The organism is Paraburkholderia sp. BR10937, from assembly GCF_040965695.1.
Classification (GTDB): domain Bacteria; phylum Pseudomonadota; class Gammaproteobacteria; order Burkholderiales; family Burkholderiaceae; genus Paraburkholderia.
Genome location: NZ_JBFRCL010000058.1, coordinates 1 through 56,442, shown reverse-complemented (window position 1 = coordinate 56,442; position 56,442 = coordinate 1). Strand labels below are relative to the sequence as shown.

At 66.4% G+C, this 56,442-nt stretch carries 49 protein-coding genes and 1 pseudogene; 18 read left to right on the top strand and 32 right to left on the bottom strand.

The window, feature by feature from the left end:
• Nucleotides 1-73: 73 nt before the first annotated feature.
• Nucleotides 74-1,087 (bottom strand): LysR family transcriptional regulator, encoded by a 1,014-nt coding sequence (locus AB4Y44_RS33965; RefSeq protein ID WP_342922472.1) that lies wholly within the window; start codon nt 1,085-1,087, stop codon nt 74-76.
• Between the two features lie 167 nt (nt 1,088-1,254).
• Here AB4Y44_RS33965 and AB4Y44_RS33960 point away from each other — a divergent pair, with 167 nt between their 5' ends.
• The 3 genes from AB4Y44_RS33960 to AB4Y44_RS33950 all read left to right on the top strand — a co-directional run bounded on the left by AB4Y44_RS33960 (nt 1,255) and on the right by AB4Y44_RS33950 (nt 5,548).
• Entirely contained in the window at nt 1,255-3,474 is a 2,220-nt protein-coding gene (locus AB4Y44_RS33960) for an FUSC family protein (RefSeq protein WP_342922473.1), read from the top strand.
• A gap of 129 nt (nt 3,475-3,603) precedes the next feature.
• Complete coding sequence (locus AB4Y44_RS33955) at nt 3,604-3,825, top strand: hypothetical protein (protein ID WP_254319584.1); 222 nt, start codon at nt 3,604-3,606, stop codon at nt 3,823-3,825.
• Between the two features lie 196 nt (nt 3,826-4,021).
• The gene (locus AB4Y44_RS33950) at nt 4,022-5,548 is read left to right on the top strand and encodes an acetyl-CoA hydrolase/transferase family protein (RefSeq protein ID WP_368701961.1); all 1,527 of its coding nucleotides are present in this window, start codon (nt 4,022-4,024) and stop codon (nt 5,546-5,548) included.
• A gap of 90 nt (nt 5,549-5,638) precedes the next feature.
• Here AB4Y44_RS33950 and AB4Y44_RS33945 read toward each other — a convergent pair whose 3' ends face one another.
• Together AB4Y44_RS33945 and AB4Y44_RS33940 are read right to left on the bottom strand one after the other, a co-directional pair.
• Entirely contained in the window at nt 5,639-5,890 is a 252-nt protein-coding gene (locus tag AB4Y44_RS33945) for a GlsB/YeaQ/YmgE family stress response membrane protein (protein ID WP_042265070.1), read from the bottom strand.
• 186 nt (nt 5,891-6,076) lie between these two features.
• Entirely contained in the window at nt 6,077-6,784 is a 708-nt protein-coding gene (locus AB4Y44_RS33940; protein WP_342922475.1) for an MgtC/SapB family protein, read from the bottom strand.
• Nucleotides 6,785-7,010: 226 nt separating this feature from the next.
• Here AB4Y44_RS33940 and AB4Y44_RS33935 point away from each other — a divergent pair, with 226 nt between their 5' ends.
• From AB4Y44_RS33935 to AB4Y44_RS33910, 6 genes are all read left to right on the top strand, one after another.
• The gene (locus AB4Y44_RS33935; RefSeq protein WP_342922476.1) at nt 7,011-8,054 is read left to right on the top strand and encodes a LysR family transcriptional regulator; all 1,044 of its coding nucleotides are present in this window, start codon (nt 7,011-7,013) and stop codon (nt 8,052-8,054) included.
• Nucleotides 8,055-8,307: 253 nt separating this feature from the next.
• Nucleotides 8,308-11,517 carry an efflux RND transporter permease subunit gene (locus AB4Y44_RS33930; RefSeq protein ID WP_368701960.1) on the top strand — a complete coding sequence of 1,070 codons (3,210 nt, stop codon included), beginning with the start codon at nt 8,308-8,310 and terminating at the stop codon, nt 11,515-11,517.
• Between the two features lie 18 nt (nt 11,518-11,535).
• On the top strand, nt 11,536-12,783 hold the full coding sequence (locus AB4Y44_RS33925) for an efflux RND transporter periplasmic adaptor subunit (RefSeq protein WP_342922478.1): 1,248 nt from the start codon (nt 11,536-11,538) through the stop codon (nt 12,781-12,783).
• Between the two features lie 2 nt (nt 12,784-12,785).
• The gene (locus tag AB4Y44_RS33920) at nt 12,786-14,291 is read left to right on the top strand and encodes an efflux transporter outer membrane subunit (protein ID WP_368701965.1); all 1,506 of its coding nucleotides are present in this window, start codon (nt 12,786-12,788) and stop codon (nt 14,289-14,291) included.
• A 147-nt stretch (nt 14,292-14,438) separates the two neighbouring features.
• Nucleotides 14,439-15,128: a heavy metal response regulator transcription factor gene (locus tag AB4Y44_RS33915; protein WP_042265081.1), complete on the top strand. Its 690-nt coding sequence runs from the start codon at nt 14,439-14,441 to the stop codon at nt 15,126-15,128.
• Nucleotides 15,125-16,564, top strand: coding sequence for a heavy metal sensor histidine kinase (locus AB4Y44_RS33910; protein WP_051481647.1), 1,440 nt, complete (start codon nt 15,125-15,127; stop codon nt 16,562-16,564). The genes AB4Y44_RS33915 and AB4Y44_RS33910 overlap by 4 nt, the downstream gene beginning before the upstream one ends.
• Before the next feature lie 30 nt (nt 16,565-16,594).
• Here AB4Y44_RS33910 and AB4Y44_RS33905 read toward each other — a convergent pair whose 3' ends face one another.
• Nucleotides 16,595-17,686, bottom strand: coding sequence for an AI-2E family transporter (locus tag AB4Y44_RS33905; RefSeq protein ID WP_342922479.1), 1,092 nt, complete (start codon nt 17,684-17,686; stop codon nt 16,595-16,597).
• Nucleotides 17,687-17,784: 98 nt separating this feature from the next.
• Complete coding sequence (locus tag AB4Y44_RS33900; RefSeq protein ID WP_342922480.1) at nt 17,785-18,942, bottom strand: metallophosphoesterase; 1,158 nt, start codon at nt 18,940-18,942, stop codon at nt 17,785-17,787.
• A gap of 446 nt (nt 18,943-19,388) precedes the next feature.
• Here AB4Y44_RS33900 and AB4Y44_RS33895 point away from each other — a divergent pair, with 446 nt between their 5' ends.
• Nucleotides 19,389-19,724 (top strand): hypothetical protein, encoded by a 336-nt coding sequence (locus tag AB4Y44_RS33895; protein WP_342922481.1) that lies wholly within the window; start codon nt 19,389-19,391, stop codon nt 19,722-19,724.
• Nucleotides 19,725-19,839: 115 nt separating this feature from the next.
• Nucleotides 19,840-20,436, top strand: a complete 597-nt coding sequence (locus AB4Y44_RS33890) for an alpha-ketoglutarate-dependent dioxygenase AlkB (RefSeq protein WP_368701959.1) — start codon at nt 19,840-19,842, stop codon at nt 20,434-20,436.
• Nucleotides 20,437-20,570: 134 nt separating this feature from the next.
• Here the strand turns inward: AB4Y44_RS33890 and mdcH are convergent, their stop codons facing one another.
• The 8 genes from mdcH to AB4Y44_RS33850 are packed head-to-tail and all read right to left on the bottom strand — an operon-like array spanning nt 20,571 to nt 27,585.
• Nucleotides 20,571-21,509 carry a malonate decarboxylase subunit epsilon gene (mdcH, locus tag AB4Y44_RS33885; RefSeq protein WP_368701958.1) on the bottom strand — a complete coding sequence of 313 codons (939 nt, stop codon included), beginning with the start codon at nt 21,507-21,509 and terminating at the stop codon, nt 20,571-20,573.
• Nucleotides 21,506-22,183: a malonate decarboxylase holo-ACP synthase gene (locus tag AB4Y44_RS33880; protein ID WP_368701964.1), complete on the bottom strand. Its 678-nt coding sequence runs from the start codon at nt 22,181-22,183 to the stop codon at nt 21,506-21,508. The genes mdcH and AB4Y44_RS33880 overlap by 4 nt, the downstream gene beginning before the upstream one ends.
• Nucleotides 22,183-22,998, bottom strand: coding sequence for a biotin-independent malonate decarboxylase subunit gamma (mdcE, locus tag AB4Y44_RS33875; protein ID WP_368701957.1), 816 nt, complete (start codon nt 22,996-22,998; stop codon nt 22,183-22,185). Before mdcE ends, AB4Y44_RS33880 begins: the two co-directional genes overlap by 1 nt.
• Nucleotides 22,995-23,876 carry a biotin-independent malonate decarboxylase subunit beta gene (locus AB4Y44_RS33870; RefSeq protein ID WP_342922486.1) on the bottom strand — a complete coding sequence of 294 codons (882 nt, stop codon included), beginning with the start codon at nt 23,874-23,876 and terminating at the stop codon, nt 22,995-22,997. Before AB4Y44_RS33870 ends, mdcE begins: the two co-directional genes overlap by 4 nt.
• The gene (locus AB4Y44_RS33865) at nt 23,873-24,175 is read right to left on the bottom strand and encodes a malonate decarboxylase subunit delta (protein ID WP_368701956.1); all 303 of its coding nucleotides are present in this window, start codon (nt 24,173-24,175) and stop codon (nt 23,873-23,875) included. The genes AB4Y44_RS33870 and AB4Y44_RS33865 overlap by 4 nt, the downstream gene beginning before the upstream one ends.
• Nucleotides 24,163-25,119 carry a triphosphoribosyl-dephospho-CoA synthase gene (locus AB4Y44_RS33860; protein WP_342922487.1) on the bottom strand — a complete coding sequence of 319 codons (957 nt, stop codon included), beginning with the start codon at nt 25,117-25,119 and terminating at the stop codon, nt 24,163-24,165. Before AB4Y44_RS33860 ends, AB4Y44_RS33865 begins: the two co-directional genes overlap by 13 nt.
• A gap of 5 nt (nt 25,120-25,124) precedes the next feature.
• A complete protein-coding gene (gene mdcA / locus AB4Y44_RS33855) occupies nt 25,125-26,798 on the bottom strand; it encodes a malonate decarboxylase subunit alpha (protein ID WP_342922488.1) in 1,674 nt (557 codons plus the stop codon).
• Nucleotides 26,782-27,585 (bottom strand): GntR family transcriptional regulator, encoded by an 804-nt coding sequence (locus AB4Y44_RS33850; RefSeq protein ID WP_342922489.1) that lies wholly within the window; start codon nt 27,583-27,585, stop codon nt 26,782-26,784. The genes mdcA and AB4Y44_RS33850 overlap by 17 nt, the downstream gene beginning before the upstream one ends.
• Nucleotides 27,586-27,802: 217 nt before the next feature.
• Between AB4Y44_RS33850 and AB4Y44_RS33845 the strand changes: the two genes are divergently transcribed.
• Entirely contained in the window at nt 27,803-29,104 is a 1,302-nt protein-coding gene (locus AB4Y44_RS33845; protein WP_342922490.1) for an MFS transporter, read from the top strand.
• A 20-nt stretch (nt 29,105-29,124) separates the two neighbouring features.
• Here the strand turns inward: AB4Y44_RS33845 and AB4Y44_RS33840 are convergent, their stop codons facing one another.
• Nucleotides 29,125-30,051, bottom strand: coding sequence for a DMT family transporter (locus tag AB4Y44_RS33840; protein ID WP_368701955.1), 927 nt, complete (start codon nt 30,049-30,051; stop codon nt 29,125-29,127).
• Nucleotides 30,052-30,188: 137 nt separating this feature from the next.
• On the opposite strand from AB4Y44_RS33840, the gene AB4Y44_RS33835 reads away from it, so the two are divergent.
• Entirely contained in the window at nt 30,189-31,058 is an 870-nt protein-coding gene (locus tag AB4Y44_RS33835; protein WP_342922492.1) for a LysR family transcriptional regulator, read from the top strand.
• Here AB4Y44_RS33835 and AB4Y44_RS33830 read toward each other — a convergent pair.
• From AB4Y44_RS33830 to AB4Y44_RS33805, 6 genes are all read right to left on the bottom strand, one after another.
• Nucleotides 31,046-32,095, bottom strand: coding sequence for an ABC transporter ATP-binding protein (locus AB4Y44_RS33830; protein WP_368701954.1), 1,050 nt, complete (start codon nt 32,093-32,095; stop codon nt 31,046-31,048). The two genes, AB4Y44_RS33835 and AB4Y44_RS33830, sit on opposite strands and share 13 nt — an antisense overlap.
• A 26-nt stretch (nt 32,096-32,121) precedes the next feature.
• Nucleotides 32,122-33,747, bottom strand: coding sequence for an ABC transporter permease (locus AB4Y44_RS33825; RefSeq protein ID WP_368701963.1), 1,626 nt, complete (start codon nt 33,745-33,747; stop codon nt 32,122-32,124).
• A 73-nt stretch (nt 33,748-33,820) separates the two neighbouring features.
• Nucleotides 33,821-34,840, bottom strand: coding sequence for an iron ABC transporter substrate-binding protein (locus tag AB4Y44_RS33820; RefSeq protein WP_368701953.1), 1,020 nt, complete (start codon nt 34,838-34,840; stop codon nt 33,821-33,823).
• Between the two features lie 32 nt (nt 34,841-34,872).
• Complete coding sequence (efeB, locus tag AB4Y44_RS33815; RefSeq protein ID WP_342922495.1) at nt 34,873-36,180, bottom strand: iron uptake transporter deferrochelatase/peroxidase subunit; 1,308 nt, start codon at nt 36,178-36,180, stop codon at nt 34,873-34,875.
• Nucleotides 36,181-36,182: 2 nt separating this feature from the next.
• Nucleotides 36,183-37,343, bottom strand: coding sequence for a hypothetical protein (locus AB4Y44_RS33810; RefSeq protein WP_368701952.1), 1,161 nt, complete (start codon nt 37,341-37,343; stop codon nt 36,183-36,185).
• Nucleotides 37,344-37,437: 94 nt separating this feature from the next.
• The gene (locus AB4Y44_RS33805) at nt 37,438-38,952 is read right to left on the bottom strand and encodes a carbohydrate porin (RefSeq protein WP_368701951.1); all 1,515 of its coding nucleotides are present in this window, start codon (nt 38,950-38,952) and stop codon (nt 37,438-37,440) included.
• A gap of 319 nt (nt 38,953-39,271) precedes the next feature.
• On the opposite strand from AB4Y44_RS33805, the gene AB4Y44_RS33800 reads away from it, so the two are divergent.
• Nucleotides 39,272-40,138, top strand: coding sequence for an arylamine N-acetyltransferase (locus tag AB4Y44_RS33800; RefSeq protein ID WP_342922498.1), 867 nt, complete (start codon nt 39,272-39,274; stop codon nt 40,136-40,138).
• A gap of 78 nt (nt 40,139-40,216) precedes the next feature.
• The gene (locus AB4Y44_RS33795; RefSeq protein ID WP_368701962.1) at nt 40,217-40,894 is read left to right on the top strand and encodes an isoprenylcysteine carboxylmethyltransferase family protein; all 678 of its coding nucleotides are present in this window, start codon (nt 40,217-40,219) and stop codon (nt 40,892-40,894) included.
• A 7-nt stretch (nt 40,895-40,901) separates the two neighbouring features.
• Here the strand turns inward: AB4Y44_RS33795 and AB4Y44_RS33790 are convergent, their stop codons facing one another.
• The 6 genes from AB4Y44_RS33790 to AB4Y44_RS33765 form a co-directional block, all read right to left on the bottom strand.
• A complete protein-coding gene (locus tag AB4Y44_RS33790; RefSeq protein WP_342922499.1) occupies nt 40,902-41,681 on the bottom strand; it encodes a hypothetical protein in 780 nt (259 codons plus the stop codon).
• A 217-nt stretch (nt 41,682-41,898) separates the two neighbouring features.
• Complete coding sequence (gene cydB / locus AB4Y44_RS33785; RefSeq protein WP_368701950.1) at nt 41,899-42,903, bottom strand: cytochrome d ubiquinol oxidase subunit II; 1,005 nt, start codon at nt 42,901-42,903, stop codon at nt 41,899-41,901.
• A gap of 37 nt (nt 42,904-42,940) precedes the next feature.
• Complete coding sequence (locus AB4Y44_RS33780) at nt 42,941-44,380, bottom strand: cytochrome ubiquinol oxidase subunit I (protein WP_342922502.1); 1,440 nt, start codon at nt 44,378-44,380, stop codon at nt 42,941-42,943.
• Nucleotides 44,381-44,789: 409 nt separating this feature from the next.
• Complete coding sequence (locus AB4Y44_RS33775; protein WP_342922503.1) at nt 44,790-45,077, bottom strand: 4-oxalocrotonate tautomerase; 288 nt, start codon at nt 45,075-45,077, stop codon at nt 44,790-44,792.
• Nucleotides 45,023-45,799, bottom strand: a complete 777-nt coding sequence (locus AB4Y44_RS33770) for a class II aldolase/adducin family protein (RefSeq protein ID WP_342922504.1) — start codon at nt 45,797-45,799, stop codon at nt 45,023-45,025. The genes AB4Y44_RS33775 and AB4Y44_RS33770 overlap by 55 nt, the downstream gene beginning before the upstream one ends.
• 10 nt (nt 45,800-45,809) lie before the next feature.
• Complete coding sequence (locus AB4Y44_RS33765; RefSeq protein WP_342922505.1) at nt 45,810-46,829, bottom strand: urea transporter; 1,020 nt, start codon at nt 46,827-46,829, stop codon at nt 45,810-45,812.
• A gap of 171 nt (nt 46,830-47,000) precedes the next feature.
• Here AB4Y44_RS33765 and AB4Y44_RS33760 point away from each other — a divergent pair, with 171 nt between their 5' ends.
• Nucleotides 47,001-47,579: a putative glycolipid-binding domain-containing protein gene (locus AB4Y44_RS33760; RefSeq protein ID WP_342922506.1), complete on the top strand. Its 579-nt coding sequence runs from the start codon at nt 47,001-47,003 to the stop codon at nt 47,577-47,579.
• A gap of 21 nt (nt 47,580-47,600) precedes the next feature.
• Here AB4Y44_RS33760 and kch read toward each other — a convergent pair whose 3' ends face one another.
• From kch to AB4Y44_RS33740, 4 genes are all read right to left on the bottom strand, one after another.
• Nucleotides 47,601-48,782, bottom strand: a complete 1,182-nt coding sequence (gene kch, locus AB4Y44_RS33755; protein WP_342922507.1) for a voltage-gated potassium channel protein — start codon at nt 48,780-48,782, stop codon at nt 47,601-47,603.
• On the bottom strand, nt 48,779-49,663 hold the full coding sequence (locus AB4Y44_RS33750) for a mechanosensitive ion channel family protein (RefSeq protein ID WP_342922508.1): 885 nt from the start codon (nt 49,661-49,663) through the stop codon (nt 48,779-48,781). Before AB4Y44_RS33750 ends, kch begins: the two co-directional genes overlap by 4 nt.
• A 123-nt stretch (nt 49,664-49,786) precedes the next feature.
• The gene (locus tag AB4Y44_RS33745) at nt 49,787-50,323 is read right to left on the bottom strand and encodes an N-acetyltransferase family protein (RefSeq protein WP_368701949.1); all 537 of its coding nucleotides are present in this window, start codon (nt 50,321-50,323) and stop codon (nt 49,787-49,789) included.
• 97 nt (nt 50,324-50,420) lie between these two features.
• Complete coding sequence (locus AB4Y44_RS33740) at nt 50,421-51,344, bottom strand: DMT family transporter (RefSeq protein WP_368701948.1); 924 nt, start codon at nt 51,342-51,344, stop codon at nt 50,421-50,423.
• A 120-nt stretch (nt 51,345-51,464) separates the two neighbouring features.
• On the opposite strand from AB4Y44_RS33740, the gene AB4Y44_RS33735 reads away from it, so the two are divergent.
• A complete protein-coding gene (locus AB4Y44_RS33735) occupies nt 51,465-52,883 on the top strand; it encodes a PLP-dependent aminotransferase family protein (protein WP_342922511.1) in 1,419 nt (472 codons plus the stop codon).
• A gap of 18 nt (nt 52,884-52,901) precedes the next feature.
• Here the strand turns inward: AB4Y44_RS33735 and AB4Y44_RS33730 are convergent, their stop codons facing one another.
• Together AB4Y44_RS33730 and AB4Y44_RS33725 are read right to left on the bottom strand one after the other, a co-directional pair.
• Nucleotides 52,902-54,206, bottom strand: a complete 1,305-nt coding sequence (locus AB4Y44_RS33730; RefSeq protein ID WP_368701947.1) for an MFS family transporter — start codon at nt 54,204-54,206, stop codon at nt 52,902-52,904.
• A gap of 249 nt (nt 54,207-54,455) precedes the next feature.
• Nucleotides 54,456-56,024 carry an MDR family MFS transporter gene (locus tag AB4Y44_RS33725; protein WP_368701946.1) on the bottom strand — a complete coding sequence of 523 codons (1,569 nt, stop codon included), beginning with the start codon at nt 56,022-56,024 and terminating at the stop codon, nt 54,456-54,458.
• Nucleotides 56,025-56,175: 151 nt separating this feature from the next.
• Between AB4Y44_RS33725 and AB4Y44_RS33720 the strand changes: the two are divergent.
• Nucleotides 56,176-56,316 (top strand): annotated as a pseudogene (locus AB4Y44_RS33720) (TetR family transcriptional regulator); the annotation flags it as partial.
• Nucleotides 56,317-56,442 lie beyond the last annotated feature (126 nt).

Sequence of the window (56,442 nt, the reverse complement as noted above, 5' to 3'; positions counted from 1 at the left end):
GATGCAGGAAACAAAAAAGCCGTCCAAAGGACGGCTTTTTGCATTAACCCGCTCGCGCAACGCAAGCGCAGGCTTATTGCGCCGCTTTCTGCACAGCTGCTGCAACCGCGGCGTCCTTCGCAAAAGCAACCTCTTCTGCGACGTCCGCAAGCTGCTCTTGAGTCAGTTCTTCAAGCAGCGCCAGGTCGCGCTCGATGACTTGCGGCAGATGCGCGCGCAGGAATTCCACCCACGTCTTGGTTTTCGCATCGACGAACTTGCGCGACGGATAGAGCGCGTACACGTTCGTCTTTTGTAGCTTGTGCTGCGGCAGCACGCGCACGAGCGTCCCGTTACGCAATCCTTCTATTGCCGCGTAGACCGGCAGCATCCCGATCCCCATTCCCTCGCGTATCGCCACCGCAAGTGATTCCGCAATATTCACCTGCACCGGTCCGTCCACTTGCATCTCGACTCCGCCTTCGGGCCCCTCGAGCGCCCACTCATGCGCCGGGAACGCCGGCGATTTCAGAATCAGACAGTCGTGATGCGACAGATCGGCGGGTGTGCGCGGCGCACCGTGCGTATGCACATACCCAGGCGACGCGCACAGAATGCTGTACGTCGAACCCAGTTGATGCGAAACGAGATCGGAATTCGGCAGCGATGACGCCGTGACGACCGAGACGTCGCTGCTGCCCTCGAAGAGATCCGGCATGCGTTGCGAGAGCGTCAGCTCGACGGTGACTTCGGGATGCAGTGCGCGATAGCGCGAGATCGCCGGCAGCACGTACTGCTGACCAATACTCGCGAAGCTGTGCATGCGCAGCGCCCCGACCGGGCGTTCGTGCGCACAGCTCGCTTCTTCTTCCGCGCTATCGACGTCCGCGAGAATCTGCGAGCAGCGCTTGAGATATCGCTCGCCGGCGGGCGTGAGCGCAAGCCGGCGTGTCGAGCGGTTGAGCAGACGGGTGCGCAAATGCGCTTCGAGTTCCGACACCGCGCGCGACATCGCGCCGGTGGTCGAGTCCAACGACTGAGCCGCGGCCGTGAAGCTGCCCGCTTCCACGACGCGCACGAACACCCGCATGTTTTGTAACGTATCCATCAGACCTTCTTGACCTTCTTGTTCGGTACAGAAACGATATTGTCCGCCTGTCGGGACGCGCCATTGTTGAGTGATCTGGAACGGAGGTTCCCCGCGCGTCCCATTAATGCGGCGCAATGACGCTCCTACAATCGGCCCCTGTCTTCGAAACAGCCCGAGCGTTTGTCATGAGCCGCCAGCCTGCGATACATCGAGCGTTCGACTCGCGTCGGCGCGCGGAGATCATATGGCGCGCCGCCAGACTGGCGTTGCGCGACTGGCAGGCCAGCGACGGCGCGATCTGGATCCATCTGCTGAAAACGGTCGCGGCCGGCTTGCTCGCCATGGGCATCTCCATGCTGCTGGACCTGCCGCAGCCGCGCATCGCGATGACGACGGTGTTCGTGCTGATGCAGCCGCTCTCGGGCATGGTGTTCGCCAAGAGCTTTTATCGCATCGTCGGCACGGCGGTGGGAATGGTCGCGGCCGTAGGGCTGGGCGCCGTGTTCGTCCAGCAGCCCGAGCTCTACATACTCGGGATGACGGGGTGGGTGGCCGCATGTACGGCCGCCGCCATGAGGAATCGCCATTTTCGCTGGTACGGTTTCGTGCTTGCCGGCTACACGGCAGCGCTGATCGGCATTCCGCTCGTGATGCAGCCCAACGGTCTCTTTCTCGCCGCACTTGGCCGAGGCGCCGAAGTGGCCGTTGGCATTCTTTGCTCGGGCATGGTCAGCGCGGTGATCGTGCCCCGGCAGTCGGGCTCGTTGCTCGATCGCACCCTGCGCTCACGTTATCTGAATTTTACTGCGTTCGCTGCGGCGGTGTTGGCTGGGCGGCTCGAAAGGGGCGCATTCGAAGGGCGATTTGCGAGTCTCGTCGACGATGTCGTTGGCTTCGAGGCCACGCGCGCTTTCTCATCTTTCGAAGATCCGACGATGCGCTTGCGCAGCGGCCTGCTTTCGCGCCTGAATTCCGAATTCATGGATGCCTGCGCGCGACTGCACGCGCTGCGTCAGTTGCTCAAAAGGCTGCATTGGAGCGACGCGGCGATCGCACCGCTCGCGCCGTATTTCAGCGAGCTAGCCGCGCTGCTTGCACAGCGGCCGAGCCGCAACGAAAGCGATCGCGCCTACGCACGGCGGCTTGCCGATGGGCTCGAATCCTTCCAGCGCACGCTGCCGCGTCATGTGCGCGAGACGCGGCGGCCGCTCGAACACGCGCTGCCCGATGCGCTGCCCGACTTCGACACCTCGGCCGAACTCATCTATCGCTTCACGACCGAGATCGTGCGCTACAGCCGCTCGTGGGCATCGCTCATGGAGGCGCGTCCTGCGCAGGAGCCGCGCGCCGCGCGCTACGTGCCCCGGACGAGCTGGTACGTGGTGGCATTCACCTTCGTGCGCACGGCCGTGGTGGTGGCGGCGCTGGGCTGGTTCTGGGTCGAGACCGACTGGCCGAGCGGCGGCCTCGCGATGATCGCGGCCGCGCTCACGTGCGCGCTCACGTCGTCGTCGCCGAACGCATCGCGCATGGCGGTGCAGATGGCGGTCGGCGCGGGCTTTGCCGCCGTGACGGGCTATCTCTTCACCTGCTACGTCTATCCCAATGTCGACGGCTTTCCGCTGCTCTGCGCGACACTCGTTCCGGTGCTCGCCGTCGGCGCTTTTCTCGCCACGCGCTCGCGCATAGCGGGCTATGGCGTGGGCTTCTCGGTGTTCTTCTGCCTGCTGGCTGGCCCGGACAACGTGATCGTCTACACGCCGGATCTGCTGGTCAACAACGGCATCGCCGTCGTTGCCGCGATGCTGGTCGCTTCGCTCGCGTTTGCGGTGGTGTTTCCGCCGCACATGAACTGGCTCGTCGAGCGCATATGCGTGTCGTTGCGCGGGCAGGTCGTGCTGGCTTGCCATGGGGAACTGGATGGCCTCGGGCAGCGCTTCCAGTCCGGTACGCACGATCTGATGCATCAGTTGAGGCTCTTGCTGAACGGGCGCCGCCAGGCGCACCGGCGTGCGCTGCGCTGGATGCTCGTGACGCTCGAAGTCGGGCACGCCGTGGTCGATTTGCGCAACGAGGCGCACGCGGCAGACTGGCTCGACTTTCATGACGCGCGCTGGCCAGCGGCGCTCGCGCGCGTCCAGGAGGACATCGCGCACCTATTCGAAAGCCCGGACGGGGTCGCACTCGACCACGCGCTCAGCGCCGTGCGCGCCGCGACCTGGATCGCCCAGGAGGCGCTCGCCACCGTGCATCACGAGCGGGAGCGGCGGCACGAGGCGCAACGGCTGCTGAGTCATCTGCACTTCATCCGCAGCGCGCTGCTTGACCGCGACGCGCCGCTCGGACCGCTCGCGCGCCGCGCACGCCGCACGCATGCGCCGCACAGATCGTTGAAAACACAATGAAAAAGCAGGCCCGCGCGATCTTGCTGCAGTCTGGAAATATGCCTTCCACCCCGCCTCCTTAATCAATACGACCCTGGGTCATATAGTCACATCACTGCTTCGCAGTACCCGTTAGCACTGGAGAGTAAAATGAAGTCCCTGAAGATCGCTGTTGTTGCCTGTTCGCTGTTTGCCGCCGCCGCTGCTTATGCACAGAACGAAGCACCGGCAGCGAGCGTCCCTCAGCAGGTTGCGCAGTCCGCTGCCCCGCAGGCAGCGCAAGCGCCCGCCCACCGCGAAATCGTAAAGCCGGCAAAGAAGGATGAATGCGTCGGCCCGGTCAGCTTCTGCAATATTTATTTCGGTAGCTGAGATCGAGAGCACGCCAGCCATGTGCAGGCGCACGCTGAAATCTTGTGCCGCGACGCCTTCAAAAGGGCGCCGCGGCTTTGCGCATTGTGGCTGCACGAAACCCTGCAACAGTGTTTTGTGAAACTCACAGTGCACGACCGCCGATGCAAGACCTGAAAATAGGCACCAGGCGATCAGAGAGTTTGTGGAGACTTTGATGTACGAAGACCGTATTCGTTGTGCCGCCTTGCGCGGGAAAATCACTTCGGCCGCCGAGGCGGCCCAACTCGTGCGCAACGGCATGCGCGTTGGCGCGAGCGGCTTTACGCGCGCGGGCGACACGAAGGCCGTGCCGCTCGAGCTGGCGCGCCGCGCGCGCGAAGAGAAAGAGCCGCTGCGCATTACGCTGATGACGGGCGCCTCGCTCGGCCACGACGTCGATCGCATGCTGACCGAAGCGGGTGTGCTCGAGCGCCGTCTGCCGTTCCAGGTGGACGCCACGTTGCGCAAGGCGATCAACCGCGGCGAAGTGATGTTCGTCGACCAGCATCTTTCGGAAACCGTCGAGATGCTGCGCGCGAACCTGCTCGGCAAACTCGATCTCGCGATCATTGAAGCCGCCGCGATCACGGAAACCGGTGCGATCGTGCCCACCACGTCGGTCGGCAATTCGGCGAGCTTTGCGATTCTCGCGGAGAAGGTGATCGTCGAGATCAATCTCGCACAGCCGCTTGCGCTCGAAGGCCTGCACGACGTGTGGATTCCCGGCCGCCGCCCGCATCGCGACCCGCTGCCGATCGTACGTCCGCAGGACCGCGTGGGTACGACCGCCATCGAGATTCCGCCGGAGAAGATCGCCGCCATCGTCATCACGAACCAGGCGGACAGCCCCTCGACCGTGCTGCCCGCCGATGAAGAAACCGCGCGCATTGCCGGCCACCTCATCGAATTCCTGCAGCACGAAGTGAAGCACGGCCGCATGAACGCGCAACTGCCGCCGCTGCAGGCCGGCATAGGCACGATCGCGAACGCGGTGCTTTCGGGCTTCGTGGATTCACCGTTCGAAGCGCTTACGATGTACTCCGAAGTATTGCAGGACTCGACTTTCGATCTTATCGATTCCGGCAAGATGGTATTCGCCTCGGGCGCCTCGATGACGCTCTCCGCGCAACGTCAGGCGCAGGTGCTCGCCGAACTCGACCGCTATCGCGACAAGCTCGTGCTGCGGCCGCAGGAAGTGAGCAACCATCCCGAAGTGATTCGCCGCCTCGGATTGATTGCGCTGAACACGGCGCTCGAATGCGACATCTACGGCAACGTGAATTCCACGCACGTGGGCGGCACGCACATGATGAACGGCATTGGCGGCTCGGGCGATTTCGCGCGCAATGCGTCGTGCGCGATCTTCGCGACCAAGGCGATTGCGAAGGACGGCCGCATTTCCAGCATCGTGCCGATGGTGCCACACGTCGATCACAACGAGCACGACGTGGACGTGATCGTCACCGAGCAGGGCCTGGCCGATCTGCGCGGACTCGCGCCGCGCGAACGTGCGAACCTCGTGATCGAACGTTGCGCGCATCCGCTCTATCGCGACCTGCTGCGCGACTACTATCGCGACGCACTCAAGATCGGCGGCCAGACGCCGCACGATCTCGCACGCGCGTATGAAATGCATCTGCGTTTCAATCAAACGGGTTCGATGCTGCCCGAGGCGACGGGCGGACTCGTGGCGAACGCATAAGGTCCAAAGCGCTCGCTATCTGGAAGCACACAAAACAAAACGGGAGCACCGGCAACGGTGCTCCCGTTTTTCATTGATAGCGCGAATTCGCTACGCTCGTCGCACGAGGCGGATGATGAAGAGCAGAATGACCGCGCCGACAATGGCGGTAATGATCGAGCTGATGATGCCAGCCCCGATATGAATGCCGAGCACGCCGGCAAGCCAACCGCCGATGAACGCGCCGACAATGCCGACGATGATATCGACGAACAATCCGAAGCCGCCGCCTTTGACCAGGACGCCAGCGAGCCAGCCTGCGATTGCGCCGATGATGAGCCAGGCAATGATGCCGTGTTGCATATGAGTAGACTCCCCTTGTTGGCGTGAACGAATCACGGTGAGTGGAGCTTAGTCCAAGGGCGAATACGCGTCCATGAAACGCGGCCAGAATTGACAGTTCTTGAAAACTGCCGCCGATAATTTTAAAAAGCGCAACGAATCAGAAATGTATTCGTAAGGAATGCCGGCCGATGCAATACGCGAGGCTCATTCGGGCGCGATTTCGGGTTCCGCGGCGGTCCAGCTTATGCTCGAGACGCCTTTCTCCATGCTCAGGCGGTTCGCCAGGAGCTCCAGCTTCGACTGGTACTTCGGATGCAGGCGCATCGTCGCCGTCACGCGCAGGCGCGGTGGATCGCCGGCCAGGTCCTCGCTCGTGAGGCTTTGGAACGAAAGCGGCGTGGAGTACAGAGAGTTCGAAAGCAACGTGCGGATATGGATTTCATCCTCTTCGCGGCAAACCACCGTAAGCACATAAGCGCGCACGAGATCCGCATTCGAAACGGGCGACGCGTTGATGATGCGGCTCACCTCGCGCAGCACGGTATTCGTGAGCAGCACGACGACGGTGCCGGCCACCGCCGGGGCGTAGTGTCCCGCTCCGCACAGGACGCCCACGGCCGCCGAACACCATAGCGTCGCTGCGGTATTGATGCCCTGAATCGAGCCCTTCTCGCGCATGATCACGCCGCCGCCCAGAAAGCCCACGCCGGAGACGACATAGGCCGCAATTTGCGTCACGCCGGTCGAGCCATTGCCGGTCAGCACGCCGAGCGTGACGAACAAGCATGCGCCGCTTGCCACGAGCGTGATCGTGCGCAGACCGGCCGTGCGTTGGCGAATCTGGCGTTCGAGGCCGATGGCGACGCCGCAGGCGAACGCCGCGAGAAGACGCAGGGCGAATTCGAGAGTCATCGTTTTGTCATCAAAGCGCAGGGCGGCCGCACGCCATGCGGCTCTCGCGCAAGGCGTGGCGGGTGTATCGAGCTGCCTCGGGGGCCCGTGGATCATACGCGGGACGGGGCTTTGCGCCAAGCTGTCTGCGCTGTCATGTTCGAGTCAGGATCTGGCCACGGCTGGTGGGCGAAACTACTCTCATTCGTATAGATGGGAAGGCAGGCCGAATGAACGGGAGTTTCTGATGGATACGCTGCGCAATATGCGGGTCTTCGTGCGAGTGGTGGAGTCCGGCAGCTTCACGCGCGCTGCGGCGAGCGAAACGATGACGACGGCGCAGGTCTCGCGCGCGGTCACCGATCTGGAGTCGCGGCTGCGCACGCGGCTGCTTAACCGGACTACGCGGCGCATGTCGCTGACCGAAGCCGGCGAGCGTTACTTTCAGAGTTGCAAGCGCATTCTTGCCGACATCGAGCAGGCCGAAGCCGAAGCCGCCGCTGCGCACGCGAACCCAGCGGGCAAACTGCGCGTGTATGGCGGCACGAGTTTCGGCCAGCACTACGTCATGCCGCTCATCGCGCGTTATCAGCAGCATTTGCCGGAGGTCTCGGTCGATCTCACCATCGCGCAGCAGATGCCCGACATCATCGAGGAGGGCTTCGACGTGGCGGTCGTGGTGGCCGCCGAACTCGAGGACTCCGCGCTGATCTCCCAGCATCTGGGCAGCACCGCTGCCATTCTCTGCGCCTCGCCTGCGTACTTGCGCACGCGCGGCGAGCCGCAATCGTTCGATGACCTCGAGGCGCATACCTGTCTGCACCTGACCGATGCGAGCCTGCCCGCGGGCCAGTGGGTTTCCGAGGGGCCGCTTGGCGAGACCTTCCGGCATACGGGCGTGACGCCGTTCCAGGTGAACAATCCCGAAGCGCTCGCGCTCGCCATCCGCGAAGGCATGGGCATCGGCCCGCTACCGGTGCCGGTGGCGCTGCCCGGTCTCGCCGACGGCACGCTGGTGCGCGTGCTGCCCACGCACACCCTGCAAAAGCTCAACATCTACGCTCTGTACGCTTCGCGTCGCTATCTGGACGCGAAGATCCGTACCTTCGTCGAGTTTCTGCGCGAGAAGGTGCCGCTCGTCCTTGCCGAGCAGGAGGCTGCGCTCGCCACCTGCGACGAGCCGCTTCGCGAAGTGGATGCACACGCGGGCCCGCGAGGCACGCGTGCGCGCAGCGGCCGCGGCCGCGGTCACAACACGCACGATCTGGAGCGCCTGCGTCTTGTGAACTGAAGCAGTTAAAGAAGTCTTCGCGAAGCGCGAGTCCGTTACGGCGCGTTTCGCGGCTGCGGATTTCCGGCGCTTCGCGACGCTACAGCGCCGATCTATCTGCGTTCCCGTGCGCTTTCGCGCGTCTCGCGCATTGCCTGTCAATTTCGCCATATTGGCGACAGCGACCTGCCACCGCCATTGCCTATGATGCGGCACCCGCTGGATGAATGCGTCCCGGTCTCAACCCCTCGCCTGAGTTGTCCGAAACACTGACATGTGGATTGTCAATCTCGCGCTGAAGCGACCGTACACGTTCATCGTGATGGCCATCCTGATCGTGCTGGCCACACCGTTCGTGCTCATGTCGATGGCCACCGACGTGCTGCCCAACATCAACATTCCGGTCATCAGCATCATCTGGTCGTACAACGGCTTTTCCGCGAAGGACATGGCCGATCGCATCACCTCGGTCAACGAGCGCAGCTTGACGACCACGGTGAGCAATATCGAGCACATCGAGTCGCAGTCGCTGCCCGGCATCGCGATCATCAAGCTGTTCCTGCAGCCTGGTGCGAGCCTGCAAACTGCGATCGCGCAGGCCGTTGCATCGGAGCAGGCGCAGGTGAAGCAGATGCCGCCGGGCGCGACGCCCCCGCTCGTCATCAGCTATTCGGCGTCGAGCATTCCCGTGATCCAGCTCGGCCTGTCCAGCAAGTCGATGAGCGAACAGGCGCTCGCCGACGTCGCGATGAACTTCCTGCGCCCGCAGCTCATTACGATTCCCGGGGCGCAGGTGCCTTACCCGTATGGCGGTAAAACACGCGTGATTTCCGTGGATCTCGACACGCGCGCGCTCATTTCGAAGGGCCTCACGCCCGCCGCTATCGTCAATGCGGTCAACGCGCAGAACCTCATTTTGCCGACGGGCACGGCCAAGCTCGGGCAAACCGAATATCGTGTGGACACCAATGCATCGCCCGATACGCTTGCCGGGCTAAACCGCATTCCCGTGCAGACGGTAAACGGTGCTACCACCTATCTGGGCGACGTGGCGCACGTGCGCGACGGCTTCACGCCGCAGACCAACGTCGTGCGCCAGGACGGCCAGCGTGGCGTGCTGATGTCGATCCTCAAGAGCGGCGACGCCTCGACGCTGCAGGTGGTGGGCGCCCTCAAGGACCTGCTGCCGAAGGCGCGCGACACGCTGCCCGCCGACCTCGCCGTCAAGCCGCTCTTCGACCAGTCCGTCTTCGTTTCCGCAGCTGTGCAGGGCGTGGTGCGCGAAGCGCTCATCGCGGCCGCGCTCACCGCGGCGATGATCCTGCTCTTTCTCGGCAACTGGCGCAGCACGCTCATCATCGCGGTGTCGATCCCGTTGTCGATTCTCTCGTCGATCATCGCCCTCTATGCGCTTGGCGAGACCATCAACATCATGACGCTCGGCGGCCTTGCGCTCGCGGTCGGCATCCTGGTGGACGACGCCACGGTCACGATCGAAAACATCGAACGGCACCTGCATCTGGGCGCGAAACTGCACGACGGCATTCTCGAAGGCGCGGGCGAAATCGCGGTGCCCGCACTCGTCTCGACGCTGTGCATCTGTATCGTGTTCGTGCCGATGTTCTTCCTCACCGGCGTGGCGCGCTTTCTGTTCGTGCCGCTCGCGGAAGCCGTGGTGTTCGCGATGATCGCGTCGTACATCCTCTCGCGCACGCTGGTGCCGACGCTCGCCATGCTGCTGTTCGAGGGCCACGATCCCACCGCGCACGCGCAGCGTGCTCAGGGCTCGCTGTTCGCGCGCATACATTGGCGCTTCAATCATGCGTTCGAGCGCGTGCGCGCGAATTACATCGCGCTGTTGAGCTTGCTGCTTTCGCGCCGCAAATTCTTTGGCGGCACCTTCCTCGCGTTTTGCCTGCTTTCGCTCGTCCTCGTGTTTTTCCTTGGCCGCGACTTCTTTCCTTCGGTCGATGCGGGCAATATTCGTTTGCATATGCGTGCGCCAACAGGCTTTCGCATCGAGGAAACCGCGCGGCTGGCCGACCAGGTGGAGCAAGTGGTTCGCGAAGTCGTGCCGCCCGATCAACTCGAAACGATCGTCGACAACCTCGGGCTGCCCTATAGCGGCATCAACCTCTCGTACAGCAACGCGGGGACGATGGGCACGCTCGACGGCGAAATCCAGATCGCGCTGAAGCCCGATCACGATCCCTCGCGCATCTATATCGACAAGCTGCGGACCTTGCTGCCGCAACGCTTTCCGGGCGTCGAGTTCTTCTTCCAGCCCGCGGACATCATCACGCAGATTCTGAACTTCGGTCAGCCTGCGGCGATCGACGTGCAGGTCGTGGGCGCGAACCTGAACCAGGACATGGCGCTTGCGAGCACGCTGCTCAAGCAGGTGCGGCAACTGCCGGGCGCTGTCGATGCCCATATCGAGCAGCGTAACGACGAGCCCGCGCTCACGCTTGCCATGGACCGCACGCGTATGCAGCAGTTGAACCTGAGTCCGCAAAACGTTGCGCAGGACGTGCTGATCGCGCTCTCGGGCAGCACGCAGACTTCGCCCGCGTTCTGGGTGAGCCCGCAAAACGGCGTGGAATATCCGCTCACGGTGCAAACGCCGCAGTATCGCGAGACCTCCATGAACGAGGTGATGGGCACGCCCGTTTCCGCGCGCGCGACGAATCCCAATGCGCCGCTGCAACTCGTGAGCAACCTCGTGCAGCTCGAGCCGCACGGGGGACCGGCCATCGTCACGCACTACAACATCCGTCCTGTGATCGACCTGCTCGTGAGCGTGGAGGGCAGCGACCTGGGCTCCGTGGGCGTGAACATCAACGACATCATCCGGCATGTGCAGGCGCACGCGCCGCGCGGCACGACCATCACCATGCGCGGGCAGATCGGCACGATGCGTTCGTCGTACGTGGGGCTGGGCGTCGGCATCGCGATGGCGGTGGTGCTCGTGTATCTGCTGATCGTCGTGAACTTCCAGTCGTGGGCCGATCCGCTCATCATCATCAGCGCGCTGCCCGCCGCGCTCGCGGGCATTGCGTGGATGCTCTTCATCACCGGCACGCACCTGAGCGTGCCCGCTCTCACCGGCGCGATCATGACCGTGGGCGTCGCGACCGCGAACAGTATTCTCGTGGTCTCGTTCGCGCGGCAGCGTCTCGCCGCCGGCGCGTCGCCGCTCTCCGCCGCGCTCGAAGCGGGCGCCACCCGCATACGGCCCGTGCTGATGACGGCGTTCGCCATGATGATCGGCATGGTGCCGATGGCGCTCGGCCTCGGCGAAGGCGCGGAGCAGAATGCGCCGCTCGGGCGCGCGGTGATCGGCGGCCTGCTGTTCGCTACGGTCTCCACGCTATTGTTCGTACCCCTGATGTTTGCGACCGTGCATACCCGGCTCGCCCACCGCGCCGCCGCAAAACGCGAGCGCGAAGCGCAGCGCAGGGGTACGCGAGGCGATACCCGTTAAGTCAAATTGGCCGAAGACATGAACGAACCTCACCACCATTCATCTCTCGACATCACCGTGGGCGGCGAGCAGGGCATGGACCTGCCGGCGCGCGGCCAGGCCGGCAAGCGCGCACGTTTTGCGCTGATCGTGGTCGCGCTGCTGCTGGCCGCGGGCGCCACGCGCACGATCGTGTCGAACCTCATGAACGCCCACCATCTCGCAGATGTCACGAAGCAAAACGCGAAACAGTACGTGAGCGTCGTGCAACCGGTGGCGGCGGGCGCGGACGGCCGCATCGTGCTGCCGGGCACGCTGCGCGGCTTTGTCGAAGCGCCGATCTACTCGCGCGCGAACGGCTACGTGCGGCGCTGGTACGCCGATATCGGCGCGCACGTGCAACAAGGGCAGTTGCTCGCGGAGATCGATACGCCCGAGATCGATCAGGAACTCGCGCAGGCGCAGGCGCAGCGCGATCAGGCCGCCTCGACGCTCGCGCTCGCGAAGACCTCGTTCGATCGTGCGCTGCAATTGCGCCAGCGCGATGCGGTCTCGCAGCAGGAACTCGATGACCGCCAGGGCGCATTCAACACCGACCAGGCGAATCTCGCCGCCGCCGATGCGAACGTGCGCCGCCTCACGGAGATGAAGTCGTTCCAGCGCATCGTCGCGCCGATCACGGGCATCATCACGCAGCGCAACGTCGATATCGGCGACCTCGTGAACGCGGGCAACGGCGGGGCGGGTCATGCGCTCTTTTCGATCGCGCAGTCCGACCCGCTGCGTCTCTACCTCGACGTGCCGCAGACCTACGCGCAGCAGGTGGCGGTCGGCCAGCACGTGAGCGTGACCGAGCAGGAACTGCCGGGCGTGACGTTCGACGGCACCGTCACGCGCACTGCGCAGGCCATCAACGTGGCCACACGCACGCTGGAGGCCGAAATCTCGCTGCCCAACCATGACGGCAAGCTGCTGCCCGGCGCCTACGTGCAAGCTGCCTTGCAGACCGACGCGAAGGGTTTGCTCACGGTGCCGGGCAACACGCTGCTGTTCCGCTCGGAAGGCCCGCGTCTTGCAGTCGTCGAAGCGGATGGCAAGATCAAGCTCAAGGCGGTGGAAATCGCGCAGGACCTCGGGCAGACGCTCGAAATCAGCCGCGGGCTCGCGCCGACCGACCGCGTCGTGCTCAACCCGAGTGACTCGATCGCGGATGGCGACAGCGTCGTCGTGGTCGCGCCGAACAAGACCGAAGCGGCGCACGAGGCCGCCAGGCGGAGCGCGACGTGACGATGCGGCAGAACATGCGGCCACGGCCGCTCGCTTACGTCACGGCGCTAGGCGCGCTCGGTCTCGCGGCTTGCACCGTAGGCCCCGACTATCACGCGCCGCAAACGCAAAGCCCCGCGGCCTGGCGCGTCGATTCCGCCGATTCATACTGGCACGCGGCACAGCCTTCGCATGCGCCGCTCGATCCGCTGTGGTGGAAGGCATTCGACAACGCCGAGCTCGACAGTCTGGAAACCGCGGCGCTCGCCGAGAATCAGACGCTGCGCGTGGCCGCCGCGCACTACGCTCAGGCACGCGCGACGCTCGCTTCGGTGTCGTCGCAGCAAAGCCCGCAGGTCGGGCTCGACGCGGGCCTCGCGCGCGAGCGCATTTCCGCGAACCGGCCGCTCACTAACTACGCGACCCCCAACACGTCGACTGTGCAGAACCAGCTTATCGTCGGCGCGACCGTGAGCTACGAACTGGACCTGTTCGGGCGCATCCGGCGCATGGTGGAGTCGGCGCAGGCGTCGACGCAGCAGGCCGGCGACGATCTCGCCAACGCGCGCCTCGTGCTCACCGCCGAACTCGCCACCGATTATTTCGCCATGCGCGAACTCGACAACGAGATCGACGTGGTGAACCGCTCGGCGCAACTGCAGCAAAAGGCGCTCGATTTCGTGACCGCGCAGCACGATCTCGGCGCGGTTTCGGGTCTCGAACTGCTGCAGCAGAAAGCCCAGCTGGCGGCGACGCAAACCCAGGTGCATCTGCTCGAAAACCAGCGCCAGCAGGAGCAGAACGCCATTGCGGTGCTGGTCGGCAAGCCGGCGCCCGAATTCACGCTGGCGCAGAAGGTCACGCCGCTGCCGGTGCCGGCGCTGCCCACCGGGCTGCCGAGCGAACTGCTGCAGCGGCGGCCCGACGTGGCCTCCGCCGAGCGCGCGATGGCCTCGGCCAATGCGCAGATCGGCGTGGCGCGCTCCGCGTACTTTCCGGACATCACGCTTTCGCCCACATTCGGCTGGGAATCGACGCGTTTTGGTGGCCTGTTTTCCGTGCCGAGCCTCATGTGGTCGGTGGGCGCGACGGCCAGCGAGGTGCTGTTCGACGGCGGCAAGCGCGCGGCGGGCGTGGATTTCGCGCAGGCCGGCTACGAGTCGGCGCAGGCGTCTTATCGTCAGACCGTGCTCACCGCGTTCCAGGAGGTGCAAAATGCGGTAACGGGCCTGTCGGTGCTGGAACGCGCCTCGACCGATGGCCAGGCGGCCGTGGACGACGCACGCAAGTCCTTCGACCTCGCCAACGACCGCTATCAGGGCGGCCTGGTCGCGTTCATCGACGTGCTCAACGCAGAGCAGCAGTTGCTCGCCAGCGAGCGCCAGGAAGTGCAGATTCACGGCCAGCAGGTTGCCGCGGTGGTCTTTCTCGCGAAGGCGCTGGGCGGCGGCTGGAGCGCCGACGACCGCGAGATGGCCTGCAGCGCGGGCACGTGCCGCGAAGTGCCGAAGGCCGAGGGCAGAAGCTGAGTAGATGCAAGGGCTGAAAGCGGGGCATACAAGAGGTACAAGAGGGCTTGAGCGGGCCCGGCACCAGGGTATATAAAAGCGCGCAGCGGCGCTCGCGGGCCGCGTCGGCCAGCACTGCCAGGGCAGCGCGCGAAGAGGAGGGCGGGCATGAAAGTATTGGTAATCGAAGACGAGCGCAAGGTCGTGGACTACTTGCGTAGCGGACTCACGGAGCAGGGCTGGGTCGTGGACGTCGCCATGGACGGCGAGGAAGGCGCGTGGATGGCCACGGAATACGACTTCGACGTGATCGTGCTCGACGTCATGCTGCCGAAGCTCGACGGCTTCGGCGTGCTGCGCGCAGTGCGCACGAAGAAGGACACGCCGGTCATCATGCTGACGGCGCGCGACCGCGTGGACGACCGCGTGCACGGCCTGCGCGACGGCGCCGACGACTATCTCACGAAGCCGTTCTCGTTCCTCGAACTCGTCGAGCGGCTGCGCGCGCTCACGCGGCGCGCACGCACGCAAGAATCCACGCTGATTTCGGTGGGCGATCTGCAGGTGGATCTCATCAGCCGCCGCGCGACGCGTGACGGCGTGCGCCTCGATCTCACGGCGAAGGAATTCCAGTTGCTTTCGGTGCTCGCACGTCGGCGCGGCGAGATTCTCTCCAAGACGCTCATCACCGAGCTGGTCTGGGACGTGAATTTCGAAAGCAATGCGAACGTGGTGGAAACGGCGATCAAGCGGCTGCGCGCCAAGCTCGACGGCCCGCACGCGGCGAAACTGCTGCACACCATACGCGGCATGGGCTACGTGCTCGAAGTGCGCGAGGAAGGAGGCCAGACGTCATGAAACGCTCGATCTCGCTGCGGCTTTCGGCGATGTTCGCAGCGGTGTCGCTCATCGTGTTCACGCTAACGGGGGCGGGCCTCTTCTTCCTGATGCAGCGCCAGCTCTTCAACGAACTGCGCGAAACGCTCGACACGCGTGCGCGCATCGCGAGCCTGATCGTTTCGCACGCACCGGACGTGCAGAAGTGGGCCTTCGTGCAGGAAAAGCTGCGCGACCTCTCGCCTGCTGATAGTCGCATGCACTACTACGTCGAAGGCCCGGATCCGCGCTTTCGCTTCGGCACGCCCATCGTCGGCAAGGTCACCGGTGACGTGGGCCCGAATCATCTGCTCGTGCGCCCTCCGGGCTGCAGCTACGACATCATCACGACGACCTTTATCGTGCCCGCGAGCGGTGACCGGCCTCAGGTGAAACTCGTGGTCGGCAGCGACTGCGTGCGCACCGAAGGCATGCTGCGGCGCTTCGGCATCGCGCTCGGCGTGCTGATCGCGCTGTCCACCATCGCGGTCGCGCTGCTGAGCCGCGCGGTGACGCGCTTCGGACTCGCGCCGCTCACGCGCCTCTCGCGCGAGGCCTCGCAGTTGAGTCCGTCGAACCGGCGACAGCGTCTGCACTCGGACGAACTGCCCGAGGAACTGCACGAACTCGCCACGTCGTTCAACGGCGCGCTGGAGCGTCTCGACAAGGCCTACGAGCGTCTGGAATCGTTCAATGCCGACGTGGCGCACGAGCTGCGCACGCCGGTGAGCATCCTGATCGGCCAGACCCAGGTGGCGCTCACGCGCGACCGTTCGGTCGAACAGCTGCAACAGACGCTGCAATCGAATCTTGAGGAATTCGAACGATTGCGCGTGATCGTGAACGACATGCTGTTCCTCTCACGCAGCGATCGCGGCGAACGCGCGACGGACCTCACGGAGGTGTCGTTGCGCTCGGAGATCGAACGCATGCTCGATTTTCTGGAGATGCCGCTCGAAGAGGCGCAACTGCGCGTGGAAGTGCAGGGCGATGCGCGCGCATGGGTGAACACATCGCTGATCGGCCGCGCCGTGAGTAATCTGTTCGTCAACGCGATCCAGCATTCGCAGTCCGGCACGACGCTGCGCGCCACGGTCGCGCCGCAGAACGGTCACGTCGAGATCGCCGTTTCGAATCCCGGCGAGCCGCTCGACCCGGTGACGCGCGAGCACATTTTCGACCGCTTCTACCGCATTCAGGAGGCGCGCTCGAACAGCCACGAAAATCACGGGCTCGGGCTGTCGATCGTCAAGGCCGTGGCGGAAATGCACGGCGGCACGGTGTTCGTGCGCAGTGCCGACGGTGTCAACACGTTCGGGTTTTCGGTGGCCGTGGATGGTGCCGAAGCGCCCGAAGCGCCCGTCGCCGGTATCGCCCGCCAGGGCCGCGCCGGCGTGCCGCTGCACGTTTCGCCCTAGCGCTGCACTCATGCGGCCCGGAAGTTGCGCCTAGACGGGCTCGTCTTCCACGGGCGCGCTTTCGTTTTCGATGTTGTGCTGGTCCTTGCGCAGCAAGTCCCAGCAGCTGATGAAGAGCGCCGCGACGAGCGGCCCTATCACGAAGCCGTTGATGCCGATGAGCGAAATGCCGCCGAGCGTCGAGATCAGCACGACCCAGTCGGGCAGTCGCGTGTCCTTGCCCACGAGCACGGGGCGCAGCACGTTGTCCACGGTGCCGATCACGACGGAGCCGAAGACGATCAGCCCGACGCCCTTCGCCACCGCGCCCGTGGAGAGGAAGTAGATCGCGATGGGCCCCCACACGAGCGCTGCGCCCACGGCGGGCAACAGCGAGAGCAGCATCATCACGAAGCCCCACAGCAGCGCCCCCTGAATGCCGAGCACCCAGAGCGCGATGCCGCCCAGGCCGCCCTGCACGATCGCCACGGCCACGTTGCCCTTCACCGTTGCGCGGATCACCGTCGTGAACTTGCGCATGAGATGCAGCTTGTGCTGTTCGTCGAGCGGAATGGCGTCGCGCACGAGCCGCGAAATTTCGCGGCCGTCGCGCACGAGGAAGAAGAACAGATACAGCATCACGCCGAAGCTCACCAGGAATTGCAGCGTGTTCTGCCCGAACGAGAGGGCACGCGTGGCGACGAACTGGCTGATCTGCGCGGCACCCGCCGAAAGGCGCTGCTGCAGCCCCGGCAGATCCATCAGGTCGTAGCGCGCGAGCAGGTTCTGGATCGACTCGGGCAGTGCATGGACGATCTGCGTGAAGTACGCGCCGAAGTCGAGGCTGCCGCTGCGCACCTGCTGATAGGCCGAGGCGACCTGCTGCACCAGCGTGGCCGTCACCAGTGTGAGCGGAAAGATCACGATGACGAGGCAGATGGTGAGCGTAATGAGCGCCGCGACGTTGCGCCGCCGCCCGAGCCGCGCGACGAGGCGGCGCTGCACGGGCTGGAAGATCAATGCGAGTATGGCGCCCCAGAGCACCGTGCTGAAAAACGGTGCGAGGATGAAGCAGAGCGCGATGGACACCGCGAACAGCAGCAAATAGAACGATGTCTGGTGAAGGTGCTTGTTGCCTTCCATGTGCGATGAATTCCAGTTAAAGCTGCGAGGCGAGCGGCGGCATCGTCCGATGATACCGGCAAGGCCGCGTGGGCCTCCGGCGCAGCGCGCCCAGGGGTTCACTGTGCGCCCACGAGCCGCACGCGCGTGATTTCCGAAGGCGCGCCAAGGCGCTTGGGCGGCCCCCAGTAGCCCGTGCCGCGGCTCGTATAGACCCACAGGCTGCCGAGCCTTTCGAGGCCCGCCGTGAACGGCTGCTGCAGCCGCACGAGAAAATTCCACGGGAAAATCTGGCCGCCGTGCGTGTGGCCGGAGAGTTGCAGCGTGAAGCCAGCATCGACGGCGGCGTGGGCCGTGCGCGGCTGGTGCGCGAGCAGGACGCGCGTGTTCACGTCGGCGGGCGCGCCGCGCAGCGCTTCGGCCGGATCGCTGCGGTGCGCGGGATCGAACTGGCCGCCCGTGTAGTCGGTCACGCCGGCCAGCACGAGCCGCGCGCCGCCATGCTCGATCACCACGTGCTGGTTCATCAGCACCGTGAGGCCGATGCGGCGGAACTCGGCAATCCAGGCGTCCGCGCCCGAGTAGTACTCGTGGTTGCCGGTCACGAGATACACGCCGTGATGCGCATTGAGCTTGCCGAGCGGCGCGGTGTGCGCGGCGAGATGCGCCACGCTGCCGTCCACCACGTCGCCCGTGATGGCGACCACGTCGGCGTCGAGCTGGTTCACGGCACGCACGATGGCATCGACGTAGCCGTGCTTGATCGTCGGCCCGACGTGGATGTCGCTCAGTTGCACGATGGTGAAGCCGTCGAGCGCGGCGGGCAGGCCGCGAATCGGCACCTCGACGTTGCGCACGCGCGCACGCCGCCGCGCGTTGAAGAAGCCGAACCCGGAGGAGAGGTACGCAAGCACGATCACCGCGGCGGCGCTCACGGTGCGCCAGCCGGCGAGATCGATTGCCTTGGGCCACAGTGCCTCCACGGTCATGGCCGAGGCGAGCACGATGTCGCGCGCGATCGTCAGCATCAGCAGCGACGAGAAGAAGCCCATGGCGAGCATGCCGATCCAGGCGAGGCGGTCGCCGAGCGGCTGGCGCTTGAAGCGTCGCGCGAGCATGCCGGGCGGGATGAACAGCACCGAGAGCACGAGCCATAGCACGGCGAGCCATTTGCCGGCGGCGGCCACCGGCAGGTCGGGAATCAGGCGAAAGCCGACATAAGCATGCAGCAGCACGCCGATGGCAATGAAGCGGACCAGAAACGAGAGTCGGGGCATGGCGGCGCAAACGGATGGGAGCGGACCGACGCGGGCTGGCGCGCCCGGCACGGCGCGCTGCAGCAAAGCCCAATCGTCGAGGCCCGCTCGAAAACCCGGTGGACGGGTCAGCACAGGTAGGCTGCGTTGCATTTTACCGGCGCAGCAGACTTCGTGCCGTTCGGTGGCGGCGGTTTCCGGATGCGCATGCTGCGATGCGTCATGAAAGGGCCTGGCGATCCCGCATGAACATACATGCATGCGTGTATGCATGGGCCCGGCTGCTTTACTGTTTGCACGTGTGGCGGTGCGGCATTTCCCTGGATTGCCAGCGCGATCCCAGTCGTCGCACTATGTTCTCGTGGGGCCGGGCACACTCTATTAAACGTCCATTGAATCGGCCCCCGCGATGGACTATGCTCGAAATGAGGCCCGCGTGGTTTCGGGCGCTCTGGGGGAGACGGATCATGAAAGGAATCCGGCCGGTCGCACATGGACTGCATGAGGGTTTGCATGGTCGTCACGTCGGGCACGAGGGCAGCCACGTCATGCTGCCGATGGTCGTTCTCTCGATCATGGCCATCGCGCTGTATATCGCGGTCAAGCACGTCGATATTCTCGAGATTGGCCGCAGCGCGTTATTCGACGTCGTGATGGTGTTCGTCGCGCTCGGTATCGCGGGCATGTTCGGCGTGCTGGGCGCCTGGCTGCGATCCCGCACCACCGACGAGCCGGCCGAAGGCTTCTGCTTCGTCGGCGCGCTCATCGGCGCAGTCGTGTTCTACATCGCGCTGCTCACCTGATTCGTTTGCCTACAGTATCGATTGGTTCGCAATCCTGCGGGAGGCGAGGGCGCGCGGCGGCCGGGTCCGCGCCATGCGAAACTGTGTGTTTTCCCGCTCGATTCAAGCACTCCCGATGTTCGATCTTTTCGACGATACGCCTGCCCCCGACGTGGCATGGCATCCGTCATGGCTCGCGCCAGAGGCCGCTGCCGAGGCGCTCGCGCGCATCATCGCCGAGGCCGACTGGCGCCAGGAACGCATTCGCACGCCCGGCGGCTGGGTGGATCAGCCGCGCCTTACGACCTGGCAGGGCGACGAAGGTGCGGTGTACGTCTATTCAGGCATCCGAAATATCCCGCAGCCGTGGACCCGCCAGGTCGCCGAACTGCGCCACGCCGTCTCGGCGCTTTGCGGCGTGCGCTTCAACAGCGTGCTGCTCAACCGTTATCGCACGGGCACGGACAGCATGGGCTGGCACGCGGACCACGAACCCGAACTCGGCCCCGAGCCGGTGATCGCCTCGCTCAGCCTCGGCGCGACGCGGCGCTTCGACTTGCGCCACAACGCGACAGGCGTGGTGCGCTCGTTCCAGCTGACGAGCGGCAGCCTGCTCGTGATGCAGGGAAAGACCCAGGCGCAATGGCGCCATCGCGTGCCGAAGGAACCCGCCGTGAGCGGCGAGCGTGTGAATCTCACGTTTCGCGTGGTGATGCCGGAGTTGCGGAAATAGACGGCTAGATCGCTGTGGATCGGCGTTAAATCGCCGATGTTTGGTGCGCGGACTACGCTCGCGCGAGCGGCTTTGCGCTAAAATCAAATAAGAATTTATGCGCATAAACGCCAAGTCCGGCGTTGGCGCGGCGGTCAGCCGTCCGCGGCGAGCCGGCGCCGCACGATCGCGACGAGACGCTCCAGCGGCAAACCCGAGCCCGCGAGCGCAGTCACTTCCGGATAATGCTCGCGCGCAATGTCCGTGAGCACCTGGCCGGGCGGCGCTTCGACCAGCACGCTCGCGCCCGACTCGATCATGACCGTGAGCGCGTCGTACCAGCGCACCGTGTAGCGCATGTTGGTGGCGAGATCGGCGCGGATGGCGTCGGCGCTGTAGAGCGGCCGGCCGCCGCGATTGTCGACATAGACGCTGCGTGGCGTACGAAACGGTATGTCGCGTGCCCACTCGGTTAGCATATCGGCGGCGTCGGCCAATAGTTCGCAGTGCGAAGGAACGGCCACTGCGAGCCGTTGCGCCTTGCGCGCGCCGGCGGCGAGCGCGCGGGCGGCAAACGCTTCGAGCGCGCCGCCGGCGCCGGCTACGACGATCTGGCGCGGCGCGTTGACGTTCGCCACGTACACGCGCTCGCCGCCATCGCGTGCATGCGTATCGGCGAGCGTTTCCACCTGCGTCTCGCTTAGCCCCGCGACGGCCGTGAGGCCATAGCCCGAGGGCCACGCGTTCTCCATCAGCTCGGCGCGTTTGCGGACCATCTGCAGCGCGTCGCCAAACGCCAGGGCCTCGCAGCTTACCGCGGCCGCATAAGCGCCCACGGAAAGTCCAGCGCTGAATTGCGGCGCGAGTCCTTCTTGCGCGAGCGCACGCATCACGGCTACGCCTGCGACCGTGAGGCCGATCTGCACGGCGACCGTGGAACGCAAGGCGTCGTCGCTGTCGAGCGTGAGGACGTCGAAGCCGAGTGCCGCCGAGGCCTCGTCGAGCGTCGCCCGCACGGTGTCGTGTTGCGGCAGCTTGTGGAGGAAGCCGGCGTTTTGCGCGCCCTGGCCGGGAAAGAGCAGGGCGAGCGTCATGCTGCTTGCCACGGGTCGGCGACGAGCTGCGCGCCGCTGGACGCGCGCGCCAGCACGCGCGGCTTGTGCGCCGCGAGTTCGGCGAGCGCGACGCCGCCCGCGGGCGTTTCGAGTTGCGCGTCGATGCGTGTGCCGGCGCGGCTCGCGGCTTGAGCGAGCGTCTGCGCAAGCGACTCGATCGCCGAGCGCGAGACGCGCTGCGGCAGACGAATCAGGATGTCGAGATCGCTCGATGCGGTGAGGGTGGGAACGCCCGTGGCAAGTTCGAAGCCGGCGCTGCCCGTAGGGCCCCAAACGTAATGGCGCAACGCCGCCGCGCTTGTGCGCAGGGTAGCGAGCGCGATGAACGCGGGCAATGCGCGGCGTGCGCGAAGCGGCCCGACGCCGAGCAGATCCTCAGGAGCAAATAATGATTCGATATCCTCAGTATTGATCCAGGTGCCGAAACGCTCCGAACGTACGCTGCCGCGCACGCCTACCGCCACGAAACCGGCCGCCGCGCACGTGCGCCGCACGACTACCCAGGGCGCGCGGGCAAGCGCCTCGCGTACCCACTCCGGCTCGTCGCCTGACGGCGTATGGCGCGCGATACGAAGCAGATCGTGCGCGCGCCAGCGTGCGTCGTCCACGCACGGCGTGTCAGCAGCGAACGGCGGGGCGGCGCACACGCGCATCAGCTGGCGTCCCACTGTTGCGCGAGGCGCTTGCGCACCTCGATCGACGCCGCACGCGTACGCTGCGCCGACTCGCCTTGCAGACGATGCGCGAGGCCGCTCGTGTCGCTGCGTGCTTCCCGCACCTTCTGTGCGAGCACGTCGCGCACGCGCGCGATCTGCGCTTCGCTCGGCGCGTCCGCATCGATGCCCTCGATCAACTCGTCGAGCAGACCGAGCTTTGCGAACGAAGCCATCGAATACGACATCGGCACGATCTTTTCGCCCAGTTCGTCGAGGTCCTCGACGCTGCGCCGCGTAATGCGCGCCGCCGCTTCCTTGCCCATGGCGTGGACCATCGTGCCGTGCGCGTCGAGCGCGACGATGCGATTGGCCTGATAGCCGTGTGCGAGAAACGCGCCCGACATGGCGGGCCCGACGATCAGCGCCACCACGGGATGCCCGGCGAGCCGCGCGCTTGCGTAGGCGTCCACGGCCGAGGCGCAGGCGAGGTGAATGCCGAGCATCTCCTCGCGATAGCCGTAGGCCTGGCTCTTCACATCGACGATCGCGATGATGGGGCGGCGCTTGCCGCTCGCGGCGTCTTCGGCAATCGTTTCGCGCACGGCCTTCGCGAGACGCCAGCCTTGTTCGAGGCCCACCACGTTGTCGCGCGCGCGCGGAAAGCGGTTCACGGGATCGGGTGCGACGGTGATGAAGCGCGCGGTTTCGTTGTCGAGCGGCGCATCGGCGTATTGCACGCACGCGCCCTGCGTGTCCGTGCCCGCGAGGGCGCGCAGCCAGCGTGCGCCGCGGCTCGTCGTCGTGTCGTTCATGCGTTTTCTCCGCGCAGGTTCAGGGGCGAAGCGGTGAACACCGCACGCATCGTTTCTGGGGTGACGCTGGCGGGATCGATCTGTGCGAGTTTCGCGAGCGTGGCATCCACATCGGCCGAGCGCGGCGTGCGCGGCGCGCCTTGCGCAAACGCCGCGCGCACGGCGGCGCGCACGTCGTCCACGGCGTCTTCGACGAGCGCATCGGCGAAACCTGTTTGCGCGCGCTGCTCGCCGCCGATCAATCGCCACACCTGGCGGCGATCGCTCGAATCGAGTTCCTCGATGCCGGCTTCCTGTTCGATCACCTCCGGGCCATTCATGCCGAGGCGGCCTTGCTTCGTCATCACGAGCGTCGAACAGAGGGCCGCCGCGAGCGACATGCCGCCAAAGCAACCCACCATGCCCGCGATCACGCCGACCACGGGCACATGCGCGCGCAACGCGACGATGGCCGACTGGATCTCCGCGATCACGGCGAGGCCGAGATTGGCCTCCTGCAAGCGCACGCCACCGGTCTCGAACAGGATGACGGGCCGCACGATCTTGCCGCGCTCGCAGTCGGCGAGCGCCAGTTCGAGTGCGGCGGCGATCTTGCTGCCCGACACTTCGCCGATGCTGCCGCCCTGGAATGCCGATTCGATCGCGGCCACGACGGCGGGCTCGCCGTCGATGGTGCCGCGTGCGATCACTGCGCCGTCGTCGGCCTGGCAGACGATGCCCTGCAACGGCAGCCACGGCGATTCGATACGGTCGAACGGCCCGAGCAGTTCGCGGAATGTGCCCGTGTCCAGCACGGCGGCCGCGCGTTCGCGCGCGCTCAATTCGATGAAGCTCTCGCGCAGCAGCGTGGCCGGCGTCAGTTGATTCGGGCTGCTCATGACTGCGCCTCCTGCGCGGCTTCCACGGCTTCCGCGAGGCGCAGCGCCACCACGCCTGGCGTGGCGCCGAAGTCGTTGATCTCGATGAGCGCCGCGCCGTCGTAACGCGTGAAGAAGCGGTCGAGCACGCTCTTCCAGATGTGGCTATAGCCGTCCACGCTCGTCTGCACGACCACGCGCGCCTGCATGTCGCTCGCGGGCAGCAGCAGCACTTCGAGATCGCCCGAGCCCACCACGCCCACGTGGGCGCGCGTCGTCACGGCGCGTTGCGCCGGATAGTCGAATGTCAGTTGTTCCATGAAACCGTCCTCCCGCCCATGCGGTGCTGAACCAGTCTGTCGATGAAGAGCGTCGCGGCGAGCAGATCGGCCGCGCCACCCGGCGATGCGTTGAGTGCGAGCAGCGCGCGTTCGAGCGCATCGAACGCGGCGCGGCCGGCTTGCGTGGCGAGGCCGCCCGCGTCGCGCACGCCTTGCGCGCCCGCTTGCGCGGCCTCGCGCCCGGCGAGCCCCGCGCGATGCAGCACGCAGGTGTCGTCGAGCGAGGCCATGATCGCGAGCAGGGCGTCCACGCGCGCGTGGGCTTCGTCGTGGCCTTGCGCGCGCGCGGCCTGCAGGGCGGGCAGACCCACGCGTACGACGTGCGGAAAGCCGTCTTGCGCTTCGCTGCGCGCGCCGCCCACGTTGTAGCGCTGACGCACGCGCTCGCCGTTGCTTTGCGCGGGCTGCGCGAGCAGGTCGTCGAAGCGCGCGATCTGCGCAGCCGTTTCGCAGATGCGCGCCGCGTGGGCGCAGTCGCTGTCGCTGCCTTGCGGCGTATGCACGATCGCCGCGCCCGCCACCAGTAGCCCGACGATCCAGATCGCGCCGCGATGCGCGTTGCTGCCTTGTGTCGCGCGCATCATCGCGGCTTCGCCGGCGCGGCCGATGCGCGCGAGATCGGTGCGCAGCGCCGTGCCGGGCGCAGCCCCGCGCGAGGCGCGCGCGAGCGCTTCGAACGTGGGTTCGAGCGCGTGCGCCGAGCGCAGCATCGTCGCGAGATCGAGATCGTCGTGCGCGCCGCTACCGCGCGCGTCCACGAGCGCGGGCTTGGGCGTGAGGCGCGCCTCTTCGATCAGCGCGTCGCGGGCGAAACGGGCGAGCTGCGCGTCGGCGGAGGCCGGCCGCGCGTCGCCCGCGTACGGGACCCGCCGCGCGAGGCCCGCCGAGCCCTCGGCAAGCGCCGTTAAAGAAAGCGTACGCATCGCGCTTACCAGCTGCGGAAACGGGCCGGCGGCGTATAGAGCCCGCCCGACCACGTCACCAGATCGTCGATGCTGCGCGCTGCGAGCAGCGAGCGCTTTGCCTCGCCGCGCAAGATGCCGAGATCTTCGGGGAACTGCACGATGCCGCGGCGGCGCAGTTCGTCGGTTTTCTGCTGCTGCGCGCGCAGGCCGATCGGTGTCACGCCCGCCACGGCCGCGAGTGCGGCGCGGCGCTCGTCGATGCCCTCTGCACGATGCAGGTGGGCGATACCCTCTTCGGTCACGACATGGCTCACATCGTCGCCGTAGATCATCACGGGCGCGACGGGCATGCCGCTCTTCTGGCCCACGGCGATAGCGTCGAGTTCGTCGACGAAGGTCGGCTCACCGCCTTTCTTCCAGGTTTCCGCCAGTTGCACCACGAGCTTGTGGCCGCGCGAAACCGGGCCGTTGTCCTTGAGCAGCTTGAGCCACGCTTCGCTCGCATGGCGCCGCCCGCGCGGATCGTGGCCCATGTTCGGCGCGCCGCCGAAGCCCGCGAGCCGGCCGCGCGTGACGGTGGATGAATTCGCGTCCGCGTCGATCTGCAGCGTCGAGCCGATGAAGAGATCGACGGCATATTGCCCCGCGAGCTGGCACAGCACGCGGTTCGAGCGCAGGCTGCCGTCGCTGCCGGTGAAGAACACATCGGGCCGCGCGGCGATATAGGCTTCCATGCCCACTTCGCTGCCGAAGCAATGGATGCTTTCCACCCAGCCCGATTCGATGGCGGGAATCAGCGTGGGGTGCGGATTGAGCGTCCAGTTGCGGCAGATCTTGCCCTTGAGCCCGAGCGACTCGCCGTAGGTGGGGAGCAGCAATTCGATCGCGGCGGTGTCGAAACCAATCCCGTGATTGAGCGCGGCGATGCCATAGGGCGCGTAAATTCCCTTGATGACCATCATCGCGGTGAGCACCTGCAGGTCGCCGATGTGGCGCGGATCGCGCGTGAAGAGCGGCTCGACCGCGAACGGCCGGTCGGCCTGCACGACCACGTCGACCCACGAGCCGGGAATGTCCACGCGCGGCAGTTCATCGACGATTTCGTTGACCTGAACGATCACAATGCCCTGGCTGAACGCGGCGGCTTCGGCGATGGTCGGGGTGTCTTCGGTGTTCGGGCCGGTGTAGAGGTTGCCGTGGCGGTCGGCTTTTTCGGCGCACAGCAGCGCGACGTGGGGAATCAGGTCGACGAACATGCGCGCGTACAGCTCGACATAGGTATGGATCGCGCCCACTTCGAGCTGGCCGTCTTCGAGCAGTTGCGCCACGCGCAGGCTCTGCGGCCCCGCGAACGCGAAGTCCACGCGGTGCGCGATGCCGCGCTCGAACAGCGTCAGATGCTCGGGGCGGCTGATGCTGGAAATGAGCAGGTGAACGTTGTTGACCTTGGCCGGATCGGCCTTGGCCAGCGAGCGCGAGAGGAAGTCGGCCTGCTTCTGGTTGTCGCCTTCGAGCGCGACGCGGTCGCCCGGTCGGATCAGCAGTTCGAGCGCATCGGTCATGCGCGACGCGGGCAGGACGCCGTCTTCGAGCCAGCCCGAAACGGCGGCGAGGCGGCGGGCCTTTTCGTCGCGGCGCGTGGTCCACGAACGCGGCGCGAGGTCAGGCGAGGTTGGCGTATCAGCTTGAGGCTTCATCGGCGGTTCGGCTCCGTGAGCGGGAAGAGGCGGCGCGCGGCTTCGCGGCGGCAGTTCGTGCCGAAGGCGGCACTGAGGTTGCCACTGAGGTTGCCACTGCAGGCAGCGCGGCGCGCTCGGTCAGGAAACGGTAGATGAGTTCGCCCGTGCCGAGCAGGTGCTCGGCCACGAGCTTTTGCGCGGTGGGCACGTCGCCGCGCTTCACGGCGGCGAGAATTTCGGTGTGCTCGCTATCGGATTCGCCCTTGTATTCGGGGAAGCCGAATTTCAGGCGCAAATAGCGTTCGCCGCGGCGATGCAGCGCGGTGAGCATTTCCATCAGCTGCGGCCGGCCGGCGGGCGCGTAGAGGCTCATGTGAAAGGCCTCGTTGCGCGCGACATAGAGCGACGGATCGCGCTCGCGCTTCGCGGCGGCGGCCAGCGCGGTCACTTCGCGCAGCGTGGCGCTCGTGTGATTCGGAATGGCGAGGCCGAGCGCGAGGCTTTCGAGCGCGGAGCGGATCTCGTAGATTTCGCGCGCCTCGTCCGCGGAGAGCGGGGCCACGCTCGCGCCCTTGTTGACCTCGATCTTCGCCCAGCCTTCGCTCGCGAGCTGGCGCAGCGCCTCGCGCACGGGGATCGCGCTGACCGAAAAATGCCGCGCGATCGCGTCCTGGCGCAGCGGCGCGTTGGGCGCGAGCTTGCCCTCGACGATCGCGCTGCGCAGGGCGTCGGCGATCATGCGCGAGGTGCTGGTGCGGGGCGCTGCCGCGCCTTCCAGGGGAAAACCATTCGTTGCGTCGCTCATGAGATCAAATATTATATATAAAACGACCAAGGCGAAAGCCTCGAAAACCCGCAACACGGAAACACCAGATTCACTATAGACGGGTAAGAAGAACGGGGGCTTACAGGGAGTTCCTGAAGAGGGCCGGCACTGCCGCGGCCTGCATTTCCGCGTTTCGCGGCGTGCGTGCGCATCTTGCTGCGTGGGCTGGCGAGGCATCAATGGAGAGAGGAGCATCATGAATTCGATCACCGAGTCCGCACGGCGAACTCGCACCAAGACACCGCTCAACCGGTCGCAGATCGCCGGTTTCTGGGGCGCCTGGGCAGGCTGGACGCTCGACGGGATGGACTCGTTCATCTACGCACTCGTGCTCACGCCCGCGCTCACGGAGCTGTTGCCGCGTTCGGGCTATGAGGCAAGTGCGGCGAACATCGGGCTTGCCGGCTCGATCCTGTTCGCGCTCTTCCTCGTGGGCTGGGGGCTGTCGTTCATCTGGGGGCCGCTCGCGGACCGCTTCGGCCGCACGCGCGTGCTGGCCGCCACCATCTTCATGTTTGCGATCTTCACGGGACTTTCGGCCACCGCGCAGAGCGTGTGGTCGCTCGGCATCTACCGCTTTCTGGCGGGCGTAGGCATCGGCGGGGAGTGGGCGCTCGCGGGTACCTATGTGGCCGAATCGTGGCCGGAGGATCGCCGCAAGATGGGCGCGGGCTATCTGCAGACCGGCTATTACGCGGGCTTCTTCATTGCGGCCGCGCTCAATTACACGGTCGGCGTGCACTTCGGCTGGCGCGCCATGTTCCTCACGGGTGCGGTCCCGGTGGTGGTGGCCATTCTCGTGCTCACGCGTGTGGAGGAGCCGGCCAAGTGGCAGAAGTCGGAGGCGAGCCATGTGCACCGCGGCCACCCGCTGCGTGAAATCTTCGGCGATGTGTACCGCCTGCGCACCGTGGTGGCGTGCGCGCTGCTGACCATCGCGATCATCGGGTTGTGGGCAGGCGCGGTTTATGAACCGTCCGCCGTGATCCAGCTGGCGACGAAGGCGGGTGCCAACAAGGCCGAGGCGATCCGTACGGCTTCTATCGCCACGGGCATCCTGTCGATCGGCACGATACTGGGTTGCCTCGCGCTGCCGCCCATGGCTGAGCGCATCGGCCGCAGGTGGACGCTTGCTGTCTATTTCGCGGGCATGGCCGTGACGATCGCGGCGAGCTTCGGCTGGGCGTTCTACCTGCAGAACGGACTCGTGCCGTTCATCGCGCTGCTCTTCGTACTGGGGTTCTTCGGCGGCAATTTCGCGCTGTTCAGCCTCTGGCTGCCCGAACAGTTCGAAACGCGTGTGCGCGCCACGGCGTTCGCGTTCTGCACGTCGTTTGGCCGCTTCGTGGGCGCGGGCGTGAACTTCCTGCTGGGCGCGGCCGTGCTGCGTATGCACACGCTCGGCGTGCCGGTGGCGCTCACGGCGCTGGCCTTCGTTCTCGGCCTTCTGATCATTCCGTTTGCGCCGGAAACGAAGGGTCAAACGCTGCCTTCCTGACCCCCTATGCGGCGCGTCGGTTAACGCCGCGCCTTCACGAGCCTCGGCGGCAACAGGCGCCAGCCGAGATTGACTCCGAGGCTCGCCGCCACGATCAGCGCCATGCCCGCAAGCTGGGGCACGCTCAGTGCGCGACCGTAGACGATCGCATCGACGGCGATCGCAGTGAGCGGATACACGAACAGCAGCACGGCGATCACGGGCGTGGTCAACATCGGCAGCGCGCCGTAGATCAGCACGTACGAAAGCCCTGTGTGCAGCACCCCCATGCCCACGAGCCAGCCCCATTGCGTGGCCGAAATATGCGCGAGTTCGAGCGGCGCAAAAAACGGCGCGATCAGCGGCAGGCACACCGAGCCCACCACGCATTGCGTCAGCGTGAGCAGATGCGGGCGAAAGTTGCGCAGGCTCTTGGCGATCAGCGTGACGCTCGCGTAGAGCACCGAGCCGCCCAGCGACTCGCCAATGCCGATCATGTAGCTCGTGCGATCGGCCACGTGGGTTTCCGCGAGCACGCCGGAAGCGAACACGAGCCCCACGAACGCGATGCCGATCCAGCCCAGCCGGTCGGCGCCGAGCCGCTCGTGAAAGATCGCCGCGCCCATCAGCACGACCCAGAACGGCTGCACATGGAACACGACCGTCGAGACGGCGATGCTCGTGCGATGGATCGCGTCGAAGAAGGCGACCCACTGCGTGACCATCAGCACGCCTGAAATCACCGCGAGCGCGAGCGTGCGGCGCGTGAACTGCCGCGGCGAGAGCCAGCCCTTGTACGCGCAGTACCCGGCGAGCGCGAGCATGCCGAAAAAGCAGCGGAAGAACACGAGCGTGAGGGCGCCGAGGCGCGCCTCCTCGACGAACACGCCGATCGTGCCCATCAGGAGGCCGCCGCCCGCGAGCATGAGGACGCCTTGCTGGCGGTTGCCGTGATGTTCGGATTGCATGGCCGGAGCGGGGGAATCGAAAGGGGGTTGAAGACAGGTTAAGTATTCGCCAGTTGCGGGACGCGGGCAAACGAATTAAATTGAAGAATTCCATCAATCCAGCTTATGAATCGGCTGCAGCCCCGACCATCCCGCGTATGAACCCCGAATTCGACATCGATTTGCTGCGTACCTTCGCCGCCGTGGCGGACGCGGGCAGCTTCACGAAGGGCGCCGTGGCCGTGCATCGGTCGCAGGCGGCCGTGAGCATGCAGGTCAAGCGGCTCGAGCAGATGCTCGGCACCACGTTATTTACGCGCGACACGCGCAATCTCGCGCTCACGCGGCCGGGCAACACGCTGCTCGAATATGCGCGGCGCGCGCTCGACCTGCAGGAGGAGGCGTGGGCGGCGCTGGTGCGGCCCGAGGTGACGGGGCGCGTGGTGCTCGGCGCGCCCGACGACTATATGGCGTCGCTGCTGTCACCGGTGTTGCGGCGCTTCTCCACGCTTTATCCGCATGTGGAGATCGAGATCGTCTGTGCGCAGAGCGTCGCGCTCGGGCCGATGCTGGCGGACAACAAGATCGACATCGCCTTCGTCACGCGCGACCGCAAAATGCGCGGCGAGTTCGTGCGCGCCGAGGAGATGGTCTGGGTGGGGTCCGCCACCGATCCCGCGCCGCTTGCCATGTCGCCGCTGCCGGTCGGGCTCTACGAGCACGGCAGCGTGGCGCGCGCGCATACCGTGGCGGCGCTCGACGGCGCACACATCCGCTACCGCGCCGCCTATAGCAGCGCGAGTTTGATGGGGTTGACGGCGACGGTGGAGGCGGGCATTGCTATCGTCGCGCTTACGCGCTGCAGCGTGCCGCCGCGCTTCGCGATCCTTGGCGAGGCGCAGGGCCTGCCGAAGATCGAGCCGCTGGAAATCGTGGTGGCGCGCAGCGGCAAGTCGAACCGGCCGACTTGCGACTACCTCGCGCAGCAGATGGTGCAGGACCTCTCGGTGCCGCGTCAGCGCGGGTAGACGCTCACTTCGCCACCCACCGCGAGCCGCACGCGCTCGCCTTCGCGCGGCGTGCGATAGCCGGGCACGCGCGCGCGGACCGTTGCGTGCGCATCGATCAGCTGCAGCGTGAGCGCGGCGTCCTGACCCTGGAAGGTGATGGCCTGCACGACCGCTTCGAGCGCGCCGTCGCGCTGGGCGGTTTCGGGCAGCACGTCGATCTGCTCGGGTCGCAGCATCACGTCCACGGCGCCTTCTGCCGCGCGCTGGTCTTGCTGGATCGGCAGCGCGCCGAGCACGCAATGCGCGCGCCCGTTGGCCACCGTCCCCGGCAGCAGCACTGCCTCGCCGATGAAGGCCGCGAGTTCGCGCGTGGCCGGGCGGCGATACAGCGTTTGCGGCGGTCCGCTTTGCAACAGCTTGCCGCGCCACAGCACGGCCACTTCATGACCGAGCGAGAGCGCCTCGGCCTGGTCGTGCGTGACGAGCACAGCGGTCGCGCCGGCGGCGGCGAGCGCGCGCGCCACGGCTTCGCGCGTTTCGACGCGCAGCGCGGCGTCGAGCGACGAGAACGGCTCGTCGAGCATCACGAGGCCGGGCGAGGGCGCGAGCGCGCGGGCGAGCGCCACGCGCTGCTGCTGGCCACCCGAGAGTTGCTGCGGCGCGCGCGATGCATAGGATTCCGGAAGACCGACGAGTTCGAGCAATTCGGCCACGCGATGGTGCGCGCGCCGCTGCGCGCGCGGCAGGCCGAACACGATGTTGTCGGCAACCGTGAGGTGCGGAAAGAGCGCACCTTCTTGCGGCACGTAGCCGATATGACGCTGCTCGGTCGGCAGATGCAGCCGCTCGCCGGCGACGCGGCGGCCGTCGATCTCGATCGTGCCGGCGTCGGCGCGTTCGAAACCGCACAGCACGCGCAGCAGCGTGGTCTTGCCGCTGCCCGAAGGCCCGAGCAGCGCGACGAGCGAACCCGAGCGCACGGATAGATCGATGCCATGCAGGACCGGATGGCCATCGAAGGCCTTTTTCAGGCCAGAAATGCGAAGTGTGCTCATGGGGCTAACTTGGGGCTAACTGGGGCTCAGGCGTCGCCGGGTGGCGCGTTGACCGGTTCGACCGGCATATTGACCGTTGCATGGCCAGCGAGCGCGGAACGGCCCGCAAACGCGAACAGCAGGCCCGAAGCGGCGAGCGAAAGCGCGGAGAGCAGCGCGGCATAGGGCGCGGCGGCCGCGAAGGCGAGCGTCGAGGTGTCGGTCCAGACCTGCGTGGCGAGCGTGTGCGTGCCGATCGGCGCGAGCAGCAGCGTGGCGTTCAGTTCGGTGATCACCGAGATGAACACCATCGAGGCCGCCGCGCCGAGGCCGGGACCCGCGAGCGGCAGCACGACGCGGCGCAGCGTGGCGAACCATCCCAGGCCGAGCGCGCGCGCCGTATCTTCGAGGCGCTGCTGCGCCTGCATGAGCGCCGCGCACACGCTCACGAGCGCAAGGGGCAGACAGAGGATCGCGTACGCCGCAATCAGCAGTGTGGTGCCCTGGTAGAGCGGTTCGAGCGCGCGCACCGCGAGCGAGACAATGGCAAGCGCGATGACGAGACTCGGGACGCCCTGCGCGATGAAGGCCGTGCGTTCGAGAAATGCGGCGGCGCGGCCGGGATAGCGCGCAAGCAAATACGCGAGCGGCAGCGCGAGCAGGGTGGTGAAAAACGCGGCCGTGAGGCCGAGGCGCAGCGAGGCGAACGTGGTCGAAACCAGCAACTCCGGCGAGACATCGGCGGGCGTGATCGCCGCCGCGCCGGGTTGCGTGAGCCAGTAGCCGATCATCGCGAGCGGCACGCCGAGCGTCGCCACATTGAGCGCGACGAAACCCGCCGCGACGGGCCAGCGCCAGCGGCCGAGCGCATGGCGCACGCTCGCGCGGCGCGCGCCGCGATCCACGCGCTCGTAGCGCGCGCGCCCGCGCACGCGGAACTCGAGCACGAGGCATACGAGGCAGAGCAGGATCAGCACGCAGGCCAGCAGCGAGGCACCTCCGCCGTCGAAGCTCGTGCGGTATTCCGCGTAGATCTCGGTGGTCACCGTAACAAAAAAAAGCAGCGTAAATGCGCCGAATTCGGAGAGCACGCCAAGCGCGACGAGCAGCATCGAGCCGAACAGCGCGGGTCGCAATTGCGGCAGCACGACGCGCACGAATACGGCCCAGCGGTTGCAGCCGAGCGCGCGCGCCGATTCTTCGAGCGCGGGGTCGAGGCCGCGCAGCGCGGCGGCCACGGGCAGGTAGACGAGTGGGAAGTAGGCCGTCGTGATGACGATGAACGCGCCGAGAAAGTCCTGCAAATCGAGGCTCAGCGAGACCCACGCGTAGCTCGTGACGAACGCGGGCATGGCGAGCGGCGCGGCGGCGAGGAGCGCCCAGGCACGCCGCCCTGGCACGTCTGTGCGCTCGACGATCCACGCCACCGCGGTGCCGAGCACGGCGCAGGCGAGCGTGGCCGAAACCGTAATCGAGAGCGTGTTGACGAGCAACTCGCCGACCAGCGGCCGGAAGATCAGCTCGGCGGCGTCGGCCGAACCAAAGGACAGCGCGCGCCAGAACGTCAGTGCGAGCGGCAGCAGCACCAGCAGCGGGCCGAGCGCGGCGGCGGCGAAGAGCGCGCGCGGCGCACGCCGCCGCACGCGCGGGGGCGGGCCCCCCGCGACATCCACTTGATGAGACTCAGGTACGGACTGCGCCGTTGTAACTGCTTCGCTCACGATCTTGCTTCGTACTCCATGCCGATTACAGCAGGCCAGCCTGACGTAGCAGCTTGCCCGCCTGGCTGTCGTCGCCGAGCTGCTGGATGGTCAGCGCGGGCGGCTTCAGCTGGTCGAACGGCTTGTTGATGGGATCGCTCGCCACGCCGGGCCGCAGCGGGTACTCGTAGCTGATGTGGTCCTGCGCCATCAGCTTCTGTGCGCGCTCGCTCACGAGGTAGGCGAGGAACTTCTGCGCACCGTCTACATTGTGCGCGGACTTCATCACGGCGGCACCCGAAACGTTGACGAGCGCGCCCACGTCGCCATCGGCGAAATGCGCGACGGCGCTTTGCGTTTTCTTGTCGCCCATCTCGGCGTGCAGGCGGTCCCAGTAGTAGTTGTTGATGATGCCGGTGGCGACCGCGCCGCGATTCACGGCAGCGACCACGCCTTCGTCGTCGTCGAAGATCTGCGAGTTGGTTTTCAGACCCTTGAGCCATTCGAGCGTGGCGGCCTCGCCCTTCACGGCGAGCACGGCGTCGACGAGCGGCAGGAAGTCGGCGTCGCTCGGCGCGATGCCGATCTTGCCCTTCCATTCGGGCCTGGCGAGATCGAAAATCGACTTCGGCAATTGCGCGGGCTGCACCTTGGCCGTGTTGTACGCGAGCACGTTCTCGCGCGCGCTCACGCCCACCCATTGTCCTTGCGGCGAGTTGAAGCGCGCGGGCACGGTCGCGAGCGTCGCTTGCTGCACGGGGGCGAGCAGGCCCTTTTCTTCCAGCAACATCAATTCAGGCGAGTTCTCGGTGAAGTAGACGTCGGCGGGCGTCTTCTCGCCTTCGGCGACGAGCTGCGCCGCGAGCGCCGGACCTTCGCCGCTGCGGATCTTCACGTCGATGCCCGTCTGCTGCTCGAAGTCCTTCGCGAGCTGGTTCACGACCTGCTCGTGCTGCGCGTTGTAGAGCGTGATCGAGGCTGCGTGCGCGGCGAGCGGCAGCATGCCGGCAAGCGCGAGCGAGAGGGCGGCGGCGCGCAGCGGTGCGCGCATCATGGAAATTTTCATATTGCTTCGTTATCCGTTGTTATCGATGAATCTCAGGCGTTGAACAGCTCCGCGCCTATGAACGAGCCCGCTTTCGTGCCAGGCGGGCACGCGAAGATTGCGCTGCCCACGTGGGTCGTGAACTGGTTCATCATGTCGAACTTCGCGAGGCGCTCGTTGATCGGAATGAAGCCGGTGCGCGGGTCGCCCTGGTGGGCGATGAAGATGAGCCCCGCGTCATATTCGGTTTCCTGGCGCCACGGCGGCCAGCGCTCGATGTAGAAGTCAGTACTGTCGTTGTACGAGTACGAGCGGCGCAGGATCTGCGCGCCGTTGTTGGACGCGCGGTTCGAGAGACGCACGTGCGAGTTCTCGGGAATCAGCGGATTGCCGTCCTTGTCCTGCGCGTCGAGATCGACGTTGTCGAATTCCTTCTTCTGGCCAATTGGCGCGCCGCTGTACTTGTGGCGGCCGAACACCTGTTCCTGAAAGCCCAGTTCCATCTGGTCCCAGTGCTCCAGCGTGATGCGGATGCGGCGCACCACCGTATAGGTGCCGCCCTGCATCCACGGCGCGTCGGCGGCGGTGGCCCAGACGAACTGGTTCATCGCCTTCGGGTCCGTGGTCGGCGGGTTGTTCGTGCCGTCCTTGAAGCCCATGAGGTTGCGCGGCGTTTGCGAGCGCGGGCCCGAGAGAAATCCCGCCTGGCCCCAGCGCATCGTCAGGATTCCATAGCCCTGGCGCGCGAGCTGGCGTACCGCGTGGAAAGCGACTTGCGCGTCGTTGGCGCACGCCTGCACGAACAGATCGCCGCCGGTCTTCTGCGCGATCAGCTGGTCGCCGTTGAAGCGCGGCAGGTCGACGAGCGCGGCGGGGCGCTTGTGCGCGAGGCCGTAGCGGTCCTTGTCCTGCGACGTGAAGAGGCCGGGGCCGAAGCCGAAGGTGACCGTGAGTCCCGCCGGGCCGAGGCCCAGCACGTCGCCGGAGTCGGGTGCGGGGTGGTCGTCGCCGGTGTAGTCCAGCGCGGCTGCCGGCTGCGCCTGACTCATGCGCGCCGCGGACTCGGTCCACCTGCGCAGCAGGTTGATGACGTCGTCGCGCGAGGTCGTCGTGAGGTCGAAGGCCGCGACATACGTGTGCGCCTGCTGCGGTGTCACGATGCCGCCCTGGTGCTCGCCGTAGAAAGGCTCGACGGCGAGCATCGGGTCGGCGGACATCGCGTGGTGCTTCGCTTCGGCGGCCTGGGCGAGGCCGCTCGTGGGCGCGCCTGCGCCGAGGGTCGCACCGAGCGCGGCGCCGGCTTTCAGGAAGCCGCGACGCGCGGGGCGCGAGGGTTGGTTGGGGGTATCGTCGGAGGACATGATTATTTAGCCAGCACGAGAGTGTTTACGTCGTCTTCGACGTAGTAGAAGCCGTCGCCTGCCGGGGTCAGCGCGATGCCGAACAGGTCGCCGTTGCCCGGAGGCGTCTGCGCCTTGTCGGTATCGATCCAGCGTGCGTACAGCTGCTTTGCAGCGGCCGGGTCGATCTCGACGACCTGGCCGTTCAAGGCATTCGTGACGAGCAGGTGGCCCTGCGGCGTGACGATCATGGCGAGCGGACGGTGCAGCAGGCCGTCGGCGGTGAGCTGGCGGCCCACGCCCGCGCTCGTGTCGCGCGTGAGCGGATCTTCGATCACGTTGATGCGGTTGCCGATCGCGTCGGACACGTAGAGCAGCTTGTTGTCCGCCGAAAGCGCGAGGCCGGTCGGGCCGACGAGGAACACGCCCTTGTCCGCCTGCGCGCCGAAGCCGCTCGCGACCACGGTTTCGTGCTTCAGGACCGGCGCCTGGCCGCTCGGGACGTCGAAGTCGAGGCGCAGCACCGTGGCCTGCTTGAACACGGGCGGATTGCCGTCCGCGCCGCCCACGCCGAAGCCCGCATTGCTCACGAACAGTGTGGCGTGGTCGCCGTTGTCGACCACGGCCATGTTGCCCCACGGGTCATTGATATTGGGACTGCTGATGACCTTGTTGATCTTGCCGCTGCTGTCGAGCACGATCATGCAGCCCGCGCCCTTGGTGCCGGTGGTGCCGTCGTTGCTCGGCGTGCTGCCCACGATGACCCAGCCCGACTTGAGCATCGTCATCGCGGTTGAAAGGCCGACGCCGCCCGGGCACTCCTTGAGATCGCGCGGAATCGTCGCGAACAGCGTCATCTGCTTCGTGTCGGGGTGGTAGTCGACGATCGTGCTGCCGGTGCCCTGCAGGTTGGCCGCATTGTTGAAGTTGTCGACCAGCACGTCGCCTTCTTTCACGGTGCCGGAGGAGACCGGCGCGACGAAGATCGCATACGGGTTCTGGTCGCCGTTGTCGGGCACGGTGTTGATGAGCGTGGTGTGGTGCTTGACGGTCTCGAGCAGGCCCTGCGGTTCGGCGTGAGCGGCGAGCGGCGCGCCGGCGAGCGCCGCCGCGGCGGCAAGCGCGAGCGCGGAGCGGACCGCGTGGGCCGTGCATTGCAGGAGTGTGCGCGTAGCGTGTTTCATACTGAATCTCCGTGCCTCGCGCGGCCGGCGCGCACGCCGGCCGGAACACGCGAGGACTTGGGGTTGAACATGGGGCGGGTGCGCTTTCGTGGGCCTAGAACGTGATGTTGGTCCGCACGCCAATCACGAACGTATTGCGCAGCGGCGCGGTCGGATCCTGCGGATTCTGGCCGGCGCCCGCGTTGAACGTGTATTGCGCGTCGGCCTGGAGAATCCACCACGGCGTGACCTGATACTGATAGGTGGCTTCGAGCGCGGTTTCCTGCGTGCGCACGCCGTAAGGACCGCCGGTGAAGATCTGCTGGTCGAGGTCGAGGTTGTGCACGTTGTTGCCGACCTTGATGTAGGTGGCGGCAAGGCCCACGCTGTCGTTGTCGCGAGCCTTGAACGGCGCCTTCATGACGATGCCGAGGTTGGCCGCGAGGCTCACGAGATTGCGATCGCCGGGCGCGCCCATCACGCGCGCGAATACACCGATGCTGCGCGCTTCGTCCGGGTCGGGACGCCAGATCATCTGGTCGGCCACCGCGTAGATGCTGTAGTTGCCCCGATGCGTCGCCGGAATCCCGGTCGAGGCCGGATTCGCGAGCGACAGGCCGGTGTTGTCGTAACGCTGGTCGTCGAACGGGTTGTTGTTGTACCAGAAGCCAATCTTGTAGGTGCCCGGCAGGCCGTGATTGTCGGCGCTCACGAGTTCGCCTTCGGACGGCTGGTTGATGGCGTACTGCAGTTCGCCGATCCACAACGTGCCGTTGTGCAGATTGAAGTTCGTACCACTAAGGTTGTTTGGATCGTTGCCGAGCGGGTCGCCTGCGAACACGCCGGCGAGCGCGGTGAGCGAAGGCGTGATCTGACCGCGCACGCGCACGCCGAGACCGGCGAGGGGATAGGCCGGGCCGCCCGAGGGCATGTCGTACGAAGGCAGCGCGGGCCAGCCGAACATCGTGTTGATGAAGAGCGCCGCGTACTGGCTCGTGATGAATTCCTGGTCGAGACTCTGCTGACCGATCTTCACGTCGAGGCGCTTGTCGAGGAACGATTGCTGGTACCACAACTCCCAGAGGCGCGTGGTCGGCGTCGCTTCGATGCCGCTCGCGGTATTCAGCGTGCCGAGGTTCGACGTGCTCAGGTTGGTGCCGTGAATCTGCAGGCCGCTCACGTTGAACAGACCGCCCGGAATGCCGAGCGCCTTGCTCGTGTCGACCTGCACGGTCGCCGTCGTGAGGCCGTCGTACGCGCCGCCGGTCTTGAGGCCGCCGCGCAGGTTCGCGAGGTACTCGCTCGTCTCCGTGAGCTGGAAGGTCACGCCGTATTTGCCGAGCCACGGCCGCAGTCCGCCCATGTCGCCGAGCATGGTCTGGCGCGTCCAGAAGCCGGTCCAGAAATTCGACGGCTGCGCCTGGATCGCGAGGTCGGCTTCCGGTGCTTCCGGCGCGGCGTCGGGGGTCGCATTGCTTTGCGCGTGAGCCGCGCCGCAAGCAAACGTCGCGCTGGCAGCGAGCGCTGCGATGGCGCGCAACGCTGGCGCACGCCGGGGCGCCGGACGATGGCGCACCGAACGGCGCGAGCAGGCCGACGAAGTAACGTGGACTGATCGGGTCAATTCCATCGTATTCCTTACTTATTGAAATGTTTGCGTGATGTGTCGCTCTGGCATTTGTTATTCGCAAATCGCTGAATACCCGACATCTCCAGACGGCGCCATCGTACTAACGGAGAATGCGAGCGTCAACAAAAACGAGAATGATTCGCAACTGTTTTACGCTTGCTTTACGCCGGACCACGGGCATCCTTGCGAAGTGCTTTCATTCGCGTATTTGCGCATTACAGGTTGTTAGCTTTGGATGAATAATCAGGGGAATGAAGTCGCTTATCATCATCTATGTGAACCCACGTTTCGCCGCTCAAACTTCAAACAAGCTGGCTCCATGACCGACATTTCCCCAGGCTACGAACTCGATCTCGACGCGTACTTCGCCCGCATCGGCTACGACGGTCCGCGTGTCGCGACCCTCGCCGTGCTGCGCGAACTGCAGTGTCTGCACCCGCTTGCGATTCCTTTCGAGAATCTCGATCCGCTGGCGGGGCGGCGCGTGTCGATCAAGCTGCCGGACATCGTCGCGAAGCTCGTGAAGCAGCGACGCGGCGGCTACTGCTTCGAGCACAACACCTTGCTCGCGCATGTGCTCATGCAACTGGGCTTTACGGTGACGCCGCTCGCCGCACGCGTGCTGTACGGGCGCGAACCCGACGCGCGCACGCCGCGCACGCATATGCTGCTGCGCGTGGAGGCGGAGCGCGATACGTGGCTCGTCGACGGAGGCTTCGGTGCCGCGACGCTGTGTGCGCCGCTCTCATTCTCGACGGAGGCGGAACAGCCGACGCCGCACGAACCGGCGCGGCTCGTGACGTTGTCGGCGAACGAGCGCAAGCTGCAATTGCACGATGGCGAGAAGTGGTTCGATCTCTATCGTTTTGAATTGACGCCCGCCGAGTGGGTCGATTACGAAATGGCGAACTGGTACACGTCGGCGTCGCCCGAGTCGTTCTTCACGTTCAGCCTGATCGCGTGCATTGCACGCGAAGGCGGCCGCGCGATCCTGTTCAACGAGCGTTTTACCGAGCGCGACGCGCAAGGCCAGGTGAGCGAGGAGCGTACGCTCGCAAATGGAGCGGAACTCGCGCAGTGTCTGCGTGAACGCTTCGGCATCGATCTCGCGCGTGGCGAAGAAGCGCAGCGTATCGACGCCGACGCGCTCTATGCGCGCATGACGTCACACAACGCGCAACGGTAGGCGCGAGTCAGCGTCCGACGCGACGCGGCGCCCGCGCGCAAGGAGGGCATCATGACTGAGCTGAAAATGACGAAAGCGCTGATGGCGAAGCTGTTCGTGCAAGTCGTCGTCTGGTTCGGATTGATGGGCGTGCTGTTGTTCGTTTCGGCGGGCACGCTGGCGTGGACGGCGGCGTGGCTGTGGCTCATCGAGTGGGCGTTGTGCGGCGTGTGGATCGGCCTGTGGCTCGGGCGCGAAGATCCTGGCCTGCTGGTCGAGCGGCTCGCGCCGTTCGCGCAACGCACGCAGCAGCTGTGGGACCGTGTGTTCATGCTGTGCGTCTCGGTGGGTTTTTGCGCGTGGCTCTGCCTGATGGGCATCGACGCCGTGCGCATGGGCTGGTCGAGCGTGCCGCTGTGGCTCAGTGTGCTCGGCGCCATCTTCATCTTCGTCGATATCTACGCCACGCGTGCCGTCTTCGCCGCGAACCGCTTTGCGGCGCCCGTGGTGAAGATTCAGAGCGAACGCGGGCATACGGTCAGCGACACCGGCCCGTATGCCTACGTGCGTCATCCGATGTATGGCTTCGCGCTGCTCTTTCTCGTCGGCACGCCGCTCATGCTCGGTTCGTGGTGGGGGCTTGCGTGCGTGCCCTTCATGGTCGTGGGGATCGGCTATCGCGCGGTGCGCGAAGAGCAAACGCTGGCGGAGAGTCTGCCCGGCTACCGCGAGTATCTGGCGCGCGTGCGTTATCGCTTCGTGCCGGGCATCTGGTAGTGCGAGATTAAGTCGTGGACGGCGAAGTCAGGTCTTGCGCGTAACGGCGATAAAGCCAGGCGAGTGCCGTGGTGGTGAGCAGCGCAAACACGATATTGCCGATGCTCTGGCCAATGGCGAGCGCGGTGAGCCACCCCGGTTGCCGCACGATTTCAGGCGTGACGCCCGCGAGGCCCATGCCGATCAGCACGATCAGGCCGCACACCGCAATGGGCAGCGCGGCGACGAAGATGACGCCCAGGAGGCTCCAGAAGTGTCCGCGGCTGTCGCGCCAGGCGGCGCCGAAGGCGATCGGGCTGCCGACTGCGAGCGCCGGAAAGAGCAACGAGAGGCGCACCGCCACGAACATCCAGATCGCGATGACCACCAGAAAGAGGAACGCCGCGCCGCCCTGGTACTGAGGCCGCAGCACGACCCACAGCAAGAGCGCGAATGCGCCGAGCGCGACCGCCAGGATGAGACCGACCGCGAAAATGCGCAGGAACGGCCTGGCTCCGGCCGGCATGAGCGGCGCGCTACGCTCGCCTAGCAGCACGAAGCGCGAAATCTTGAGCGTGAACCACAGGTAGACAAGCGAATTCAGGAGCGAGGCGAGATTGCCGAGCGCAATGAGTCCGGCGGAAGGCGTTGCGCCTTCGGCCGGCACGGGGCGCCCGGCGAGCCCGAACCAGCCGAGCGCGGCGTAGATCACAAACGTCCCCGCAAGGAGAAGCGGCATTTGCACGGCGGCCTGCCAGGCGCTCGCCCATGCGCGCTTGACGCATTCCATGAAGGTCATCTGTTGCATGAGGTTTTCGCCCGGGTGACAGAGAGCCTACAGTCTAACGCGGCGCCGTGAAATCGAGCGCGCTCGTGCGAATCCGCTCGCTGCCATTCACTTCACGGCGAACAGCGTGAGGTTCATGAAGACCTTGAATGCGAACCCGAGCGAGACGGCTGCGCCGACGCCCGCACACCATAGGAGTACGAACCAGAGCCAGCCAGGCAGCGCCCGACGTGCAGTTTTAATGGTAGTGATGGGTGTCGCCATGACGCACCTTGCCTCTAAAGACCCAGTAGCTGAGCATCGTGTACGCGAGGATGATCGGCAGAATGAATGCTGCGCCCGCGAGCGTGAACATCTGGCTCTCGCGCGGCGCCGCCGCTTCCCACAGCGTGAGGCCCTTCGGAATCGCGTACGGCCACAGGCTCACGAGCAGGCCCGCGTAGCCGAGCAGCACGAGTCCGATGGCCGCGATGAAGGGCGTCTTGTGATGGCGTGCATGCACGGCCCAGCGCATCCACGCGGCGCAGGCGAGCACGAGCAGCGGCACCGGCGCGAGACGCCAGAAGAGGCCCGAACGGAACCAGCGTTCGGCGATGGCCGGGTCCTGTAGCGGCGTCCACAGGCTCACGAGCGCGATGAAGCCGAGCAGCATGACCGTGAGCGGCCAGACGAGCTTGCGCAGGCGGCGCTGCAGGTCGCCCTCGGTCTTCGCGACGAGCCAGCAGCAGCCGAGCAGCGCATAGGTCGCGACGAGCCCGAAGCCCGAGAGCAGGCTGAAGGGCGTGAGCCAGCCGAAGGCGTCGCCGGCGAACTGGCCGCCGTCCATCGGAATGCCTTGCAGGAATGCGCCGAGCGCGATGCCCTGGAAGAACGCGGCGCCGGTCGAGCCGCCGATGAACGCGAGGTCCCACAAGTGCTTCGTGCGATTGGCCTTGGCGCGAATCTCGAACGACACGCCGCGGAAGATCAGGCACGCGAGCATGAACACGAGCGGCAGGTAGAGCGCGGAGAGCACGGTCGAGTACACCACGGGGAACACGGCGAAGAGCCCCGCCCCGCCGAGCACGAGCCAGGTCTCGTTGCCGTCCCACACGGGGGCGACCGTGTTCATCATGAGATCGCGCTCTTCCTCGTCGGGAAAGAGCGGGAACACGATGCCGATGCCGAGATCGAAGCCGTCCAGCACCACGTAGAGAAGAACGCCGAGCGCGATGATCGCGGCCCAGATGACGGTGACATCCATTTTCTTGCTAGCCTCGTAACGATGAATGCGGGGAGCCTCAGGCGTCGATCAGCTGATCGGCGGCGGACATGGGGCGGCGCGCGGTCTGGCTCGCAGCGAACGCAGGGTGGGCTACGCGCGGCTCACGTGGCTCATGCGGTGTATGTGGCCTCGAGTCGGGCAGCGCGGGACCTTTGCGCAGAAGCCTGAGCAGGTAGTAAATGCCCGTGCCGAACACGAGGAAGTACACGGCCACGAACGCCATCAGCGAAATGCCCACCTGTTGCGCCGTGAGCGGCGACACCGCCTGTGCCGTGCGCATCACGCCATAGACCACCCAGGGCTGACGGCCGGCTTCTGTCGTCACCCAGCCCGCGAGCAGCGTGATGAAGCCCGTCGGTCCCATGGCGAGCACGAAGCGCTGGAAACCGCGCGATTCGTAGAGCGTGCCGCGGCGGCGCAGCACCCAGCCGGTCACGCCGAGCACAATCATCAGGATGCCTAAGCCGACCATGACGCGGAAGCTCCAGAACAGCAGCGGCGAGTTGGGCCGCTCGTCGGCAGGGAAAGACTTGAGTCCCTTGATCTCGCCGTCCCAGCTATGCGTGAGGATCAGGCTGCCCAGGTGCGGAACGGAAACGGCGTAGTGCGTCGTCTCGGCCTGCATGTCGGGAATGCCGAACAGGTTGAGCGCGGTGCCGCCTTGTTCGGTGTCCCAGATGCCTTCGATCGCGGCGATCTTGGCGGGCTGATATTCGCGCGTGTTCAGGCCGTGTGCGTCGCCGACGAAGGCCTGCACCGGCGCGAGCACGAGCAGCAGGCCGAGCGCCATCGAGAGCATCTTCTTGATGGCGGGGTCGCGCCGCCCCTTGAGCAGATGCCACGCGCCGCTCGCGGCTACCACGAGCGCGGCCACGATGAACGCGGCGATCGCCATGTGCGCGAGACGGTACGGGAAGGACGGATTGAAGATGATCTTGAACCAGTCCACCGGCACGACGTGGCCATCGACGATCTTGAAGCCTTGCGGCGTCTGCATCCAGCTATTCGAGGCGAGGATCCAGAACGTGGAGATGAGCGTGCCGATGGCGACCATCAGCGTCGCGCCGAAGTGGGCGCGCGGGCTCACGCGGTTCCAGCCGAACAGCATGATGCCGAGGAAGCCCGCTTCGAGAAAGAACGCGGTCATGACTTCGTACATCAGCAGCGGTCCGGTGATGGGACCCGCGAACGACGAGAAGCCGGACCAGTTGGTGCCGAATTCGTAGCTCATGACGACGCCGGACACGACGCCCATGCCGAAGGCCACGGCGAAGACCTTCGACCAGAACAGGCAGAGGTCCTTGTAGAACGGTTGGCGCGTTTTGAGCCAGCAGGCTTCGAGCACGGCAATGAAACTCGCGAGGCCGATGGAGAGCGCCGGAAAGACGATGTGAAACGAGACGGTGAAGGCGAACTGCAGCCGGGCCAGGTCGAAGGCGGAAATTGACGTGTGCATGTACGTGCCTGATGCTTGCTTACCGGGAAAAGCGCGGAAGAGACGTCGCACGGCGAGGCAGGGGGCGCTGCGCTTCTCGTGCAATGGACGTAAGCGTAGGGGAACGGCGAAGGTTTTGCTGCGCTGCGACGTGCGCCAGCGTGTCGCAGTCGTCAATATCAATGAGACGAAAACATGCGCTAACGCATTGATACAGATCAATTTAGACTAAACACTCGTTGCGCAGCGAGGATGGGCGAAGAGCGTCGCGCTGCGTCAATACACCGCGCTGCCGCATGGGGTGCGGCAATGTGCCTCCGCGTGCGGGGTCAGGAATCGTGCGGGGGGAGAATTCAGGCGCGCCTGGCGGCACGAGCGGGGCGTGCGTCGCCAGGCGGAAAAGATCAGGAATGCGATGGAAATGGCGGCTTTAGCGCGGATCGCTCCACAGCTTGCCGGCCGTCGCCCAGTTTTCCGGCTTCACGTCGTGAAAGATGATGTCGACGGATTGCGGCTCGACGCCGAGCACCTTGCACGTGGTCTCGGTCAGGGCGGCGGCGAGCTGGCGTTTTTGTTCGACGCTGCGGCCTTCGAACATTTCGATGTGGAATGTCGGCATGCGGGTCTCCTTGAAAAGTGAGCGATACGATGGATTGGGCGCGATCAGTCGCGGTATGACGAATCGATGCGATCGAGCTTGCGCAGCAGCGCGGGCCATTCGAGCACGCCTTCGATCGCGCCGCCGTCGCGCAACTGCTCGGCCGTGCGTTCGGCCACCCCAGGCGGCGGCACGACGAGCGGCACGCCGCCGGCCTGAGCCTGCAGCTGGATTTCGCAGGCCTTGATGAGCGTCGCCATCAGCACGTAGGCTTCGGCCACCGTGCGGCCGGTGGTGAGCGTGCCGTGATTGCGCAGCAGCATGGCCGGGTGAGCGCCGAGATTGGCCGTGAGGCGCGTGCCTTCGGCGGGCGTGAAGGCGAGGCCTTCATAGTCGTGCCAGGCGAGCTGGCCGTAAAAACGCAGCGCGTGCTGCGAGGCGGGCAGGAGGCCGTCGCGCTGGAGCGACACGGCGATGCCCGCCGTATTGTGCAGATGCATCACGCACACGGCGTCGGGCCGCGCGAGATGCACGGCCGCGTGCAGCGCGAAGCCGGTGGCGTTCACGGGATGCTCGCTTGCGCCGACGATGCGGCCTTCGGTGTCGATCTTCACGAGATTCGAGGCGCGCACTTCGTCGAAGGCGAGGCCGAACGGGTTGATGAGGAAGCGGCCCGCCTCGTCCGGCACAGCGGCGGAGACGTGCGTGTAGATGAGGTCGTCCCAGCCGTTGAGTGCGATGAGGCGGTAGGCGGCGGCGAGATCGACGCGCAGTTGCTGCTCGGCGGCGGAGCGCGGCGCGGTCTCGGCGCAGGTGCTCGTCGGGCGATGGGCGAAAGACATGGCGATTCCTTCAGCGGACGATGGACTCTTCAGACGGCATGGATGACGCAGGGCGCAGGCGTCGCGCCGCCGCGTGCACGCTCCAGCTTGCCAGCACGAACGGCGCCGTCAGCGCGGGCAGTCCGCAGCGCGCGGCGGCCAGATGCAGGGCCGCGGCGAGCATGGTCGCACAGATCGCGGCGCGTGTGCCGAGCGCGCAGACCGCGAGCGCGGCAAGCGCGCCGTTGAAGCCCGCGAGGCCCGCGCCGAAGGCGTCCGGGCTCGCACCGCATGCGAGTTCGAGCGCGCTCGCGAGCGCCGCGCCGCCGAATGCATAGGCGGCTGCGCGCGGCGACGACCAGGCGAGGCCCGCGAGCACGCATAGGCCCGCCGCCGCGCCCGAGGCAAAGGTGGTCTGCGCGAGGCCGCTCAGCACGCCGGCGGCGGCGTGTGCGGCAGCAGCGAGCGGTGTGCCGTGCGGGGCCAGCGGGGCTGCGGCGATTGCGCTGGCGACGGGAGCGCTGCCCGGGTGCAGCGGCAGCCAGATCCAGGTCGCGGTGAGGCAGGGCACGGAATACAGGCCGAGCCGGGCGCGAGCGAGGCGGCGGTCCAACGGCCCGGCGATCCACGCACTCGCGCCGCCTGCGATGAGGGCAAGCGCGGCCGCCGTGCCGGCATCGCCGACGAAGGTGAACGCCGCGAGCGCGGCGAGCGCGCCGTTGTAGCCGGCGAGGCCGTCGCGGATCGCCGCGTCTGCGTGGCCTGCCACGACCGCGCAGACGTTGGCCGCCGCGGCGCCGAGCAGGGCGGCGCAAGCCAGCCGCCAGTCGGTGAGCGCGAGCGCCGCGAGCAGGCACGCGCCCGTTCCCGCGTGCGCCTGCAGCACGATCTGGCCGAGGCTGCGCAAAGGCGCGCCGACGGCGGTGTCGGTGGTACGGGCAGTGGCGCCGGAAGCGGCGGAAAATCGGGCGGACATGGCGAAGGCGTGGCGGGCGGGTACGGGCCGGTGCGGCCCGCATGCGAGGCGCACGGCCGGCCAGATTGCGAGCATAGGCGATGCAGACCGCCTCGCGCATGCGCGTGCGTTGATAGTCGCTATTCGTCGCCGCGTTACGATATGCGCAAGGCAGTTATCGAGGTCATCCAGAGACAGCTTTGCATGGGACCAGAGTAAGTGCTAAAGCACTAACTCTGGTCGACAGCTTTGCATGGGAGGCGAACGATGCGTGAAGTGCGTTGGGCATCCGAGACGGGCGAGGGTATCGAGCATCTGGCGTTCGATGCGCATTGCGGCCCGAAATTCGGCGAAAAAGGCGACACGATCCGCGCGGAAAGCGTGGTCATCGGCGAACGCTACGGCAAGTCCTATGGCCTGTGCTATGCCATCGAGTGCGATGCGCACTGGCGCGTGCGCTGGGCGGCGTTTCGCGTGATGGGCGGCGGCTCGCTCGTGCTCCACAGCGACGGCAAGGGCCACTGGACCGACGGCGAGGGGCGCGCACTGGAGGCGCTCGACGGCTGCATCGACATCGACATCGCCGCGACGCCGTACACGAACACGCTGCCGATCCGGCGTCTGGGCCTCGCGCGCGGCGAGCGCCAGCCGATCCGCGTGGCGTACATCGCCGCGCCCGAGCTGGAGCCCAAGCCCGTCGAGCAAGCCTACGTGTGCATCGAGCGCGATCGCGAGTATCGCTACGAGGGCATCTTTCGCGACTTCACGGCGAACCTGCGCGTGGACGAAGACGGGCTCGTGATCGACTATCCCACGCTGTTCCGGCGCCTTCCGCTGCCGGACTGATGGCACGCGGCGACAAGGCGCTTACGCCGCGCCGCCCGCGCTCTTGCCGAACAGCAGCTGCTCGACCAGCGTGTTGTCGATGGTTTCGTTGTTGAGCGTGCGCGCGAGCAGCTCGCCCGCGAGCAGTTGCGGCGAGAACACCATGTCCGGCTGCAACAGACGCAGCCGCTGCAGGTTGCGGCTGTCGTTGACGAGCGCCACGGTGCGCACCTTCGGTGCGATCTCCTTGATGGCGAGAATCACGAAGGCGTTCTCGGCGTCGTCCGAGCGCAGCGCGAGCGCGGCGAGCGCGGTCTCGGCGCCCGCGTTGTGCAGGGTCGCGGTGTCGCTCGCATCGCCGACGATGAGATCGGCCTCCGGGGGATAGTTGTGCGGAATGTTCGGCGCGACGATCACGGTCGCCGCGTAGCCGCGCTTGAGGAGCCCCGCGTACACGCTATGTGCGAGCGGCGACGCACCGACGATCAGATAGTGGTTCTTGCGGGTCACGTTGGAAATGCCTCCCTTCACGATGCGTTTCAAATGGCCGCCGATCACGGGCCCGATTACGGCGCTGATCGACGTCGCGAACACGGTGATGCCGAGCACGATGATCGAGGCCGTGAACAGCCGCGCAGTGTCCGAGCGCGGCACGATATCGCCGTAGCCGACCGTGGACATCGACACGATCGAGAAGTAGAACGCCGTGACGAGGTTGCGGATAGGCGGGTCGAAGTCGTCGCCGAGATACAGCGAGCCGAACACCGCGTAGACGACCAACGAGCCAATGCTCAAGAATGCGAACAGCGAGCCCGCGGCGACGCTCGCGCGATCGAAATGGCGCCAGTAGTAGATCAGCGAGCAGGCGAGGGCGAGCGAGAAGCCGGCGAGCGCGTTACTGCGATAGTCGCCCCACAGGCAGATGCTGGCCGCGCCGGCGAGCAGCACCAGTGAAAGCACCCACGCCACGCGCGCCCGTAGCGCGATGCCGAACGACATCATTGTGAGGCCGGTCGCAACGAGCGCCTGGGGCAGCGCGAGCACGCCGAACGCGTTGATGAGCGTGATCCAGTCGTCGAACCAGTTGCCGCGCGCGTGTTCGAGCGCTTTCTGCGCGACCGGGCGCACCAGCAGCAGGCCGTCGAGCACCAGCAGCACGGCCAGGTAGCCGTGCGGCACGAGCCCTCTGGCGTAGCCGCGCAGGCGGCGCGCGTACGCGCTCATTGCTGCGCGTGTTGCGTCGGTTGTGTCGGTTGCTCAGGCTCCGCCGGTTGCGTCTGCACGATGTGCAGCTCGCGCGTGCGCAGGGGCAGCGAGCAGTTCGCGTCATTGAGCACCTGGCGCACCTTGCGCGACAGCTCCCAGCGCATTTCCCAGAAGGTGTCGATGTTCGACCACACGCGCACGTTGAGCACGGCGGTGCTGTCGTCGAAACGCGTCACCATGACTTGCGGCGCGGGCGAGGCCAGCACGCGCGGATCGGCGGCGGCGAGCGTGCGCAGCGCGTCGATGGCGCGGTTCACGTCGTCGCGCACCGACACTTCCACTTCGAGGTCGAGCCGGCGCGTGGGATTGCGGCTGTAGTTGCGGATCGAATTGCTCCACAGCGCGCTGTTCGGCACGTACTCGCAGATGCCGTCCGGTTTCGTGAGGCGCGTGGTGAAGAGGTTCACTTCCTCGACGGTGCCCGCGACGCTGGCGCCGGCGCTGCCGTCGATATAGTCACCCACCTTGAACGGCCGCAGCAGCAACAGCATGATGCCGGCCGCGATATTTTGCAGCGTGCCTTGCAGCGCGAGACCGATGGCGAGACCGGCCGCGCCGAGCACCGCGACGATGCTGGCGGTCTGGATGCCGATTTGCGAGAGCGCGCCGATCACGGCGACGAGGCGCACGCCCCACACGGCGGTGTCGCGCACGATGGGGCGCAGCGTGGGGTCGATGCCGCCGCCTCGCCGCTTGATCCAGTTGCCCACGCGGCGGGAGAGCCACCAACCGAACCAGAGGATCGCGAAGGCCGCGCACAAGCGCAGCGCGAGCGCGGAGAGCGCGTCCCACAGGAAGCCCCAGTTGGACGGGTGCAGGTGTTCGAGGAGGGGTTGCATGGCGAATCAGTCCTTGTCTGCGGAGCCCTGGGTCCGGCTCCGTTGCGAAAGGACGTATTGTACGAGCGGCGTTTCGCTTGCGGCGTGCGTGTGGCGTGCCGCCATGCCGTTGAGCGTCGCGCGTCAGCCCTTGGGCGGCGTATCCGCGCCCGGCCCGAGCGTGCGTTGCATGAGCGCGGTGTCGCGCCACTCGCCGTGCTTGAAGCCGACGCCGCGCAGCGTGCCGGTCAGTGAGAAGCCCAGGCGCTCGTGCAGTTTGAGCGAGCCGCCGCGGGGATCGGCGACCACGGCGATCATCTGCCGCCACGGGCCTGCCTCGCAGCGCTCGATCAGCGCGTTGAGCAGCGTGTGGCCGAGTCCGCGGCCGCGAAACGCCTCGTCGACATAGATCGAATCTTCAACCGTGAAGCGGTATGCGGGACGCGGCCGGTAGGGCGTGGCGTAGCAGTAGCCCGCCACGCGGCCGTCGATCTCGGCGACGAGCCAGGGCAGGCCGTGTTCGCGCACGGCGGCGTGGCGGCGCAGGAGTTCGTCGAGCGTGGGCGGCGTCTCCTCGAATGACGCCGTGCCGTGCAGCACGTGGTGTGCGTAGATCGCAGTGATGGCGGGAAAGTCGTCGGCGGTGGCGTCGCGCACGTGCGGGTCGGAATGTGGGTTCATCGGTTGGAGCGAGCGCGAAGGCAAAGGAGAAGGAGGTTTGCGTTCCTCACTATGCCTTGCGCGGGCGCGCTTTTGAAGCGCGCCAAAAAAGCCCGGTCTAGACGCGCTGCGCGCCCGCGCGATTCGCGACAGCGGAAGCACCGCCCGCGCGCCCGAAGCGCCGCGCGCCGGCCACGCACGCGATCACCACGGCGGTGACGGCGATCATCGCGGGCGGCACGGCTTCGTGCAGTAGCAGTGCCGCGAGCACGAAGCCGAAGAACGGCTGCAGCAGCTGCAACTGCCCGACGCCCGCAATGCCGCCGAGCGCGAGCCCGCGATACCAGAACACAAAGCCGATCAGCATGCTGAAGATCGACACATAGGCGAACCCCCACCACGAGGCCGCGCCCACCGCGGCGAACGAGGCGGGTCGCAGCCACCACGCAAGCGGCGCCATCGCGGGCAGCGAGATCACGAGCGCCCAGCAGATCACCTGCCAGCCGCCCAGGCGCCGCGAGAGCCGCGCGCCTTCCGCATAGCCGAGCCCGCACACGACGATCGCGCCGAGCATGAGCGCGTCGCCGAGCGGCGAGGCGTCGATGCCGTGGCGCAGCGCGAACGCCACCACGACGGCGCTGCCCACCGCGGAAAAGAGCCAGAAGGCCGGCTGCGGACGCTCGCCCGCACGCAGGACGCCGAACACGGCCGTGGCGAGCGGCAGCAGGCCGACGAACACGATGGCGTGCGCCGAACTCACGTGCTGGAGCGCGAGCGCCGTGAGGAGCGGAAACCCCACCACCACGCCGAGCGCGACGATGACGAGCGGCCAGACTTCGGCGCGCGCGGGTCGCGCAGCGCGCAGCCCAAGCAGCAGCAGCACGCTGAGCACGCCCGCGATGCTCGCCCGCGCGACGGTGAGGAACACGGGGTCGAGGCCGAGCACGGCGAGCCGCGTGGCGGGCAGCGAGCCGCTGAAGATGAGCACGCCTGCGAGGCCGCAGAGCCAGCCGTCGGTGGTGGGGTCGAGCGTTTTGCGCATGGGCTTGGGCAAGAGGAAACAGCGGTGATCGATCCGCTGATGATGCGCGCCGCGCCGCGCGAAGGTAAGCTACAGATCAGTACAATTTGTTCAAACTGTATTGAACACGGAGCAGTACAGATGAAAGACAGAGCGAGGACGCAAGCCTTGCCCATGACGCGCGTCGAGCAGGTGATGCAGGCGCTGCGCGAGCGCATCGCCGCGCGGGCCCTGGCTGCGGGCGCGCGCGTGCCGTCCATCCGGGCGATGAGCGGGCAGCTTGGCGTGTCGAATTCGACGGTGGTGGAGGCCTACGAGCGCCTCGTCGCCGAAGGCGTGCTCGTTGCGCGGCGCGGCGCCGGATTTTTCGTGGCCGGGCACGCGCCGCCGCTCGCGCTCGCCGCGCTCGGGCCGCAGCTCGACCGCGAGATCGATCCGCTCTGGCTCACGCGCCAGTCGCTGCAGACCGAGGCCGACGCGCTGCGGCCCGGCTGCGGCTGGCTGCCCGCCTCGTGGCTGCCGCAGGACGCCGTGCGGCGCGCGCTGCGCGCCCTCGCACGCGACCCGCGCGCGCCGCTCACCGATTACGCGTCGCCGCTCGGCCTGCCGGCGCTGCGCCAGCAGCTGGCATGGCGGCTCGGCCAGCACGGCGTGGAGGCCGCGCCGGAGCAGATCGTGCTGACCGACGGCGGCACCCAGGCGCTCGACCTGCTGTGCCGCTTTCTGCTGGAGCCGGGCGACACCGTGCTCGTGGACGATCCGTGCTACTTCAATTTCCAGGCGCTGCTGCGCGCGCACCGGGTGCGCGTGGTCGGCGTGCCGTACACGCCGACGGGTCCGGATCTCGCCGCGTTCGAGCGCGCGCTGGCCGAATCGCGCCCGCGCCTCTATGTGACGAACTCGGCGGTCCACAACCCCACGGGCGCGACGCTTGCGCCCGCCGTCGCGCATCGCCTGCTCAAGCTCGCGGAGGAACACGACCTCCTGATCGTCGAGGACGACATCTTCGCCGACTTCGAAATCGAGCCCGCGCCTCGCCTCGCGGCCTTCGACGGGCTCGCGCGCGTCGTGACGATCGGCAGCTTTTCGAAGACGATGTCGGCGGCGGCGCGCTGTGGTTTCATCGCGGCACGCGCCGACTGGATCGAGCCGCTCGTGGATCTCAAGCTCGCGGTCTCGTTCGGCAATGGGGAGATGGTGGCGGAACTCGTGCACCGTCTCCTCGTGGACGGCACCTATCGGCGGCACCTGGATGGCTTGCGCGCGAAGCTCGCCGACGCCATGGGCGAGACGCTGCGGCGGCTCGCGGCGCTGGGCCTGAGCGCATGGACGCGGCCGCAGGCGGGACTATTCGTCTGGGCGCAGTTGCCGGATGGACTCGACGCCGCGCAGATCGCGCGCGAGGCGCTGGTGGAAGGGGTGGTGCTCGCGCCGGGCAACGTGTTCAGCGTGTCGCGCAGCGCGGGCGATTTTCTGCGCTTCAATGTTTCGCAGTGCAATCGTCCGAAGGTCTACGAAACTTTGCAGCGTGCGATGGAGCGGGTGGCGCAGCCCGCATGAAGGGGCCGCGCCCATGCATCACGGTTCGTGACGCAGATAGCCTTCCTTCGACGGATCGCGCATGCGCCACGAGACGATCAGCGAAATTGCGCACAGCGCGGTCACGTACCAGTAGAACGTGGACTCGCTGCCTGCCGACTTGAACCACAGCGCGACGTATTCGGCCGAGCCGCCGAACAGCGCGTTGGCGACCGCGTACGAAAGGCCCACGCCCATCGCGCGCACTTCGGGCGGGAACATCTCGGCCTTGATGAGGCCGCTGATCGAGGTGTAGAAGCTGACGATGGCCAGCGCCACCGTGATCAGCGCGAACGCGGCCGCCGGGCTCGACACGTCCTTGAGCGCATGCATGAGCGGCACCGTGCCGATCACCGCGAATGTGCCGAACAGGATCATCGACGTGCGCCGGCCGATCTTGTCGGACAGCGCGCCGAACACCGGCTGCATCAGCATGTAGACGAAGAGCGCGCAGGTCATCACGTTGCTGGCGGTTTTCGCGTGCATGCCGGCCGTATTGACGAGGTACTTCTGCATGTAGGTCGTGAACGTGTAGAAGATCAGCGAGCCGCCTGCCGTGAAGCCCACCACTGTGAGGAACGCGCCCTTGTGCTGCCACACGCCGCGAATCGTGCCCGCGTCGCGTTTGTGGCGCGACTCGCTCGTCGAGGTTTCGTCGAGCGATTTGCGCAGATAGAGCGAGATCAGCGCGGCGAATGCACCGACCACGAACGGGATGCGCCATCCCCAGGCCTTCAGTTCTTCGGTGGAAAGCGTCTGCTGCAGGACCACGAGCACGAGCAGCGCGCAGAGCTGGCCGCCGATCAGCGTGACGTACTGGAACGACGCGAAGAAGCCGCGCCGGCCCTTGAGTGCGACCTCGCTCATGTAGGTCGCGCTCGTGCCGTACTCGCCGCCCACCGACAGCCCCTGGAAGAGCCGCGCAACGAGGAGCAGGAACGGGGCGAACGCGCCGATCTGCGCGTAGGTGGGCAGCATGGCGATCACGAGCGAGCCGCCGCACATCATGAGCACCGAGATCATCATCGCGGTGCGGCGGCCGTGGCGGTCGGCGATGCGGCCGAACAGCCAGCCGCCGATGGGGCGCATGAGGAAGCCCGCGGCGAACACGCCGGCGGTGTTGAGCAGCTGCGTGGTGGTGTTGCCGCTCGGGAAGAACGCGGGCGCGAAATACAGCGCGCAGAACGAGTAGATATAGAAGTCGAACCACTCGACGAGATTGCCCGACGAGGCACCGACGATGGCGAATACGCGTCGCCTCGTGTCTTGCGCGGATAGCGTGGTTGGGGCGGTCTGGACGTCCATGGGCGGGTCTTCTCCTGGTTGTGTGTTTTGTGGCGAGCGGCCGTCATGCGGCCGTCGCAAGAGTTGAAACGCGCGCCGCCGGGTCCCGGCGCGCGATGCCCGCGATTTTAGCTAACTGTAATTGAATGTGTGGAAAATGTAATGACTGCGCGAACGGGCCCTAATAGGCCCACGTAATGCCGGTTCGCGAGGCACAAAAAAGCCAGCGGGGAGCCGCTGGCTGGAAGGGAAAAAGCGGGCGAACCGCGTTCAATGCTGCTTGCGCAGCGGCACGTCGCGCAGGAGCCACGACAGCGCGAACGAAAACACCACCACGACCGCAGCCGAGAGATAAACCGTGTGCAGCGCGCCGGCGAACGCGTCGAGGTACTGCGCGTGCAGCGTGGGCGGCAGATGGTGGATCACATCGGGCGTGAGCGGCTGCGGCAGTTCCACGTCGGCGGTGAGCACTTTTTCGAGCCGCGCGTGCAGCCCATGCGAGAACACGGCGCCGAACGCGGCCACGCCCACCGAGCCGCCGATCGAGCGGAACAGCGTCGCGCCCGACGTGGCCACGCCCATGTGGCGAAAATCCACGGCGTTCTGCACGGCGAGAATCAGCACCTGCATCACCATCCCGAGGCCGCAGCCGAGCAGGCCCATATAGAGATACATGAGGTGAATCGGCGTATCGATCTGCAGGCGCGCGAGCAGCATCATCGCCACGGCCACGAGCGCCGTGCCCACGATCGGGAACATACGGTACTTGCCGATCTTGCTGATGATGCGGCCCGTGATGATCGACATCACGAGCACGCCGCCCATCATCGGCAGCATCTGCATGCCGGCCTGCGAAGGCGTCGAGCCCTTCACCACCTGCAGATACAGCGGGAGGAAGGTGACCGAGCCGAACAGCGAGACGCCCACGATGAAGCCGATCAGGCTCGCGAGCACGAAGGTGCGCTCGCGAAAGAGTTCGAGCGGCATGATGGGTTCGGCGGCGTGCTTTTCCTCGTGGATGAAGCCTGCCACGGCGACGATGCCGAGCAGCAGCGTGAGCCAGAGCGTGGGCGACGTCCACGGCAGCAGCGAGCCGCCCTCGCTCGTGAAGAGGATCAGGCAGGTGAGGGCGGCGGCGAGCCAGCCCGCGCCCATGTAGTCGATCACGTGCTTCACGTGCGCGGCGCGCGGCTTGAACACCGCGCCGATCACCAAGAGCGCGATCGCGCCGAGCGGCAGGTTGATGTAGAAAATCCAGCGCCACGACAGATGCTCGACGAGAAAGCCGCCGAGCAGCGGCCCGATCACGGTGGCGATGCCGAATACGCCGCCGAACATGCCCTGATACTTGCCGCGTTGCGCGGGCGGGATCACGTCGCCGATGGCGGCCATCGTCACGACCATCAGGCCGCCGCCGCCGATGCCCTGCAGGGCGCGCAGCACGATGAGCTGTTCCATGTTCTGCGCCACGCCGCAAAGCGCCGAGCCGATCAGGAAGATCACGATGGCGGCCTGCAGCACGATCTTGCGCCCGAACAGGTCGCCGAACTTGCCGTAGAGCGGCACGACGATCGTCGAGGTGAGCAGGTAGGCCGTGACGACCCATGAGAGCCGGTCGAGCCCGCCCAGCTCGCCGACGATGGTGGGCAGCGCCGTCGAGACAATGGTCTGGTCGAGCGCGGCCAGCAGCATGACGAGCAGGAGCGCCGGAAACAGCAGCCGGATGGGCGGGTGGCCGCCCGCATCGGCAGCTGCCGGGCCCGACGCCAGCACCGCTGCATTCGCGTGAGCGCCGACCCCCGCCGTAGCGGGCACAGGGTGTTTCGTGCTGGGTTTCATCGTGTGCGTCTGTCTTGAAATTAATTAATTTGGAGGTTAATATTAGGCCAATTATTCCAGTTGGTCAAAATTCATTTCGTTACCCGATAAAACGCCTATGAAAGTGCCAGAACCCACCCTCGACACCGCAGGCGGCACGCCAGGCCGGCCCGCCGCGCGCCGTCCCGGCCGGCCCAGCGGCGGCGTGGGCGGGGCGGAGCAACGCTTGCGTCTGATCGACGCGGCGCTCGCGTTGTTCGCGCGCCAGGGCATCCTCGACACCTCGCTTGCCGCCATCGCCCGCGAGGCAGGTGTCAAAGCCATTTTCAGATGTCGGGGTCCCGGCTAAATACAGATGTCGGGGTTGAGGTTGGTTCTGGGTGTGGTTGTTTTGTAGTCCTTTATATCTATCTGGAGGGGGTTTTTAGCACCGAGCCTC

Bases quoted from the DNA above. Each gene is read 5' to 3' on its own strand.
- AB4Y44_RS33740 (WP_368701948.1), bottom strand. From the start codon at position 51,344: ATGCGCAAAACGCTCGACCCCACCACCGACGGCTGGCTCTGCGGCCTC.
- AB4Y44_RS33960 (WP_342922473.1), top strand. From the start codon at position 1,255: ATGAGCCGCCAGCCTGCGATACATCGAGCGTTCGACTCGCGTCGGCGC.
- AB4Y44_RS33955 (WP_254319584.1), top strand. From the start codon at position 3,604: ATGAAGTCCCTGAAGATCGCTGTTGTTGCCTGTTCGCTGTTTGCCGCC.
- AB4Y44_RS33760 (WP_342922506.1), top strand. From the start codon at position 47,001: ATGCGTGAAGTGCGTTGGGCATCCGAGACGGGCGAGGGTATCGAGCAT.
- AB4Y44_RS33945 (WP_042265070.1), bottom strand. From the start codon at position 5,890: ATGCAACACGGCATCATTGCCTGGCTCATCATCGGCGCAATCGCAGGC.
- AB4Y44_RS33725 (WP_368701946.1), bottom strand. From the start codon at position 56,024: ATGAAACCCAGCACGAAACACCCTGTGCCCGCTACGGCGGGGGTCGGC.
- AB4Y44_RS33895 (WP_342922481.1), top strand. From the start codon at position 19,389: ATGAAAGGAATCCGGCCGGTCGCACATGGACTGCATGAGGGTTTGCAT.
- AB4Y44_RS33770 (WP_342922504.1), bottom strand. From the start codon at position 45,799: ATGTCTTTCGCCCATCGCCCGACGAGCACCTGCGCCGAGACCGCGCCG.
- AB4Y44_RS33905 (WP_342922479.1), bottom strand. From the start codon at position 17,686: ATGGAAGGCAACAAGCACCTTCACCAGACATCGTTCTATTTGCTGCTG.
- AB4Y44_RS33890 (WP_368701959.1), top strand. From the start codon at position 19,840: ATGTTCGATCTTTTCGACGATACGCCTGCCCCCGACGTGGCATGGCAT.
- AB4Y44_RS33830 (WP_368701954.1), bottom strand. From the start codon at position 32,095: ATGAGCACACTTCGCATTTCTGGCCTGAAAAAGGCCTTCGATGGCCAT.
- mdcA (WP_342922488.1), bottom strand. From the start codon at position 26,798: ATGAAGCCTCAAGCTGATACGCCAACCTCGCCTGACCTCGCGCCGCGT.
- kch (WP_342922507.1), bottom strand. From the start codon at position 48,782: ATGAGCGCGTACGCGCGCCGCCTGCGCGGCTACGCCAGAGGGCTCGTG.
- AB4Y44_RS33730 (WP_368701947.1), bottom strand. From the start codon at position 54,206: ATGGACGTCCAGACCGCCCCAACCACGCTATCCGCGCAAGACACGAGG.
- AB4Y44_RS33845 (WP_342922490.1), top strand. From the start codon at position 27,803: ATGAATTCGATCACCGAGTCCGCACGGCGAACTCGCACCAAGACACCG.
- AB4Y44_RS33915 (WP_042265081.1), top strand. From the start codon at position 14,439: ATGAAAGTATTGGTAATCGAAGACGAGCGCAAGGTCGTGGACTACTTG.
- AB4Y44_RS33865 (WP_368701956.1), bottom strand. From the start codon at position 24,175: ATGGAACAACTGACATTCGACTATCCGGCGCAACGCGCCGTGACGACG.
- AB4Y44_RS33790 (WP_342922499.1), bottom strand. From the start codon at position 41,681: ATGCAACAGATGACCTTCATGGAATGCGTCAAGCGCGCATGGGCGAGC.
- AB4Y44_RS33940 (WP_342922475.1), bottom strand. From the start codon at position 6,784: ATGACTCTCGAATTCGCCCTGCGTCTTCTCGCGGCGTTCGCCTGCGGC.
- AB4Y44_RS33925 (WP_342922478.1), top strand. From the start codon at position 11,536: ATGAACGAACCTCACCACCATTCATCTCTCGACATCACCGTGGGCGGC.
- AB4Y44_RS33880 (WP_368701964.1), bottom strand. From the start codon at position 22,183: ATGCGCGTGTGCGCCGCCCCGCCGTTCGCTGCTGACACGCCGTGCGTG.
- mdcH (WP_368701958.1), bottom strand. From the start codon at position 21,509: ATGACGCTCGCCCTGCTCTTTCCCGGCCAGGGCGCGCAAAACGCCGGC.
- AB4Y44_RS33835 (WP_342922492.1), top strand. From the start codon at position 30,189: ATGAACCCCGAATTCGACATCGATTTGCTGCGTACCTTCGCCGCCGTG.
- AB4Y44_RS33765 (WP_342922505.1), bottom strand. From the start codon at position 46,829: ATGCTCGCAATCTGGCCGGCCGTGCGCCTCGCATGCGGGCCGCACCGG.
- AB4Y44_RS33910 (WP_051481647.1), top strand. From the start codon at position 15,125: ATGAAACGCTCGATCTCGCTGCGGCTTTCGGCGATGTTCGCAGCGGTG.
- AB4Y44_RS33850 (WP_342922489.1), bottom strand. From the start codon at position 27,585: ATGAGCGACGCAACGAATGGTTTTCCCCTGGAAGGCGCGGCAGCGCCC.
- AB4Y44_RS33950 (WP_368701961.1), top strand. From the start codon at position 4,022: ATGTACGAAGACCGTATTCGTTGTGCCGCCTTGCGCGGGAAAATCACT.
- AB4Y44_RS33965 (WP_342922472.1), bottom strand. From the start codon at position 1,087: ATGGATACGTTACAAAACATGCGGGTGTTCGTGCGCGTCGTGGAAGCG.
- AB4Y44_RS33800 (WP_342922498.1), top strand. From the start codon at position 39,272: ATGACCGACATTTCCCCAGGCTACGAACTCGATCTCGACGCGTACTTC.
- mdcE (WP_368701957.1), bottom strand. From the start codon at position 22,998: ATGAACGACACGACGACGAGCCGCGGCGCACGCTGGCTGCGCGCCCTC.
- AB4Y44_RS33735 (WP_342922511.1), top strand. From the start codon at position 51,465: ATGAAAGACAGAGCGAGGACGCAAGCCTTGCCCATGACGCGCGTCGAG.
- efeB (WP_342922495.1), bottom strand. From the start codon at position 36,180: ATGTCCTCCGACGATACCCCCAACCAACCCTCGCGCCCCGCGCGTCGC.
- AB4Y44_RS33840 (WP_368701955.1), bottom strand. From the start codon at position 30,051: ATGCAATCCGAACATCACGGCAACCGCCAGCAAGGCGTCCTCATGCTC.
- AB4Y44_RS33900 (WP_342922480.1), bottom strand. From the start codon at position 18,942: ATGCCCCGACTCTCGTTTCTGGTCCGCTTCATTGCCATCGGCGTGCTG.
- AB4Y44_RS33920 (WP_368701965.1), top strand. From the start codon at position 12,786: ATGCGGCAGAACATGCGGCCACGGCCGCTCGCTTACGTCACGGCGCTA.
- AB4Y44_RS33780 (WP_342922502.1), bottom strand. From the start codon at position 44,380: ATGCACACGTCAATTTCCGCCTTCGACCTGGCCCGGCTGCAGTTCGCC.
- cydB (WP_368701950.1), bottom strand. From the start codon at position 42,903: ATGGATGTCACCGTCATCTGGGCCGCGATCATCGCGCTCGGCGTTCTT.
- AB4Y44_RS33870 (WP_342922486.1), bottom strand. From the start codon at position 23,876: ATGAGCAGCCCGAATCAACTGACGCCGGCCACGCTGCTGCGCGAGAGC.
- AB4Y44_RS33820 (WP_368701953.1), bottom strand. From the start codon at position 34,840: ATGAAAATTTCCATGATGCGCGCACCGCTGCGCGCCGCCGCCCTCTCG.
- AB4Y44_RS33775 (WP_342922503.1), bottom strand. From the start codon at position 45,077: ATGGCCCGCGCTGCTGCGCAAGCTCGATCGCATCGATTCGTCATACCG.
- AB4Y44_RS33935 (WP_342922476.1), top strand. From the start codon at position 7,011: ATGGATACGCTGCGCAATATGCGGGTCTTCGTGCGAGTGGTGGAGTCC.
- AB4Y44_RS33805 (WP_368701951.1), bottom strand. From the start codon at position 38,952: ATGGAATTGACCCGATCAGTCCACGTTACTTCGTCGGCCTGCTCGCGC.
- AB4Y44_RS33810 (WP_368701952.1), bottom strand. From the start codon at position 37,343: ATGAAACACGCTACGCGCACACTCCTGCAATGCACGGCCCACGCGGTC.
- AB4Y44_RS33930 (WP_368701960.1), top strand. From the start codon at position 8,308: ATGTGGATTGTCAATCTCGCGCTGAAGCGACCGTACACGTTCATCGTG.
- AB4Y44_RS33860 (WP_342922487.1), bottom strand. From the start codon at position 25,119: ATGCGTACGCTTTCTTTAACGGCGCTTGCCGAGGGCTCGGCGGGCCTC.
- AB4Y44_RS33745 (WP_368701949.1), bottom strand. From the start codon at position 50,323: ATGAACCCACATTCCGACCCGCACGTGCGCGACGCCACCGCCGACGAC.
- AB4Y44_RS33750 (WP_342922508.1), bottom strand. From the start codon at position 49,663: ATGCAACCCCTCCTCGAACACCTGCACCCGTCCAACTGGGGCTTCCTG.